The 57,671-nt window shown below is 44.0% G+C and carries 43 protein-coding genes, 1 tRNA gene and 1 riboswitch (1 of these 45 running past the window's edge); of the genes, 19 read left to right on the forward strand and 25 right to left on the reverse strand.

Translation table 11 applies throughout. The features are described from left to right. From NJD71_RS08205 to NJD71_RS08220, 4 genes are all read left to right on the forward strand, one after another. Nucleotides 1-3,386, forward strand: a 3,386-nt coding sequence (locus NJD71_RS08205) for a beta strand repeat-containing protein (RefSeq protein ID WP_319051484.1), incomplete at its 5' end; no start/stop codon positions are given. Nucleotides 3,387-4,132: 746 nt separating this feature from the next. Beyond that, nucleotides 4,133-5,581 carry a TolC family protein gene (locus NJD71_RS08210; protein ID WP_319051485.1) on the forward strand — a complete coding sequence of 483 codons (1,449 nt, stop codon included), beginning with the start codon at nucleotides 4,133-4,135 and terminating at the stop codon, nucleotides 5,579-5,581. A gap of 67 nt (nucleotides 5,582-5,648) precedes the next feature. Next, nucleotides 5,649-7,973 carry a type I secretion system permease/ATPase gene (locus NJD71_RS08215; protein ID WP_319051486.1) on the forward strand — a complete coding sequence of 775 codons (2,325 nt, stop codon included), beginning with the start codon at nucleotides 5,649-5,651 and terminating at the stop codon, nucleotides 7,971-7,973. A gap of 2 nt (nucleotides 7,974-7,975) precedes the next feature. Continuing rightward, nucleotides 7,976-9,145 (forward strand): HlyD family efflux transporter periplasmic adaptor subunit, encoded by a 1,170-nt coding sequence (locus NJD71_RS08220; protein ID WP_319051487.1) that lies wholly within the window; start codon nucleotides 7,976-7,978, stop codon nucleotides 9,143-9,145. Between the two features lie 111 nt (nucleotides 9,146-9,256). On the opposite strand, the gene NJD71_RS08225 is transcribed toward NJD71_RS08220, so the two are convergent. The 7 genes from NJD71_RS08225 to NJD71_RS08255 all read right to left on the reverse strand — a co-directional run bounded on the left by NJD71_RS08225 (nucleotide 9,257) and on the right by NJD71_RS08255 (nucleotide 15,262). Beyond that, nucleotides 9,257-10,093 (reverse strand): hypothetical protein, encoded by an 837-nt coding sequence (locus NJD71_RS08225; protein ID WP_319051488.1) that lies wholly within the window; start codon nucleotides 10,091-10,093, stop codon nucleotides 9,257-9,259. A 112-nt stretch (nucleotides 10,094-10,205) separates the two neighbouring features. Next, on the reverse strand, nucleotides 10,206-11,168 hold the full coding sequence (locus NJD71_RS08230; protein ID WP_319051489.1) for an acyltransferase: 963 nt from the start codon (nucleotides 11,166-11,168) through the stop codon (nucleotides 10,206-10,208). A 245-nt stretch (nucleotides 11,169-11,413) separates the two neighbouring features. Beyond that, nucleotides 11,414-11,956 (reverse strand): peroxiredoxin-like family protein, encoded by a 543-nt coding sequence (locus NJD71_RS08235; RefSeq protein WP_319051490.1) that lies wholly within the window; start codon nucleotides 11,954-11,956, stop codon nucleotides 11,414-11,416. A 205-nt stretch (nucleotides 11,957-12,161) separates the two neighbouring features. Further along, entirely contained in the window at nucleotides 12,162-13,070 is a 909-nt protein-coding gene (gene yghU, locus NJD71_RS08240; RefSeq protein ID WP_319051491.1) for a glutathione-dependent disulfide-bond oxidoreductase, read from the reverse strand. Nucleotides 13,071-13,151: 81 nt separating this feature from the next. Continuing rightward, nucleotides 13,152-13,805: a DsbA family oxidoreductase gene (locus NJD71_RS08245; protein WP_319051492.1), complete on the reverse strand. Its 654-nt coding sequence runs from the start codon at nucleotides 13,803-13,805 to the stop codon at nucleotides 13,152-13,154. Between the two features lie 111 nt (nucleotides 13,806-13,916). Continuing rightward, a complete protein-coding gene (locus NJD71_RS08250; RefSeq protein ID WP_319051493.1) occupies nucleotides 13,917-14,471 on the reverse strand; it encodes a carboxymuconolactone decarboxylase family protein in 555 nt (184 codons plus the stop codon). A gap of 500 nt (nucleotides 14,472-14,971) precedes the next feature. After that, nucleotides 14,972-15,262 (reverse strand): putative quinol monooxygenase, encoded by a 291-nt coding sequence (locus tag NJD71_RS08255; RefSeq protein ID WP_319051494.1) that lies wholly within the window; start codon nucleotides 15,260-15,262, stop codon nucleotides 14,972-14,974. A 240-nt stretch (nucleotides 15,263-15,502) separates the two neighbouring features. Between NJD71_RS08255 and NJD71_RS08260 the strand changes: the two genes are divergently transcribed. Both NJD71_RS08260 and NJD71_RS08265 read left to right on the forward strand, forming a co-directional pair. Beyond that, on the forward strand, nucleotides 15,503-16,183 hold the full coding sequence (locus NJD71_RS08260) for a glutathione S-transferase family protein (RefSeq protein ID WP_319051495.1): 681 nt from the start codon (nucleotides 15,503-15,505) through the stop codon (nucleotides 16,181-16,183). A gap of 122 nt (nucleotides 16,184-16,305) precedes the next feature. Continuing rightward, nucleotides 16,306-16,890 carry a TetR/AcrR family transcriptional regulator gene (locus tag NJD71_RS08265; protein WP_319051496.1) on the forward strand — a complete coding sequence of 195 codons (585 nt, stop codon included), beginning with the start codon at nucleotides 16,306-16,308 and terminating at the stop codon, nucleotides 16,888-16,890. A 108-nt stretch (nucleotides 16,891-16,998) separates the two neighbouring features. On the opposite strand, the gene NJD71_RS08270 is transcribed toward NJD71_RS08265, so the two are convergent. Both NJD71_RS08270 and NJD71_RS08275 read right to left on the reverse strand, forming a co-directional pair. Next, entirely contained in the window at nucleotides 16,999-17,928 is a 930-nt protein-coding gene (locus NJD71_RS08270) for a haloalkane dehalogenase (protein ID WP_319051497.1), read from the reverse strand. A gap of 262 nt (nucleotides 17,929-18,190) precedes the next feature. Then, complete coding sequence (locus NJD71_RS08275; RefSeq protein WP_319051498.1) at nucleotides 18,191-19,456, reverse strand: siderophore-interacting protein; 1,266 nt, start codon at nucleotides 19,454-19,456, stop codon at nucleotides 18,191-18,193. A gap of 172 nt (nucleotides 19,457-19,628) precedes the next feature. Between NJD71_RS08275 and NJD71_RS08280 the strand changes: the two genes are divergently transcribed. From NJD71_RS08280 to NJD71_RS08305, 6 genes are all read left to right on the forward strand, one after another. Next, nucleotides 19,629-20,393 carry an ABC transporter ATP-binding protein gene (locus NJD71_RS08280; RefSeq protein ID WP_319051499.1) on the forward strand — a complete coding sequence of 255 codons (765 nt, stop codon included), beginning with the start codon at nucleotides 19,629-19,631 and terminating at the stop codon, nucleotides 20,391-20,393. Nucleotides 20,394-20,443: 50 nt separating this feature from the next. After that, entirely contained in the window at nucleotides 20,444-21,487 is a 1,044-nt protein-coding gene (locus NJD71_RS08285) for an ABC transporter substrate-binding protein (RefSeq protein ID WP_319051500.1), read from the forward strand. Next, nucleotides 21,484-23,652: a Fe(3+)-hydroxamate ABC transporter permease FhuB gene (fhuB, locus tag NJD71_RS08290; protein WP_319051501.1), complete on the forward strand. Its 2,169-nt coding sequence runs from the start codon at nucleotides 21,484-21,486 to the stop codon at nucleotides 23,650-23,652. Before NJD71_RS08285 ends, fhuB begins: the two co-directional genes overlap by 4 nt. Before the next feature lie 221 nt (nucleotides 23,653-23,873). Beyond that, complete coding sequence (locus NJD71_RS08295) at nucleotides 23,874-26,273, forward strand: TonB-dependent receptor (protein ID WP_319051502.1); 2,400 nt, start codon at nucleotides 23,874-23,876, stop codon at nucleotides 26,271-26,273. Nucleotides 26,274-26,491: 218 nt separating this feature from the next. Further along, nucleotides 26,492-26,660: riboswitch (yybP-ykoY riboswitch) on the forward strand. Then, nucleotides 26,631-27,242, forward strand: a complete 612-nt coding sequence (locus NJD71_RS08300; protein ID WP_319051503.1) for a manganese efflux pump MntP — start codon at nucleotides 26,631-26,633, stop codon at nucleotides 27,240-27,242. (Overlaps the previous riboswitch by 30 nt.) 9 nt (nucleotides 27,243-27,251) lie before the next feature. Beyond that, a complete protein-coding gene (locus NJD71_RS08305; protein WP_319051504.1) occupies nucleotides 27,252-27,479 on the forward strand; it encodes a hypothetical protein in 228 nt (75 codons plus the stop codon). 326 nt (nucleotides 27,480-27,805) lie between these two features. On the opposite strand, the gene NJD71_RS08310 is transcribed toward NJD71_RS08305, so the two are convergent. From NJD71_RS08310 to NJD71_RS08340, 7 genes are all read right to left on the reverse strand, one after another. Then, nucleotides 27,806-27,882: transfer RNA gene (locus NJD71_RS08310), tRNA-Ile, on the reverse strand. 93 nt (nucleotides 27,883-27,975) lie between these two features. Then, a complete protein-coding gene (locus tag NJD71_RS08315; RefSeq protein WP_319051505.1) occupies nucleotides 27,976-28,752 on the reverse strand; it encodes a pteridine reductase in 777 nt (258 codons plus the stop codon). Nucleotides 28,753-28,820: 68 nt separating this feature from the next. After that, a complete protein-coding gene (locus NJD71_RS08320) occupies nucleotides 28,821-30,002 on the reverse strand; it encodes a tRNA nucleotidyltransferase (protein WP_319051506.1) in 1,182 nt (393 codons plus the stop codon). Nucleotides 30,003-30,190: 188 nt separating this feature from the next. Further along, nucleotides 30,191-32,509 (reverse strand): NADP-dependent malic enzyme, encoded by a 2,319-nt coding sequence (locus NJD71_RS08325; RefSeq protein WP_319051507.1) that lies wholly within the window; start codon nucleotides 32,507-32,509, stop codon nucleotides 30,191-30,193. A gap of 348 nt (nucleotides 32,510-32,857) precedes the next feature. Continuing rightward, complete coding sequence (locus NJD71_RS08330) at nucleotides 32,858-34,324, reverse strand: protein adenylyltransferase SelO (protein ID WP_319051508.1); 1,467 nt, start codon at nucleotides 34,322-34,324, stop codon at nucleotides 32,858-32,860. Nucleotides 34,325-34,674: 350 nt separating this feature from the next. Then, on the reverse strand, nucleotides 34,675-35,853 hold the full coding sequence (locus NJD71_RS08335) for an acyl-CoA desaturase (RefSeq protein WP_319051571.1): 1,179 nt from the start codon (nucleotides 35,851-35,853) through the stop codon (nucleotides 34,675-34,677). Nucleotides 35,854-36,325: 472 nt separating this feature from the next. Next, nucleotides 36,326-37,054: a glycerophosphodiester phosphodiesterase gene (locus NJD71_RS08340; RefSeq protein WP_319051509.1), complete on the reverse strand. Its 729-nt coding sequence runs from the start codon at nucleotides 37,052-37,054 to the stop codon at nucleotides 36,326-36,328. Nucleotides 37,055-37,412: 358 nt separating this feature from the next. Between NJD71_RS08340 and NJD71_RS08345 the strand changes: the two genes are divergently transcribed. Beyond that, nucleotides 37,413-38,360 carry a hypothetical protein gene (locus tag NJD71_RS08345; RefSeq protein ID WP_319051510.1) on the forward strand — a complete coding sequence of 316 codons (948 nt, stop codon included), beginning with the start codon at nucleotides 37,413-37,415 and terminating at the stop codon, nucleotides 38,358-38,360. 174 nt (nucleotides 38,361-38,534) lie between these two features. Here NJD71_RS08345 and NJD71_RS08350 read toward each other — a convergent pair whose 3' ends face one another. After that, nucleotides 38,535-39,128 carry a cob(I)yrinic acid a,c-diamide adenosyltransferase gene (locus tag NJD71_RS08350; RefSeq protein ID WP_319051511.1) on the reverse strand — a complete coding sequence of 198 codons (594 nt, stop codon included), beginning with the start codon at nucleotides 39,126-39,128 and terminating at the stop codon, nucleotides 38,535-38,537. Nucleotides 39,129-39,353: 225 nt separating this feature from the next. On the opposite strand from NJD71_RS08350, the gene cysS reads away from it, so the two are divergent. The 5 genes from cysS to pdxH all read left to right on the forward strand — a co-directional run bounded on the left by cysS (nucleotide 39,354) and on the right by pdxH (nucleotide 47,029). Then, nucleotides 39,354-40,814 carry a cysteine--tRNA ligase gene (gene cysS, locus NJD71_RS08355; RefSeq protein WP_319051512.1) on the forward strand — a complete coding sequence of 487 codons (1,461 nt, stop codon included), beginning with the start codon at nucleotides 39,354-39,356 and terminating at the stop codon, nucleotides 40,812-40,814. Nucleotides 40,815-40,968: 154 nt separating this feature from the next. After that, nucleotides 40,969-42,984, forward strand: a complete 2,016-nt coding sequence (locus NJD71_RS08360) for a mechanosensitive ion channel family protein (protein ID WP_319051513.1) — start codon at nucleotides 40,969-40,971, stop codon at nucleotides 42,982-42,984. A 268-nt stretch (nucleotides 42,985-43,252) separates the two neighbouring features. Beyond that, nucleotides 43,253-44,725, forward strand: coding sequence for an IMP dehydrogenase (gene guaB, locus NJD71_RS08365; RefSeq protein WP_319051514.1), 1,473 nt, complete (start codon nucleotides 43,253-43,255; stop codon nucleotides 44,723-44,725). Nucleotides 44,726-44,920: 195 nt separating this feature from the next. Beyond that, nucleotides 44,921-46,288: a phosphoglucosamine mutase gene (glmM, locus tag NJD71_RS08370; protein WP_319051515.1), complete on the forward strand. Its 1,368-nt coding sequence runs from the start codon at nucleotides 44,921-44,923 to the stop codon at nucleotides 46,286-46,288. A 69-nt stretch (nucleotides 46,289-46,357) separates the two neighbouring features. Continuing rightward, nucleotides 46,358-47,029: a pyridoxamine 5'-phosphate oxidase gene (pdxH, locus tag NJD71_RS08375; protein WP_319051572.1), complete on the forward strand. Its 672-nt coding sequence runs from the start codon at nucleotides 46,358-46,360 to the stop codon at nucleotides 47,027-47,029. A gap of 130 nt (nucleotides 47,030-47,159) precedes the next feature. Here pdxH and NJD71_RS08380 read toward each other — a convergent pair whose 3' ends face one another. The 7 genes from NJD71_RS08380 to NJD71_RS08410 all read right to left on the reverse strand — a co-directional run bounded on the left by NJD71_RS08380 (nucleotide 47,160) and on the right by NJD71_RS08410 (nucleotide 55,534). Continuing rightward, nucleotides 47,160-48,452, reverse strand: coding sequence for an HlyD family secretion protein (locus tag NJD71_RS08380; protein ID WP_319051516.1), 1,293 nt, complete (start codon nucleotides 48,450-48,452; stop codon nucleotides 47,160-47,162). Nucleotides 48,453-48,522: 70 nt separating this feature from the next. Then, complete coding sequence (locus tag NJD71_RS08385) at nucleotides 48,523-50,211, reverse strand: MFS transporter (RefSeq protein ID WP_319051517.1); 1,689 nt, start codon at nucleotides 50,209-50,211, stop codon at nucleotides 48,523-48,525. Between the two features lie 409 nt (nucleotides 50,212-50,620). Next, the gene (locus NJD71_RS08390; RefSeq protein WP_319051518.1) at nucleotides 50,621-51,250 is read right to left on the reverse strand and encodes a glutathione S-transferase family protein; all 630 of its coding nucleotides are present in this window, start codon (nucleotides 51,248-51,250) and stop codon (nucleotides 50,621-50,623) included. A gap of 44 nt (nucleotides 51,251-51,294) precedes the next feature. Further along, nucleotides 51,295-51,972 (reverse strand): type 1 glutamine amidotransferase domain-containing protein, encoded by a 678-nt coding sequence (locus NJD71_RS08395; RefSeq protein WP_319051519.1) that lies wholly within the window; start codon nucleotides 51,970-51,972, stop codon nucleotides 51,295-51,297. 157 nt (nucleotides 51,973-52,129) lie between these two features. After that, nucleotides 52,130-53,179, reverse strand: a complete 1,050-nt coding sequence (locus tag NJD71_RS08400) for an NADP-dependent oxidoreductase (protein WP_319051520.1) — start codon at nucleotides 53,177-53,179, stop codon at nucleotides 52,130-52,132. 134 nt (nucleotides 53,180-53,313) lie between these two features. Then, complete coding sequence (locus NJD71_RS08405) at nucleotides 53,314-54,525, reverse strand: iron-containing alcohol dehydrogenase (RefSeq protein ID WP_319051521.1); 1,212 nt, start codon at nucleotides 54,523-54,525, stop codon at nucleotides 53,314-53,316. A gap of 403 nt (nucleotides 54,526-54,928) precedes the next feature. Beyond that, nucleotides 54,929-55,534: a TetR/AcrR family transcriptional regulator gene (locus NJD71_RS08410; protein WP_319051522.1), complete on the reverse strand. Its 606-nt coding sequence runs from the start codon at nucleotides 55,532-55,534 to the stop codon at nucleotides 54,929-54,931. A gap of 289 nt (nucleotides 55,535-55,823) precedes the next feature. On the opposite strand from NJD71_RS08410, the gene NJD71_RS08415 reads away from it, so the two are divergent. Next, nucleotides 55,824-57,302 (forward strand): aldehyde dehydrogenase family protein, encoded by a 1,479-nt coding sequence (locus NJD71_RS08415; protein ID WP_319051523.1) that lies wholly within the window; start codon nucleotides 55,824-55,826, stop codon nucleotides 57,300-57,302. Nucleotides 57,303-57,450: 148 nt separating this feature from the next. On the opposite strand, the gene NJD71_RS08420 is transcribed toward NJD71_RS08415, so the two are convergent. Beyond that, nucleotides 57,451-57,671 carry the 3' portion of a hypothetical protein gene (locus tag NJD71_RS08420; RefSeq protein ID WP_319051524.1) on the reverse strand. Its footprint extends 25 nt past the window's final position, so only the last 221 of its 246 coding nucleotides appear in the window; its start codon lies beyond the right edge, outside the window; its stop codon occupies nucleotides 57,451-57,453.

Here is a 57,671-nt window from a genome sequence, read left to right on the forward strand (position 1 = left end):
TTGTTGACGTGACCATTCCAAATGATGCAGACGATGGCATCACTGCCGATGGTGAGTATAGTGTGACCGCCACCGTAACTGACGCGGCTGGTAACGTGAGTGCGCCTAGTAACGCGGTGAGCTTTACGGTAGATACCGCGGCGCCAGGTCAACCAACTGTGATCATTGGTAATGGTGATGATTTAGTTAACGGCTTTGACTTAAACGACGATGGGTTGGTTGAGGTTACTGTGGTTTTACCAGATAACGCTGAGGTTGGCGACACTGTAACGGTCGATGGTATGCCGACTCCGATTACTCAAGATATGCTAGACAATGGTTATAACTTTGCGGTTGAAGTTCCATCACAAGGGGCAGTACTAACAGTTACCGCAAATGTGACTGATCAGGCGGGGAACGTTGGTTCGATAGGTACCGACAGTGCTACAGTTGGTGATACCACGGCACCTGCGGTATTGATTCCTGAAGCGCTTGATGGCGTCAATGCGGAAGAGTTTGCAGATGGCATTCAAACCCAAGTGACCCTGCCATCTGGCACGGTTGCAGGCGACACAGTGACCTTAACAGTGACGCCTGATGCTGGTAACCCTATTACCGTCGAATATGAAGTGACCGCAGCTGACCTTGATGTCAATGATGGAGATGGTATCGCTGAGATCACGATTCCAAATGGCGTTGATGGTATCAGTGATAATGGTGCCTATACGGTAGTTGCTACGGTGACAGATGCAAATGAAAATGTCAGTGCTCCGAGTGCTGCTGTCGAATTCGATCTTAATACGACCTTTACTGCCCGTGATGATCTGGATGATCTTGATTTAGGAGCGTTGCAAGTTACGTACTATGATCCGATCAGTGAATCTGACTTAGATGTTTTGGGGGTTGCTGAAGGTACTGGTGGTGCCGATAGCAGTCTTGGCTTTACCGTGAGTGCAGGTACAAATGGCACAGTCAGTATCGAAGTTAGTCAGACGGCATTAGTTACAGTAGCGGATGCAATTAATATAGAGGTTTATAATAGTAACAATGAGCTTGTTTACGTTGGCACTACTGGTAGTGAGCCATTGGTAGGTAATGTTATTGGAATCGAGTTATTGGGATTAACTGGCAATGATACATTGACTGCGACAGTTTCTGATTTAGAACCAGATGAATATACTATTGTGGTGCGAAATAGTGAGAGCGCATTAGGAGCTTTAGTCAATGGTCTTACCTTAGCCGAGTTGGGTGAAGCAGGAGTTGTACTGGGTCCTGATAACCAAGAAGTTGTTTTTACCACAATCAATAATGCATTAGGTCCAGTTTTAGGAGGCACTGTTAATGGTCTTCTCAATATTGCATTAACTGCGGCTGGGGATGAAGGTTTAGGTCTCGATGCTGTAGTAGATATACTGGAAGATAATGTATTAGGATTAGGTGTTTTAGACCCATTACTTGATGACATTACTGCTGTGCTTCTTAGCAATACCCTAACCCTACTTGAAACCACAGATATTACAGCGACAGTGACTGAGTTCGATTATGCTGATGATACTGTCATTACTGGTAATGTGATTGATCCCGATGTATCGAGCTCAGGTGAGTTGGGCGAAGATACGGTAACGGTGGATACAGTACTGACTGATATCGACAGTAATGATAGCCAATCGGAACCTACCTCTGCGGTAGTCGATGGTACAACGGTGTTTACGATACAAGGTCAGTATGGTGTCTTAGTTATTGATGAAAATGGTGACTATACGTATACGGCAAATGGTGATTTTGCGTCGTCAGGTCAATCGGAGACATTTACTTATACAGTTTCTGATGGCGTTATTAGTGATATAGCAGAGCTGGCGATTAATCTTGATGCGGTCGTTGATATGACGCCACCAGAGGCCCCAACGATTGATGAGCCTATCGCTGGCGACAACATCGTTAATGGTACCGAAGCCGCGGCAAGTTTTGCTGTAACAGGTACGGGGGTTTCAGGCGACACAATTACGTTGACTGACGGCTCAAACAATATCTTAGGTACGGCTATTGTCGACGCAGCTGGTGACTGGAGTATCAATGTCGATGAGGCAGAAGTAAGGGCAATGGGTGAGGGTGCTGAGCAATTGAGCGCTACCGCAACAGACCCTGCTGGAAATATTGGTGCCGCATCTACTGTGACTGTCACAGTAGATACAACCTCACCAGTCGCCGTTGATGATCAAAATCTTGCTGAGCTAGAGGTAACATCAACTGTATCAACATCTACAGCTGGTCTTAATGGAGATGTTAATAGTCTATTAGGTATCGGTGTTCTTAATGGTCTGGTTGACGTTGATTTTCTTGAAGAAAACAACGTATTTGAGGTAAGTGTAGAGGCTGGCAATACACAAGTGATCACCTTAGATGGAAGTGGAAGTCAACTTTTGAGCCTCAGTGCTGTCCTTGGTGGTAACAATAATTTCAATCTTGAGATTTATCGCCAAGAGAATGGCAGTGATCTGGCTGAACTGGTTCAACTGAAAGAGGACTTTCTAGGATACAGCCCAGGACTTTTCGGGGCATTTGGAAGTTGGAGTGCCGATGCATTGACACTTGATACTTTCACTGGCGGTGTTAAAGGTGCGAAATATTTTATTGTTGCTACCAATCCTGCGGCTAATGATGGACTTTTAAGTCTTGGACTTTTGACAGATATAAGTATTGGCGCAATAGCAAGCACATTGACTGACTATACTGTGACTGGAGAACCTGTCCTCGATAATGTTATTGAAAATGATGACGGTATCGGGCAATCGATAACAGTAACTGCTATCAATGGCGATCCTATTAATGGTTCTACGACTATTGATGGTGACTATGGTACTTTGGTTATTAGCTCTAATGGTGATTATGCTTATACACCGTTCAAAAATAATAGTGTGATCGGTCAAACAGACGATTTTGACTATACCATCAATGATGGTAATGGTAATACCGATACGGCTACGCTAAGTATCACTATTAATAGTGATGGGCAAGCGCCAGCCGCTGCACGTATGAGTGCTACCAGCTTCACACTTGCTGATGACACAGCTTCTATTGAATTACCTGATACGCTACTAACCACTTCGAGCGAAGGGGTTGACACTCTAAGCTTTGAGGGTTCAGATCAAATCATTAGCCTCTCTGACATGATGCAGCCTGATATCATTGATATTGGCGGTATTGGTGCGAATACTTTAAATATAGCAGATAAAGATGTTGAAACTACTATCTATGTCAAAGGTGATAACGATGATACGGTCAATCTAGAAGGCGATAGCTGGACCAATATTGGACAGACTACCTCAGAAGGTGAGATGTATAACGTATGGCAGTCATCTAATGATACACAGGTTCATATTGATACTGACATCGTCAATATTATCTAAGACTGGCTGATCTTATTTTAATGCACAGAACGCTTCCAAAATGGAGGCGTTTTTTACGACGTTTTTATAGATATTTTTGAGATAGAGTAAAGTATATTAGGCAATAAATATAATAGCCTGGTTTTTAAATAAGAAAGTAAAAAACCATAAGGCATAATTAAGACATGGATGAACAGAAGGCTATCTGATTGATGAATAGTTATTTCTTTCCAAAAATTGCTATGTCTTATAAAGTGCCGCAAACGATCTTATACGGATTTTTTATTCGTCAGCATTCGCTTAGAGAGCCAATCGATGATGTAGAGCGTGATTTATCAGGGATTGTTTGTTATCAACAAATATTGATAAATTCAGAAGGAATCTAGAGACGATATTTTGGGTGTATTTTTATTATGAAATGTTGGCTTTACGATTGTAAACTTAGAATAGGTGGTACTTATTTCAAGTGAGCAAAGTGAACTCAACAAAGAAAGCAGGTTTTAGTAAAAAAAAGCATATATGACTTAGCTTTACGTATGCATGAAACACTCAGAAATTCTGATTCGATATCGCATATGAATTGTTGCCTTATAGACTAAGGTCTAGTAAGGTTTAGTGCATAGATGTTATATACTTATTCAAGAGCATATCAATAAGAGCGTTCATTGAAAACTAATATGAAAAAATCGCCAAATAGAAAACAATTAACCAGCTGTCATGCAATGCATCACCTTATGACTGTCTTGGTAACGAGCATGTGTCTTAGCATGACGGCCCAAGCAGTAGAGGGTTTTCAAATTAATAGTCTGGTCGCGCAAGCGATTCAAACTCATCCGCTGGTAGGATCAGCCCGCGCCAGTCAACAAGCAACGACTGAAGGTATCAACGCAGCTAAATTAAACCTTTTACCAACACCAAGCGTTAGCTCGGGCTATGACAGAGACAATGACTTTGTCTCACAGGTGACTCTCCGTCAGCCTCTATGGACGGGTGGTAAACTTACAGCAGATGTGAACCAAGCCATATTTGATGACAAAGCTGCTGTAGAATATATCTATGAGCAGCAAAACTCGGTGGCCAAAACGACGATCGGTGCTTGGCAGAGCTATATACAAGCTGTCGCCACACAAAGTGTCCATGTTGAGAATCTAGAAGAGCTTGGTGATTTTGAGGCTATGATGCAGCGCCGTGTTGGTCAGGGTGTATCAGCCCGTATTGAGCTTGACCTAGTGACGAACCGGATTTTGCAAGAGCAGACGTCTTATCAAGCAGCAGTTGAGCAGCAACGTATTGCCGCTGCTCGGCTCGAGCAAATTATTGGTCAGCCGTTGTCTCAAATGAGCGTTACGAGCATACCGAATATCAAAGTATTGGTCGAGCAGGCCAAGCGTCAATCTGTTGATTTTGAGAGAATGGCTTTTGATAGGGCAGGATTCTACAATCCTACTGTTGTAAAAGAGCACTATCAAATCGAATCTGCTAAGCAAGGGGTTGAGTCACAACAAGCGGCGCGCTACCCAACGGTCTATGCTCAGTACGAGCAAGCTTATTACCATGAAGATAATGAAAATGATGGGCAGTTTTCTTTGGGGCTAACCTATGAACCAGGTGCGGGGTTTTCCAACTTTGCACTAGCACGAGCATCACAGGCAGAAGTTAACAGTTTGGTGCAAAACCAAGAAGCATCGCGGCGTAACGTGATAGAAAATATTCAAGTACAGTATCAGCAGTTCGTCAGCGCAAAAGACAGAGAGACATCACTGGTGGCTGCTGTAGCTGGCGCTCAGATTGTGGTCAACTCTTATCGCAGACAGTTTATCGCAGGTCGCAAGTCATGGCTTGAGGTACTTAACGCCGTGCGTGAGCACAATGATTATCAAGTACAGCTGGTGCAGACCCGAGCAGAGATGTTGGGCGCATTTTATAGTCTCCAAGTAGACTTTGGTATCATGCAGTGGCAGCAGTTTTCTCACAATCGTCAGCCTGTGACTTTGTTCAATCCTGTAGATTCTGTAAAACAGTGGTTCAATAAGCAAGACAAAAGCAGCGCCAGTCGTGAGTTTGGTTATGGCAGAAACGATGTAGAAGAAGAGTATATTGAGATTAGTTTGCCGGCAACTGCTGAGCAGGGACTAAATGATGGCGAGTATCTCATGCTGAATGATGACTACAGCATCACGCCGATAACGGAACAAAGAAATATGACAAACCGTTAGATAGTCATTTAAGCGCGCGTTATATCTTGCATACGCAACCATCTAAAATATTAAATAAGTGATTCATATGAGTGCACAATTACAAAAGACATCATCTCAGTCTGTTGGTCACAATGAGTTGCAGCACGCAGAGCAAGTTGATCTGACTGAAACGCTGACCGAGGCTATCAAGCACTTATTTGGTCAGCAAGGCTATCCGGTAGACAATATCCGTCTGCATGATGTCGTTAAGCGCCATAGTGAGCAATCGGACAGACAAGGTCAAAGCATTCATGAGCTGGGCGGTGTCATTGCTGTGTTACAGGGGATTGGTATTACTGATACCCCTGAGATATTAGAGCAGCCTGACGCGGCCTTTTTGCCTCTATTGGCATATCGATCAGACTTGGGTTGGGGCGTCATCGACGGTCAGACGCCGCAAAAAAGCTGGAACTTTAGACAAGCGGACAAGCAGGTACATACCCGTGTCGATGAGCTAGCTTTGGTATTACGGATTCGTTTAAAAGAAGATCATATTAAGCAGCGTAAAGCATCGTTTTCTGACTTACTAAAGTCTGACTTGGGCAACTATAAAGGCATTCTAGCCGAAGCTGTTATTGCAACCTTTTTGATCAATATGCTGGCATTAGCCGTCTCTTTATTTTCGATGCAGGTGTATGACCGGGTCATACCGACTCGTAGCGAATACACCCTCATTATTTTGGCGAGTGGTGTGTTTTTAGTCATTGTCTTTGAAGCCTTCATGAAATTCTCACGATCGAGAATCATGGACAAAGTGGTGGTCGGTCTTGATCAGTACTTATCTAGAGAAGTATTCCAACGATTATTAAAAGTACGTATCGACCAGATGCCAGGGTCGGTTGGCTCTATGGCTGCACAGCTACGCGGCTATGAACAAGTACGCAGCTTTTTTACGGCAAGCACGCTGTTTGGTTTGGTCGACTTACCGATGACCATTATCTTTATCAGTTTGATCGCCTTTATCGGATCGCCGCTAGTAGCTGTTGTGCCAGTGGTGGCCGCAGTCATTGCGATTACGATGGGGCTGGTTGCCCGCAAACGCATTGATGCTATTGCATCAGAAGGTGCGACTGCCTCTTATTATAAAACAGGTCTGTTAGTTGAAGCAGTAGAAGGTGTTGAGACCATAAAAGCGGGGGCGGGCAGTTGGAAGTTCCTCTCGCGTTGGCTTGATGTGATGAACGTCACTATCAAAAACGATTTGGATATGAAGCATGCCAATGACAATTTAACGTACTTCACGCAGATGCTGCAGCAAGTCAGCTATGTGGGTATCGTGATTGTCGGCTCGTTTGTAGTGATGCAAGGCGACATGACGATGGGTGGATTGATTGCTTGTTCGATCCTAGGTGGTAGAGTGCTAGCGCCTGTTATGTCTATACCCAACTTACTGGTGCAGTATGCTCATGCCAAAGCTGCCAAGTTGAATATTGAGAGTCTATTTGCATTAGAGCAGGACAATCAAGGCGTTGCCTATCCATTGTCACCCACACATATCAATGGTGCTTATCAGTGTGATGGTTTGGCATTCAACTATAAAGATAACGACCGTCCAGCCATTAGTATTCCGCAGCTCTCTATCAAGCCAGGAGAACGTATCGCGATACTCGGACCTATCGGTTCAGGTAAATCCACCTTGCTCAAAGTACTGGCAGGGTTGTATGCGCCGACTCAAGGGCGTGTGCTGTTAGACGGTCTTGATATCCATCAAATCAGCCGAGAGACTCTCAGTGAACGCTTGGGCTATTTGCAACAAGACCATCGACTGTTTCAGGGTACGCTGCGCGAAAACCTGCTAATCGGTATGGCAGCACCCAATGATGACATTCTACAAGACACGTTGAATAGGACAGGGCTCATCAATTTGGTATCGAGTCACTCAAGCGGTTTAGATTTGCCGATTAGTGAAGGCGGTAAAGGACTATCAGGTGGACAAAAACAACTGGTTGCATTTACGCGCTTATTATTGACCAAGCCTGATGTGTTCTTGTTGGATGAACCGACTGCGTCTATGGACAATCGACAAGAACAGCGTTGCCTGCAGGTCCTGCGTCAGGAGTTGACACAGGGGCAGACATTTATCGTCGCCACTCACAAAACCGCCTTGCTAGATTTGGTTGACCGACTCATTATTATGGACAACCAGCGTATTATTATTGACGGTCCAAAACAGGCGGTACTCGATGAGCTTCGAAAAAACGACCAAGCGAGAAACAAGACAACCGTACAGCAAAAAGACAAAATTATTCATAAAACCAATCAACCATCATCAGAGCATGCTGATAACACCAAACCTGCAGCATCTAGAGTTAGAAATATCAGTATAAAATCGACTAAAATCAAAAACTCAACAGATGATCAAGGGAAGTAGGCATGTCAGAGTATAAGTACACACCCACCAAGCCCAAGGTTAATCGTTCAAGACTGAGTATTTGGATTGCACTCGTTGGTATTATCTGTTTGATAGTTTGGGCATCATTTGCCAAGATTGATCAAGTTACGCGTGCTCAAGCAACCGTCATCGCTAGTGCTCGAACCCAAGAAATTCAAGCATCAGAAGGCGGCGTGTTGACACAGTTGGCTGTCTCAGAAGGCGAAGACGTCAAGGCAGGTCAGTTACTGGTCGTTCTAGAAGAGGAGCGCGCCAAAGCTGCTGTTGATAACTCTGCATCCAAAACAGCAGCATTAACGGCTAAGCTTGCAAGATTAAATGCTGAGATTTTTGAGAAGCCATTAGTATTCCCTGAAGGGGTGCAACAGTATCCTGAGTATGTCCAAAACCAAAGAGCGCTATACGATAGACGTCGTCAAGCTATCAATGAAGAGGTCTCTTCTCTTGAAAAAATGCTGGTGCTGGCACGTCAAGAGCTACGTATGAATGAGCCATTGCTAGAGTATGGCGATGTCAGTCAGGCCGATGTTATCAAGCTGAGTCGCCAAGTGGCTGATATTGAAGCGCAAATAAATAATAAGCGTAATAAGTACTTTGAAGAAGCACAGGCTGAAATGACCAAAGCTCAAGAAGAGCTGGATACCGAGCTTGAACAGTTACGAGATCGGGCACAAGTGCTAGAAGAGAAGCGGCTAATGGCACCAACAGAAGGTAAAATAAAAAATATTAACGTGACTACTATTGGCGGTGTCGTCAAGCCAGGTGAAGTCATTATGCAAATTCTGCCGACCAGTAGTGATTTGGTCATCGATGCTAAGGTCAGCCCTGCCGATATTGCTTATGTTAAAGAAGGTCAAGAAGCAACGGTTAAGCTCGATGCCTATGATTACTCTATCTTTGGTGCGATGGAAGGAACTGTCAACTATATCAGCCCAGATACCCTGATGGAGCAAACCCCTAAAGGAGAAGAGCCTTACTACCGCGTACTTATTGTGATCAATGGCGCAGAATTTAAGGGTCGCGGTGATGAGATTGTTATTAAGCCAGGTATGACCGCGTCTGTTGATATCAAAGCCATGGAACGGACCGTATTGTCATATCTCACCAAGCCAATTACCAAGACATTATCAGAAGGTCTAGGTGAGCGCTAATCAGTTCATATTAAGTCATTACCAATAGCCATATAAAAACCCCTAGTTAATCGCTAGGGGTTTTTATATGTGAACGTAACCGCTTAGGTATCTAAGGTATTCACCATATGATTACTCAGAGTCTCTACTGTTTTGGTTAGACTGATTGATTGGTATTTCGCTATCTTGAATATTCGTCTCACTTCTTAATTGCTGCCGCTCATCGATTTTTTGTTGATTGCGTTTTTTGACTTCGTTGATGGCTGCACTCAACTGATCGTTAACTGCTTCCACTTCAGATTTTGCTGAGAGATAGTCTTTATCTACTTTTATATTGCTCTTTTGTGTGGGGATATCCCGATCTAGTAACCCTGCATTATTTTTTGCTTGCTCCATATTATTTTCAGAGTTTGGGGGTATAGATTGAGGAGTGTTGTCTACTTGGTTTTCTAGAGCTTGGTTTTCTAAAGGTTGGTTTCTTTGGGTTTGTTCTCTTTGGGCAGGAAGCCTGATTCTTTGCGGTGTTTCTGAGGTGGTAGTAATAGACTGTTTAGCAGTGTTTTGTTTGGCAACGTTAGCCTTGCTATTAGATACCTCAGGTGAGCTGGGTTCTTCATTATCTGCGGTGGTGATAGGTTTGCTGTTACTTGCAGTATTTTTTGAAGCGTTACTATTCTCAACGCCGTTATTGTTTACTATATCAACGTTTACTGCCTCATCGCGACTATCGGTACCGCTACCTTTGTTGTCCAGCGTTTTCGTGCTGGTGACAGTGGTGGTATAGATTTTATCATTAGGCGCTGAGGGTGTACTGCTGATAGCGACTGGCTGATCTGTATTCATACTACTGTCAGCCATTTCTGCCGTATCAGCATGATTGGCATTGAAATAAAAAACGAGAAAAACGCCCACATGCACCAATATCGCAAGACCTAATGCCCAAAACCATTTTTCACGAAATTTCATCATTATATGGCGCTACCTATCTTATATTAGTACCTGCACTGATTACTTTGAGGTTATCAAATAATAAGGGTCATTGGTATAGAGCGTTTATTCTGTTTTTAGTTTTAGTTTTAGCTTAAGCATCTTGCATGGCATCTTCGGTTTCAAATTCAGCCAGCATTTCTGTAATAAGCTGATCTTTTTTGTGCCATACCTGTTCAACCCAGTCAAACATCTGTGCTTTTATCGCCTCATCTGTTTCGTAACCGCCGTTTTTGATCGCCGTAAATAGATCTTCTGGTATCTCGATATGGCGGACATCGACGCCTAGACGTTTGATGTTACCTTTCCATAGGTCACTATAGGTGGGTACGCCATCAGGATAGACAATCGTCATGTCTAGCATACCGTCGATCTCTGAGCCCAAAGCACTCAAAGCAAGTGATAATCCACCAGCACGCGGCTTTAGTAGATGCTTATAAGGCGAGTTTTGTTTGTCCCGTTTGCTAGGCGTAAAGCGGGTGCCTTCTAGATAGTTCAGTAGCGTAAAGGGCTTGTCTTTTAGTAAGGCGCAGGCACGTTTTGCTTCTTCAATATCTTTACCCTTTAACGCAGGGTTTTTGGCGATGGCTTCCTTAGAATGTCGACGCATCATCGGAAAGTCTAGAAAGTAAAAAGCCTGACCAATCACGGGAATATATATAAGTTCAAACTTGGTAAAAAAACGCGTCAATGGTAACCGCTTTTCACTGATATATTGCACGATACTGGTATCGACCCACGACTGATGGTTGCTGACCAGTAAGTATTTACCATCTGTATGTACGTCATCAGGTAAGCTGATGCGCCAATCTTTGCGCGGTAATACATTATCGATGACGGCATTGTTGCTATTGATCCAATAATTAGTGACATCGATGACGGCTTTGTCAGCGACAGCTGCTCCAGTAATGGCCTTGGCTGCACCCATGATCCATACTGGCGGGCCTGCCAACATACTATTAAAAGTAATGACACCTGTTGCCGTCGTTAGAGATGCCGCTTTGCCCAAGATTGGGGCGCGTTCGTGTAGCTTTTGGACGATTGATTTCAATCGCATAGTAGATCCTTTTGCTCATACAGATGATGAGATGTTAATAGTATTTGAATGATAAGATATTGGTAGTGTTGTTATCAATTTTAGCAGAAATAAATCCCAGTGTACGAGTGCTAACAACAAATAATAAATAGCGTCTTTGGCAAAAAATTTCATTTCTAACGTAAAAAGAGCGTACCAAGGAATGACCTTGATACGCTCTTTAGAAGCTGTTGCCTATGTTTTTTGTCTATATAGAGTAGGACTGATTAGACATGCATGCCGCGAATGGGATAGTTGTTTTCTGGTTTTCTGACAAATACCAAACCGTTTGCAAGCGCTTCGAGATCAGGTCTAGAAAAAGGTGCATTTGAGATGTCAACAATTTGTATATTGCCTTCACCGTTCACTACAAACACAGCAGGTTCTGCAAATGGATGATCTGTCTCTTTCGCTGAACGTGGATCAGAGATATAAAGTCCTAGCGTATTCATCTGCTCGACAGTTAACCCATAAGCGATAGGGAAGCTGATATCTAAGTCTTCTAAATGAGCTTCTAGCTGCTCTTTACTATCGCCAGATACAGCAATCACATCGACGCCGTTGTCATAAAATGACGGTAGCACAGTCTCTAATGTATTGAGATACTTAGTGCAGATAGGGCAGTGTTTACCGCGGTATACAACCACCAGCTTCCAGTCATGACCATTCTCAGGTTTGCCAAGTTCTGTCAGCTCTCCATTGAGTACTTGTACTTTCATTTCAGGGAAAGTGGCACCGGCTTTGATTTTTTGAGCATAATTGTCTGACATGTTTTTATCCTTTTAATTTTTTATGATGGTGTGCCATGAGTGAGTGTATTCATTGCTTACTTTAACAATCACTATGGATAAGATGTTGATTTATTACAGTACGTTACAACACCACGTCATAACCGTACCTAACGGTACCAACATCGAGAGTAGAAATGATGAACACTCATTTCTAAAAAATAATATTTAATCTATATAAGTGCCGTTATTTTGCATCAGCACTATCAGCACTATCAGCACTATCAGCACTATCAGCGATCAGCTTGTCTTGAGTCTTTAAGTCAAAATCTGAAGCATCATGACGCTCATGAAGCTGCTGGGAGGGCTCGCCCCAAGTGCGGTTTACTTTGCGACCGCGCTGTACAGCAGCGCGCTCAAGAATTTCTTTGGCCCATCGGCGCACGTTTTTATAGCTCTCAACTTGTAAGAACTCACCTGCCTCGTAGGCTTCTCCAAGTATCAGATTGCCATACCAAGGCCAAGTGGCAATGTCCGCAATTGTGTATTCATCGCCACCTAGGTAGCGATTTTTTGCCAGCTCTCGATCTAACACATCTAATTGACGTTTGACTTCCATCGTAAAGCGATTGATAGGATACTCAAACTTCTCTGGGGCATAAAAATAGAAATGCCCAAAACCGCCGCCAAGATAGGGGGCAGAACCCTGTAGCCAAAACAGCCAGTTCATCACTTCGGTGCGTGCCGCTGCATCTTTTGGAAGTAATTTTCCAAACTTTTCGGCCAGATAAAACAAGATGGAACCACTTTCAAATACTCGGCTACCGGTATCGGTATCAAACAAAGCTGGAATTTTTGAATTTGGATTGACATCAACAAACCCTGATGAGAACTGATCGCCTTCACCGATTTCGATCAGATGCGCATCATACTCAGCTTCTACAACACCCAAAGCCAGCAGCTCTTCTGCCATAATAGTGACTTTTTGCCCATTGGGTGTGCCTATTGAGTAAATTTGTAGAGGGTGCTTACCACGAGGCAATTCGCCTTCGTGGGTTGGACCTGCGATAGGGCGGTTGACGCTCGCCCATTTGCCGCCACTTTCGGCATCCCATGTCCAAATAATAGGCGGTTCGTAATGATTAGAACTTGACATAATTATGGTACCTTCTAGGTTAATGTGCTCAATATTATAGATAAGACGTGATACAAGTAATGAGTCAGGTAAGGCAATTTTTTAGTCTGGCATATCTGCCAATTGCTTTAAAATATTTTTATAATTCTCGACGCCTTGAGCACCGCTTACCAGATGGCGACCGTTAAATATAACCGATGGCACACTTTGAATGCCTTGCTGTCTTGAATGCTGTACCGATTCACGTACCACATTAGCAAAGCGTTGATCTTCGATAACCGCAAGTGCCTCAGCTCGATCCAGTCCAATATCTGCTGCAATACCTGCAAGTACTGTACTGTCACCTACGTTTCGATTATCGACGAAGTGTGCGACAAACAACGCTTGCTTTAAATCGTGCATACGCCCTTGCTCATCGGCCCAATGTAGTAGCTGATGGGTATTGAAAGTATTATAGGTACGAAAGTCATCTGTGAACTGAAAATTAAAGCCAACTTCCGCGCCTGCGGCTGTCATTCTAGCTCGGCTTTCTTTAACATCCTCAGCAGTTGTACCGTATTTTCCCATGATATGCTCACGGTAGTTCCGTCCTTCAGCTGGTGTGTTGGGGTTGAGCTCAAAGGGATGCCAGTGAATCTCATGAGGGGTGTTGGTTTGCTTTAATGCCTCAGCCAGTTGACTGTAGCCAATGGCACACCAAGGGCATACAACGTCTGACACGATGTCTATTTGTAAGGGTTTCTCTAAATGTTCCATATCATCTCTCATTAGCGATATATTAAAATGAAAAACTGCTGCCCGAAGATGTTTCGAACAACAGTATGAAAACATCAAATTGACGGTGTCAGCGCTAGGCTGGTGCTGCTATTAAACAGCTTTATGCCACTCAAACTTTTGGAATGGTTTGTCTACAGGTGTATCAGCCAGATGGTTTGTGTAGTTGCTCATGACTTTTTGAGCTGCACCTAGAATAATTTCTAGAATCTGACGTTTGGTATAACCTGCATCCAAGAACGCTTGAACGGCGCTATCGTCTACATTACCACGACCACGTACAACAGAAAGTGTAAAATCACGCAGTGCTTCTAGACGTGCAGTTGGTAGTGGCGTCTCATCACGTAGCGCATCAGTAATAGCATCATCTACTTTCATGCTTTTGGCGATACCAGTGTGAGCAGGGACACAATAATGGCAGGCATGCTCGACGTTGATAGTTTGCCATACGACAGTGGTTTCTTCATCGTCAAAGCTGCTGTTCAAGAACAGCTCATGAAGACGCTGATAGCCTTCTAGTAAGCCTGGTGCTTCAGCCATAACAGCATGTAGGTTTGGGATCATACCAAAAGCATTGATAGAGGTATCAAGCAATGCTTTGCTTTCTTGTGGCGCGCTGTCTTTATCGTGTAGTGTAAATTCGGTCATAATACAATTCCTAGTAGTCGGTTTAAACTTAATATGTTTTAGGGTTTTAAGATAGCCCAAGAGTAATCGTTGATTTGATATCGATCATTATTTTGAATGATTACTCAAAACTGATGATTTTGCTTAGTAAGCGAATCAATAGAGACTACTATAAATGATATTGAGCAATCGCTCAATAATTATTTGAGTAATCGTTCAAATAAATTGTAATGATCAAATTACATTTCTACAATATGTAGCAATTATGATAATAATATCAATAGCCTAATGAAGTAACACTGTGTAAGTGAGCGCATTTATAAAGTGATAAAAGCGTATTGACGGGTCATAAGCAGCAATGACAAAGAGAGATAATTAAGTCATTGCCGCACCATGACAGTGCTAGAGTAAATATGTACCAAAGAATAGGAGTAGAAATAGAGAGCAGACTGTTATCCTTTTGCTATTTCTTTATGTTGACGTTGACACTTATTGAGTGGGTATGAGCTTTGGAGAGGAAGTTAACGAACCTCAGTCATCTCGTGCAGAACAAATGACTCGACGGCATCCTCAGTCGCTGCTGAAAAATCTTTTAGATGCTGGTTTTTCATATGAACCTGCCATAATTCACGTGTTGCCCAACTTTCATGGAACATAAAATGAGCAGGGTTGTCGTTATCTTGGAACAGATCATAACGAATACATCCTTCCTCATCACGTGTTATGGGTATCAGTTTCTCAAGTTCAGATTTGACAAGAGCAACGCTATTATCTTTTGCCGTTATATGAGCAATAATCGTTAATACAGACATTTTTAATCCTTTTTACTATGAGTTGGTGAGACAGTTAGAGTGGATTGTATGGGTACATAATTTATCATATCAACATATATTGCTACTTGAACGAACGTTCATTTATGGCTATAGTGTTTGCCAGACAATAAGAAAACGCTTCAAATCATGACGCCTATTTTTGTTCTCTCTACTATTTTTTATGTTTTTTCTACTGCCTTTTATAGTCATCAAACGACTATCTCCCAATAGGATAAGATTATGCTTAAGTTTTATTTTCATCAAACCCCAAACCCAATGAAAGTGGCACTGTTTCTTGAAGAGACAGGTTTGCCATACGAACTCGTCGCTGTTGATACTCTAAAAGGTGAGCAACATACGCCTGAGTACCGTGCTATCAATCCAAATGGTAAAACTCCAGCGCTCGAAGATGATGGCAAACGTGTATTTGACTCTACTGCTATCTTGATGTACTTGTCGGAAAAGACAGGACAATTGGCAGGCAAGCCAGAAGACCGTAGCGAGATGCTGTCATGGCTTATGTTCATTGCATCAGGACTGGGTCCTTTTTCTGGTCAATCGGTTCACTTTAGACACAAAGCACCAGAAAAAATCGCTTATGCCATCAATCGCTATCTTCGTGAAGCTGAGCGTCATTATGAAGTGCTAGACACGCATCTACAAGATCGCGAATATCTGATTGGGGATGAATATACAATTGCAGACATCTCTGCATGGGGCTGGATTGATAAGGCAGCGGTCGTACTAGGCGATGCAGGATTGGACAACTATCCTAATCTAAAGCGTTGGTTTGCGAACATTGATGCCCGTCCGGCGGTACAAAAAGCCCGCGATATCCCTAAAGGTATTGATTTTAAGACTGACTTTGATGACGTTGCGGCACGCGCACTTTATCCACAAAATTTTGATAAAAACAGTTAATCAAAGCAAAGTCGGTCAATAAGCCTTATAATATAAAAAGTGATTAAAACCAAGAACTAAGGTTGATTCTACAAACTTTGCCTTAAAATAGGTTTTAAGGCAAAGCTATTAAGGTGAAAATTATGAGTGCTCCGATAAAATTCAATCGTGAGGATGTGATCGAAAAAGCCAAAAATCTCTATTGGGAAAAGGGCTATCACGCAACGTCGATGCGCAACTTACAAGACGTCGTCAACATGCATCCTGGCAGTATCTATGCAGCTTTTGGTAGCAAAGACAAGCTATTTATAGAGTCATTAAATCGCTATGCAGCAGAAGGCGCAAAAAGACTGGCCAATTGCATGGCACAAAAAGACACGGTGCTTGGTGGACTAAGACACTTTATTCACACTGTGATCGTGTGTAATAAGGCAACAGCACCAAGTGGTATGTGTATGATCGTAAAAACGGTCGCCGAACTGACTCAAAATGACAGTCCAGAGCTACTGGCACACGCGACAGGGATTTTAGAAGGAATAGAGACCTCATTTGCCACTTGGTTTGAGCAAGCTATTGAGAGCGGTGAAATCAGTGCAGAAAAAGAATCGACTGAATTGGCACGCTATCTTCAGATTCAGATCATAGGTCTGAGGACTTATGCTCAGGTTACTCGCGATGAGGCTGCGGTCGAAAGGTACATCGATGATATTTTCAAAAATATAGTGTAAAAATACAATACAAAAAAGATATTTTCTAACAACAGCACCCTTATTACCATAGTGGTAGTAAGGGTGCTTTTTATTGATGATGCCTATATGGCGTCATGACTCAATTGCTTATTGAGAAGGTTTAGATTCATCAGGATTATCACGAATAAATTTGAGAAGCAGCTCAGCCAACCTTTCACCTTGATCTTCTTGTAGAAAATGCCCACCATTAACGATAGTTGTATGCTGCTGACCATTCGTACCAGGGATGAGTTTTTGCAAAATACGATCGCCACCGCCAGTCACTGGGTCAGAATCACTGAACAGCGTAATAAAAGGCTTTTCCCATTTACTAAGTTTGGCCCATGCGGCACGGTTTTTTTCTGAAGCAGGGTCATCTGGCGTAGTCGGCACCAGTAATGGGAACTGCCTAGCGCCTTCTTTGTATGACTCATCAGGGAAGGGCGCATCGTAGGCATCAATCACCGCTTGCGATAGCGTCGTCGTGGTACCGCTTTTGATTGTACCTCCTGCATTGAACTGCGGCGTATCTTGTGAGAACTGTTGCCATTTACGAAACCCTTCACCAGGATCATGATCACCAGTTGGGAGCATGGTATTGCCAGCAGCTACTCGAGCAAACCTATCTGGATGCTCTGCTACTAATCGTAGACCGATCAGACCACCCCAGTCTTGGCAAAATAACGTAATATTATTTAAATCTAGCTGATCAAGTACAGATTGCATCCAGTCGACATGTCTTTGGTAAGTGTAGTCAGTACGCGATGCAGGCTTGTCCGATCGACCAAAACCAGGGAGGTCTGGCGCGATAACACGGTGCCCTGCAGCCGTCAGTAGCGGAATGACCTTGCGATACAGATAACTCCAAGAAGGCTCGCCATGCAGTAGTAGTACAGGATCAGCATCTCTTGGACCTTCATCGAGGTAATGTACGCGCAGCTCACCGCCCTCGGTGTCATCGACCATCAGATAGTTTGGGACAAAATCATAATCGGGTAGATTAGTAAAACGGTCGTCAGGGGTTCTAAGGGTTTTCATATGTCGTCCTTGAATTGAATAAATAACCGTGCGTTCTTGCACAGAGGTTAGACAGTCTATTAGCAATGAGCATCTGCGTGCTATTCGACTATCATTTGTAATATCAGTGATAAAGCTGTCTGCCTATACACTATATTGATTAAACGTTCAAAATGAAAACTATACCCTACAAGCATTCGTTGCTGCAAACACTAATAGTGGATGCGTCAGTAGGCTTGACTATGTATAGGGTAGGCTTTGCGTTTTATCTTATAGGGCTAAACTAATCGTGACGCCAATATACCTTAACCACGACATCGGTACGACTGAGCGCTAGTCGGTCTTTTAATAGTGGGCGCAATGCTTTGGCAGTATTCGCTTCTAATGCCCCCCAAACTTTATCGATCTGTAGAGGATTATGAGTCAAATAACCCCCTAACTGACTGTCAATCAGAGTAGCCAATTCTGCTCCCGAGTTTGCTTGATTGGTCACTATAGGTAATACGGTAAAGTGATTGTCCTTGCGGCTTTCAGTATTGCACTCACTATCAGTGTCACTGTTGTCGTTATCAATACCATCAAGGCTGCTACGCATTTTTATAGCATCAACATAACATTGATCGGCTATATCCTGCGTCACACAAATAACCAATGGTGGTTTAGGGTTTTTCCATAGCTCCAGTAGACGAGCGACCGTCGGCATAGACGTTTCATCCGCAATCAGTAACGCCTGTCCGTCACGCAAATGCTCAGTTTTTTCGGGAAATTCTCTTTTGGTCACCACGGTGTCACCTGATTGTAGCGACTGAGCCCAACTGCCGCCTGGCGTATCCCCATGCAAAAACACATCGACCAAAGCCTGCATATCTGTAGACGTTTGCCACGCTTTTCTCAAAGTGTAATAACAATGAGATCGAGCAGGGCGTAGATTGTTTTCTTCACTACTATCAGTAGTGTCAGCTGTTGCCTCCTGAGTCAGCGCGTTGTGATCCAAATCAAATAAGTAAGCGTAGCCGGCTTCGTTTGTAGGTACTGAGGCGGCGCGTTCGACCTTACTGGCATTGCTGGGTATGGGCATGCTTAACTGGAGGCGCAGCATATTTTTGCTGACTCTATAACTGTCTTGTACATCAAATACTTGCTTGGTCAGTTTGATTGTTTTTTTGCCCAGTTTTTTATCGGCTTTTTGTTTGAGCGCAATATATTGAACTTGCAGCTCATCAGGATGCGTAATGGAGTCGGCAAAAGCGATAAAAAAAGACTGACTCTGATCAAACTGGTTTTTAGCCGTAATCGATTGATACTCTACGTTTTTTGACTGTACTTGTATGTCGATACCTTCAGCATAAACCGTCGTCAATTGCACCTCTATATTATTTAATTCAGCAGTGGATATAGGGGTGAATACCTGTAAAAACCCTAACAGCTCATCTATGTGTTCTTCATTAATATGACTGATGATGTCTTGTAATTCAGGGGCGTTTAAGGGGGTGTATGGCCTGTCTGTACCATAACTATTACGTTCAGAAGATAAAAGGATATTGGCCATATTGATACTCATCAGAAATTATGAAATAGGAAGTTAAACATTCAATTAGTTAATGATAATTGTTTTTATTATCATTTACGAGTAAAATCATCTTAATTGTCGTTTTCGTTTTGAAAGAGCGATTGTGACTACCCCTTACTTTTCCCAATTTTGACCAACAACGAGTGCCTATATGTTACGTGCAAACCAACTGACCATCAGACGTCAAGACAATACTTTACTAGACAATGTGAGTTGTGAGATTGACCCCAAGCAGTTGGTGGCGCTAGTTGGGCATAATGGGTCAGGCAAGTCGACACTGATCAAGGCACTGGCAGGAGAGATGACGAGTAGTGGGGGTACAATTACATTAGATGAGACCAATATTAGCGATTACGGCAGTAAAGAGCTGGCACGGCAAATGGCATATCTGCCGCAGCAACTGCCTGACGCTGCTGGATTCACTGTTCGTGAGCTGGTGATGCTGGGGCGTTATCCGCATCAAAAATGGCTACAAAAGCCAACTCAGACTGATAGAGATAAAGTCGAGCAAGCGCTAAAGGTTACTCAAACAGAGGCATTCGCGGATCGTATTACGGCAACACTATCAGGCGGTGAGCGCGCTCGTGCTTGGCTTGCCATGTGTCTAGCTCAAGATACTCGCTACTTATTACTCGATGAGCCACTTGCTGCTCTTGATATGCACTATCAAATTGAGGTCATTCAGCTTATTCGTCGCTTGGTAGATGAGCAAGGCTTGAGTGTGGTGATTATCATTCACGACATCAATTTGGCCGCGCAGTATGCGGATCGCATTATCGCCCTAAAAAACGGAAAAGTGTGCCACAGCGGCGATATCGCAAGCACCATGCAACCTACTGTATTACACGATATTTTTAATGTCGATATGAAGCTGCTCAGTCATCCTATAACAGGACAGCTCGTCGCTGTCGCTTAATATCGCATTGCCTCTCTTCTTTTCTCACTCGTCTAAAAAGATATGCCTTTATGCTTTTTGTTCATTATCAGTATCCATTCTTCAAACGCTTGATAGTCATTTTGATGTTAGTTAAGCCATTAGCATTTGTAGGCTCCATAGCAGTAATCCTAATGTTGAGCGCTTGTAGTCACTCAGCATCCGAAAAAAGCATTACCCAACTTGATGAGACTCACTCTGAAGATAGTTTTAAATCCCAGAAAAATGAGCCACAACGTAACAAGTCACAAAATAACCCCAGTGACAGGCTCAATATTGTCTCCCCTGACTGGGGTAATGCGGCGACATTGACCGCTATGGGACATGCACCGATTGCGACAGGTGACGTCAGAGTGTGGGATAGATGGGTTGGTAGTCCTAAGCTACCAGCGTCTATAACAGATTTAGGCATTCGCTATCAACCCAATGCTGAGCTAGTCGCGCAGCTACCAGTTGATATGGTCATAGATAACTATTTTTATGAGCATGCTCGTAACCTATATGGCGATGTCCCAGCTGAATCAGTGATGTTTGCAGCGAAAGGCGAGATAGCAACATGGGCTGATTATACCGAACCGACGCGGGAACTTGGCGTACTTATTGATAATACCAAAATGGCTGAAGACTATATCTTACAGAGTAAGAAAGAGATACAGCTTGCCAGTCAGCAGTTCCAGAAGCGTTATCCAAAAGCAAAAAAGTTCGCTGTTGTACAGTTTGCCGATGCCAACAACATGCGTATGTATGTGGATAACAGTCTATTCAAAGTGGCATTAGACAAAATGAATAAAGAACTTGTGGTCTTAGGGGAGGGTAATCAATGGGGATTTGTCCCTATAAGAATGGGAGATTTGGCTCAGTTAGACGACGAGACTTGCTTACTTATCATAGATCCGCTTAGTCCGATAACCAAAGCTGAGATCAAAGACAGTTTGGTGTGGCAGCGTTTAGGTTACGGAGCTGATCGCTGTATGGCGGAGCTACCGCCAGTATGGATTTATGGGGGCATGTCGTCACTAGTCAGTTTGGCACATAACCTGTCGGAAGTTTCACTAAAAGGCGGAGCAACACTATGAGCGCCAATACCACGAATCATATCAATAGTAACATCGATAATAACGTTGACAGTGTTCATGCTATGACATCACCTTCTCAAACGGAAACGGTTGCGAATTCGCCATCACCGCTATCCGCGTCGACCTCATCAAAACACGCATCGCCGCAGCTACCAAATCGACCAAAACCTGATGTGACGTCATCGAGCAATACATCATGGCGACTGTGGGTGACCTTTATTGGACTGATAGCTTTATCAGGATGGAGTGGTTGGGCACTACTAGATCGAGATTGGACGCGTCCAATCAGCGAGCTGTTTTTGCCAAGTTTGCAACTGGATATTGCCAGTATGGCGACACAGCTCCACTTAGTCGCCACCAGTGTGGTTGCGCTCTTAGCAGGTGGGTTACTGGGTGTTGTTAGTATTTTATTACAGCAGCTGGTCAAGAACCCTCTAGCATCAGACACCACGTTAGGTGTGGGAGTGGGTGCACAGTTAGCCATGCTTATCGTCACTCTATTTTTACCCAGTCTGGCGATTTATGGTGGACTTTATGTGGCCTTTGTGGGGGCTGTCATCAGTATGGGCTTGGTATTCGCCCTATCAGCACCTAGTCGATTTAATCCCCTTATTTTGATACTGGCAGGTTTGGTGGTCAATATTTTGCTCGCCGCAGTGGCCAATGTACTGGTATTGTTCTTTGCGGAGCGCAGTAATGGTATGTTGTCGTGGGCTGCTGGGTTTTTGGCTCAAAGCAGCTGGGATACGAGTTATGCGCTGATAACAACGGCTGTCCTAGCGATGTTAGTATGCTTGCCTTTGTTAAAACCGCTGACCCTGATGAGTTTGGATGACTCGCAAGCGAGACGTTTGGGCGTACCTATCAATGGTATTCGAGCTCTGGTGGTACTTGTCGTGGCGGTGGTGACGGCACTGGTTATTAGCGAAGTTGGTTTGATTGGTTTTATTGGGCTTGGCGCCGCAAGTTTGGTCAATGCGCTAGGTATTTCCTCTATTGGTAAGCGTTTGACAACCGCATTTGGACTTGGTGCGTTGCTATTGCTATTGACCAGCAACGTTGCGTTGTTGCTTGAACCGATATTGGATATGCAAATTCCAGCGGGTGCGATGACTGGTATTTTAGGAGCGCCGCTTATTATTTGGCTGATTTTGCGTCAGCGCCGCGCGCGGATAGAGACAGTGACACCTATGACCACTGGCCAAAATACGAGCATTGTATTTTGGCGATGGGGTGCTGGCGTGATCGCTATTATTGTAGCTGCTTGTTTATTTGTGCAAGATATCAACGGTTGGGGTCTCAGTACAGACTGGGCGCTCACGCAGCAATATCGTCTGCCTCGTAGCTTGAGCGCTGCGGCAACAGGGTTGATGCTGGCAGTCGCAGGAGTGTTGCTACAAACTCTAACGCGTAACCCTATGGCCAGCCCTGAGGTGTTGGGTGTCAGTTCAGGTGCCGCACTTGGGGTGATTTTAGGGTTTTTATTATTGCCAAGTTTAGGGCTGTCTGCAGGAGCAGGGACGTTACTGATATCAGGTCTGTCTGGTGCGATGGCGGTGTTGTTGCTGGTTATTTGGTTGGCACGTAGAGTCAGTTCAGGTTATCTATTACTGGTCGGTATCGGCATTGCCGCCATGATGGATGGGGTGATGCATATGGTCAAGCTCTCAGGTGACCCGCGTTTAGAGGCGATGCTCAGCTGGCTATCGGGCACGACCTATAGCGCCCAGCCCAGTACGGTATGGTACCTCATTGGTATCGCGATTATCTTATTGGTACTGAGCGTGTTGATTATCAAGCCCTTGCGTGTCCTTGGCTTAGGTGCAGGAGTCGCTCGAAACTTGGGTGTGGCAGTGACGCCTGTGACGCTATCGCTATTGGTGTTAGTAGCGGCACTTAGCACAGCCAGTACGCTTGCCGTTGGCCCATTGAGCTTTATTGGTTTAATGGTACCTCACTTAGCGACTTCACTGGGCGCTGTGAAGCTTGAAAGGCAGTTACCACTAGCGGCACTGTTAGGGGCAGGTGTTATGGTAATAGCGGATTGGATCGGACGTTATGTTATTTTTCCTTATGAGCTACCTGCAGGTACGGTTGCAGCGATCATCGGTGGTGGTTATTTCTTATGGCTCATTCGTAAGGTGCCAGCCTCAGCCAATAGATAGGTTCTATACATAATAGTGTTGAGTTAGTGAAGGTCAATAATCCGAGAGATAACTGATATAGAGGGAGAGACAGTCAATAAAGGCTGTTATTTAATGGAAATAAAAATGATTATCATTTAGAATATCATTCACAAAGTTAGTACATGCAGTAATATTAGCTAAATATGACTCATACCACTATTTATCTATCAACTCATTGAAATAATCTAAGTGAAACAATCATGAAAAGCCATCATCAAGTCGCTCTATCTGTTCTTACCCTCTGCATTAGCCAACAGTTATATGCTCAAACCAATACCAGTGAAGCGGATACCGTATTAGATACGCAAATTTCGACAGAACTGACGTCAAATTCAGCATCAAATTTATCGTCAGATGAGACACCTAATGTGACTTTAGACACTATCAATGTTACGGCTAAAGCGAGAACAGGTACGGCACTGGCACAAAAAATCAGTGAGATGCCATCAGTCACCCAAGTAATCACCGAAAACGAGATTCAGGTGCAGGCAACAGGTGACCGTACGACTGGTGATATTTTGGCACAGCTGATTCCAAGTCTAGGTGCTAGTAGTGGCTCAACCAGTAATTATGGCACCACTATGCACGGTCGTCCTGTGCAGTTTTTGCTAAATGGTGTACCTCTGAGCAGCTCACGCAGTCTTTCACGCGAGTTAAACAGTATTGATCCTGCGCAGCTTGAGCGAATAGAGGTACTCTCGGGCGCTACCAGTATCTACGGTGCTGGTGCAGCAGGTGGTTTGATTAATCTTGTGACCAAATCTCTCGTAGGTTACGGTCCTATCAGACAGACCAGAGTGGGTGTCAGTAGCAGTCGTGATTTTGAGTCTGACTCATTGGGTTATCATGTGGGGCAGACGTTAGGATATGGCGGTGAGCGGATGTATGGTCGCCTAGACGTCGACTATGATAGCAAAGGCGGCAAATTCGATAGCCATGGCGATCGTATCAGTCCAGATGTGAACCAAACGGATCAACAAGATACTGAATCGCTGAGTGTGAATGGTAGCCTAGGTATAGAGCTAACGGATACCCAACGTCTTGATCTTGCAGCGACTTATTACAAAGATAAGCAAGATACTGACTATGGCCCAGACTACGGTGATGGCTTGGCAGCATTATTTGGTGCCAGCCCGTCTTTAGAAGCCATTGATGGTGCCAATGTGGAAAATGAGCCATATACCGAAAAAAGCTCGATAAATTTAAATTATAGTGATGATGATTTTGTGGGGTCAGGGTCTAGCTTAAGCTTGACGGGTTACTACCGAGATGAAAAAGGCCGTTTTTACCCTTCTGGTAAAACCGCAGGAGACCAAGCGACTGAGGTATGGCAAGCCAATGGGCTAACTAATGAAGACACATTGAAGAAACTGGCAGGTGCTGCAACATTTGTCACTCAGTCAGAAGCTGATATTGACGTAATGGGTTTGCGAGCAGCCATGCAAACCGAAACGGAAATTGTAGGAAAAAAGACACTGTTTAGCTACGGTGCTGATTTCGAGCGCGAAAACAGTGCGCAAACTTACTACGGTCAAGACCTAAATACGTTCCTTGCTAGTAATGGCTTGACCGCCCAAACCAATGGGCTTACTTATAACGGTGGACCAGATACGACCATCGATAAATGGGGCGCTTTTGTCAATGCAGACGTAGATATAACTGAAAAATGGCATACCAGTGCTGGCGTACGTTACCAAAAGCTCAAATCTGAGACTGATACCTTTACGCCCATCTATGAGCAGCTGCTTGAAGAGTATTTTAATAGTTCTGCTATCAGTGCGACAAGCGCAGCTTATGGCATTGACTATCAAGCAGGCGACGTAGAAAAAGGCAGTACCGACCATGACAAAACCTTGTTCAATCTTGGTACCAGCTATCAAATAACCCCAAATGATCAAGTATTTGCCAATTTTTCACAAGGGTTTACGACAGCAGATATACAACGGGCGCTGCGTGATGTGCGTGCAGGCTTTGTGGTCAACTCAGACAACGTACAACCGATTGCGATCAACAACTACGAGTTTGGCTGGCAAGGCAAGCATGGTGATACAGCAGCACGCTTGAGTGGATTCTATAACGAATCAGACAAAGTCGTGCGCTTTACTGATAGCTATACCGTAGAAGTTGTCGATACCGATGAGCGTATCTATGGGGTAGAGGGCTCGCTTAGTCATGATATCAATGATAAGTGGCAAGTGGGCGGTAGTGTCGCCTATACCCGTGGTCAGTATGACAAAGGTGGCGACTGGTTGGAATTGGATGCAGTACGTCTAACCCCGCTCAAAGGTACCGCATTTGCCCAGTACCAGTTTGATGAAGGCAGCAATATTCGCCTGCAAGCATTAGCAATTGGCGGTGATGACAGAGCCTATAAGGATCAACAAAAAGATCCTGACTCTAGTGCATTGCCAGTTACAGGTTACATGACTCTCGATGTATTGGGACAAGTAAAAATGCCAGTCGGCCGAGTAGACTATGGCGTTTATAATTTGCTCAATAAAGACTATCTAACCGTCTATCATCAAACGACCTTTGGTGATTTGAACCGCCTACCTGCCTCAGGTACGACTTATGGTTTGAGCTATACCGTTGATTACTAAACCGTAAGATTGTCCAAGAAGTATCAATATTAAAAACCTTTCGTGCTAATTTTTAGTATGAAAGGTTTTTCAGTATAAAAAATTAAATATTGATAGCGCTTTAATAGGTGTATGTAGCCAGTAAGTATTTACTAGCGCTATATGTTTTTAACCATATCAGGTCAAACACTTGCTAGGTTGATATTTTATGATTGACTTATAGCGTATAGATGATAGTCTAAGCGTTCTTTGGGGAGTAGCCTGTTTTCGTTCTACGAAAGCGTCCGTATCAACATACTTGGCCACATGCCATGGTACGAACACCTCTCGGTTGGCGAGACCATCGATATATCTACACTGCAGGTCGAGGGTGTGGCTATGTCGTGGACTCTATACTCGACCAGAGATACTCAAATGAACCCTATTGCTCTTCTTTTACTTGCTCTTTCTATGTCTACTGATGCCTTTTCTGTGGCAATTGGTAAAGGCGCAAATCTAAAAAATCCTCGTTTTACCGAAGCTCTGAGAATGGGTGTTATCTTTGGCACTATTGAAGCCATTACACCTATCATTGGCTGGCTTATTGGCCGTTCTGCCACCTCTTTTGTAGATGCTGCCTTTATTGAAGCATGGGATCACTGGGTCGCCTTTGTCATTCTTGCGGCTCTCGGTATGCATATGCTGTATGAGGGCTTCAAGCCAAGTAACGAACCAGTAGAAGCACCGCGTAGACATTCGTTCTTCAAACTTGCTATAACGGCATTTGGTACCAGTATCGATGCGATGGCTGTCGGTGTGAGCTTGGCATTTATAGAGGTCAATATTTTACTGGCGGCAGGGCTAATTGGCTTAGCTACCACGGTAATGGTTACGCTGGGCGTGATGTTAGGCAGGGTATTAGGCTCACTAATCGGTCATAAAGCCGAAGTGTTTGGTGGTTTTATGCTGATCGCTATCGGCACGTGGATTTTATTAAGCCATCTTCAATGACCATATCTAATGATGGTACTCAATGACTACATAGAAACTGCCAACTGCAGAAATATGATGATCGTTTATATTAAGGAAGCCTACCTAGCTTGGCAGGTGGGCTTTTTGCACCTAAAACTAACACATCACGCTATAGCTATTGGTAAAAGGCCTGAAAAACTCAGCACCACAAAAATTATTGATGATAAACAGTATGGTCATAATGACGATAAGAATGCCTATACCCCACATAGGTAACGTTAACTTCCAATTCGTCAAGTTCTGGTGACCGCAGTGTTTACAGCGCCAATCAGAGCGCTTTAGTTTGGTATCGCATTTCGGGCACTTGCTATGATTAATAAACAATTTAATCTCCCTTATAGATACATTCTCTTATAAGAGTATATATCCCTGGCACCGAATCAGCAATTGCCTATCAACAATTAGTCGTTGCTAGCGAAGAGGCATGACTCAAGCGTTTGCGCTTACGCTTATACATAGGGTTCGGGTATGCCAACAAAAAACAGCAGACAATAAAAAAGACCTTCAATCTCTTGAAGGTCTTTTTTATTAAAACTTAAATGTGGTGGGCCCAGTAGGACTTGAACCTACGACCAAAGGATTATGAGTCCTCTGCTCTAACCAACTGAGCTATGGGCCCTAACGTTAGACGCACAATGATACCTGAATTTTTTAATTTTTCAAGTAAAAGATAAGAAGTAATCGAGAAATTATTTATAAGTGATGATCTTGATTAAAAACCACTACCAGCCATCGTGAGACTACGACCACCATCGACAGCGATAATCTCGCCAGTGACATAATGTGCTTGTATCAAGTACAGCACACTATGCGCAATATCTTCAGGCTTGCCTATTCTTTGCATAGGGATTGAGTCAATAATCTCTTGTTGCTGTGTGAGATCGAGGGCTTGGTCGCCATTAGGATCAGGTAAGATATTCACACCAGGTGCGACACCATTGACGCGTATATCTGGTGCGAGCTCTAGTGCTAGCGATTGCACCATCATTCGATGGGCAGCCTTTGCCATATTGTAGACTGTATAATTGGCAAACGGTTTATCCTTCGCATGAATATCCAATAAGCTGATAATGCAGCCTTTCTGGTGTTTGAGATAGGGCAGTAGCGTTTGGCTCAATAATAAAGGTGCTTTAGCATTGGTCAAAAACAGCTCATCCCATTGCGCATGATTGATGCCACCAAGTGGACTAGGATAGAATCTTGACGCATTGTGCACCAGTACATCAAGCTGTCCAAAGGCGGACATGACACTTTGGACAAATTGGTTCAATGCCGTGTCATCATTGACTACTGCCAGATCAGCAACGATAACGAAGGCACTATTATCACGCATATCGTTGAGTTGAGCTGCTAAACGGTTCGCTGCTGTCTCGCTACGATGACAATGAATAATGACGCAGTAGCCTTGGCTGTGTGCTGCTCTAATAATCGCTGCACCAATACGCTTGGCGCTACCCGTTACCAGCATGACAGGTGCTTGAGTACTCATGCTTGTTCGCTGAAATGCATTAGGTTCTTTGTTCATAATGAGAATACTGTTTTGAGTGCGTTCTAATATTAGCCGTGTGCCTGTAAGTGATCAATCCTACTTTGGCGTAAGGCTGCCCCAATAGCGGGGCCTTTAAGATCTGAGGCAATGTCAGTCATACCGATAGCATGAAAGCTATTTAGCGCTAGCATCATTTGACGATGTTGTATGGCCAGTTGTAAGACATGACTACACACAAGTAATTGCGATAGTTTATCTGGCTCCTTGTGAGCGCCGCATGTTTGCAATAGGTCAATCTTGTCAGCAGCGCTTAGACTGCTTATTGCGCGTAGTTTGTTGGCGTGCTGCGCAAATAGGGTAGCGAACTGAGTATGTGTTTTGGGTACTTTGGCTGTGTTACCGATACTATTAATGCTTTTTGTAGCAGTTGATACGTTAAAGTCAGATTCAGAGTTTTCGCTCTTAAATAGTGAAGGGGCAAGACTTATCATCAATAGCGTCCAACGCTGTGATAAGTTTAAGCGCATTTGACCTGCAAAATACAAGGCAGTCTGAACCGTCTCTCGTATACAAGTGTCTTCCCAAGCATCATGTAGTGGGGCAAAATGCTCTATGAGTCCGCTAATATCAAACAACTGCTGCCAGTATACTTGCGGTGATAGTTGCATGGTGGCGCGACTCGATTCTTGCCAAATGCGTTCTGCACTCAAGTGAGCAAGCTCTCCTGAACTCACTAAGTGATGCATCAGCGTTAAAGTATCATCCGCGATAATAAACCCTAAATCGTAATAACGTCCATAGAATCGAGCCGTTCTTAATACTCGTAATGGATCTTCGCCAAAAGCACTGGACACGTGACGTAAGGTTTTATTGTCTAAGTCTTCCAATCCACCATAGTAATCGATGACGTTGCCGCTGATAGGGGTGTCATCCGTGAGACTAGTGACCTCGATAGCCATGGCATTGATGGTTAGGTCACGACGTTGCAGGTCTTCTTTTAAGGTGACATCGGGACTGGCATGTACGCTAAAGCCTTTGTAGCCTGAGCCTTGTTTGCGCTCCGTGCGGGCTAGCGCATATTCCTCATGACTGCGAGGGTGCAAAAAAACAGGGAAGTCAGCACCTACTTGCTGAAATCCAGCATCAAGCATCTCTGCGGCAGTAGCGCCAACAACAACGAAGTCTTTATCTTTGATGGGACGTTTTAGCAGTTGATCACGTACCGCACCGCCGACAAGGTAGATTTGCATAAAAGCCTCTTTGTATTGCACTGTAAATCATCAGTTCAATAGCGAACCATAATAAAACCAGTCAATGCTATGAACGAGCACTGACTGGTTTTATTATAACAAAAGAGCCCTGCCAATAAATGACAGAGCCCTTTCTAATAATGTATTTGTACTAAGTGCAATGTATGGTAACTAAGTACAGTATACGACTATTTTTCGTTTTCTAGATCTTGCGCTTCAGTCACAGTCAATGCAGTCATGTTGACGATGCCACGTGCAGTAGCTGATGGCGTCAAAATATGTACTGGCTTATTCGTACCTAATAGAATAGGACCAATAGACGCACTGCCTGTTGCTGTTTTAAGTAGATTAAAGGCAATATTTGAGGCATCAAGGGTTGGCAAAATAAGTAAGTTTGCAGCACCTTTTAATGGGCTTGATGGCATATCGTTCAGACGGATATTCTCATTTAACGCTGAATCACCTTGCATCTCGCCTTCAAATTCAAAGTCTACATTCATGTCAGTCAGCAGCTCATGAACCTTACGCATTTTGACAGCGCTGGTGCGGTTTGAGGCACCAAAGTTAGAATGAGACACTAGCGCAACGCGTGGCGTGATACCGAAGCGGCGTAACTGATCTGCTGCCAATACCGTCATTTCAGCCAACTGCTCAGCGGTTGGGTCTTCATGCACATAGGTGTCAGCAATAAAGATATTACGATCTTGCATCAATACCGCATTCATCGCATAGAAATCATTCACGCCCTCTTTTTTACCAATGACGTTTTTGACATATTCTAAATGCATTTGATAATCGCTGAATGTACCACATACCATCCCATCAGCGTCGCCATTATCAACCAGCAAAGAGCCGATCAGAGTGGTTTTACGGCGTACATCACGACGGGCAAGCTCGATACTCACACCGCGACGTTTGTTCTTCTCGTAGTAGCCCTGCCAGTAGTCTTTGTAACGTGGATCATCATCTTGATTAACGATAGTGATATTTACACCATCTTTTAGACGTAGACCAAGTTTTTCGATATTGGCTGAAATGACCGCTGGACGACCAACCAAGATAGGTTGAGCCAGTCCTTCATCGACAACGACCTGTACGGCTAATAGGATGTTGTTGTCTTCACCTTCACAGTACACGATACGTTTTGGCGCAGATTTAGCACGCGCAAAGATAGGCTTCATCACAAACGCTGAGTTGTAAACAAACTCAGACAGACGCTGGCGATAGGCTTTCATATCTTCGATAGGCAGTGTCGCGACCCCTGAATCCATCGCTGCTTTGGCAACAGCAGAGGCGATTTCAATGATTAAGTTTGGCTCTAGAGGTCCTGGGATCAGGTATTCGCGACCAAAGCTTTTCATGGTCTCGATATTTCTGACGTTGGTGGTTGGTGTTGCCTCAACGTGTGCCATCGCAGCAATTGCTTTTACACAGGCTACTTTCATCTCTTCGTTGACGGTAGTTGCACCAACATCCAATGCACCGCGGAAGATGTATGGGAAGCACAACGCGTTGTTTACTTGGTTTGGATAATCTGAGCGACCGGTCGCCATGATCACGTCTGGACGCACAGCGTGCGCTAGCTCAGGCATGATTTCAGGTGTTGGGTTAGCAAGTGCAAAGACGATAGGGTCTTTTGCCATACGGCGAACCATATCTTCTGATAACGTACCTGGCATGGATAGTCCAAGGAACATATCAACATCGTCCATGACTTCTTCGATAGCAGTAGCTGTCGTGTCACGAGCGTAGCGTTGCTTGGTTTCGTCAAGGTTTTCACGGCTAGTACTAATAATACCGCGAGAATCTGACACCAAGATATTGTTTTTATTAACGCCAAGCGCACAAATGATATCTAAACAAGAAATAGCAGCAGCACCTGCGCCTGAACAGACGACTTTGATGTCTTCGATTTTTTTGCCAGTGATTAGCAAAGCGTTCAGCATTGCTGCGGCAACAATAATTGAAGTACCATGTTGGTCATCATGGAACACAGGAATGTTCATGCGTTCACGTAGTACACGCTCAATTTTGAAGCATTCTGGCGCTTTGATGTCTTCTAAGTTGATACCACCAAACGTAGGCTCAAGCGAGGCAACCGCTTCAATAAACTTGTCTGGATCGTTTTGATCGATTTCAATATCAAAAACATCGATACCTGCGAATTTTTTGAATAAAACGCCTTTACCTTCCATAACTGGTTTTGATGCCAATGGACCGATATTACCCAAACCGAGTACAGCAGTACCATTAGTAATGACACCAACTAAGTTGTTACGCGCCGTATATTTAGAGGCAAGCTTTGGATCTTTTTGGATTTCAAGACACGGTACAGCGACACCTGGAGAGTAGGCAAGTGCTAAATCGCGTTGGTTAGCTAACTGCTTAGTAGGGGTTACTGATATTTTACCTGGGCGTGGAAACTCATGGTAATGTAAGGCAGCTTGTTCAAACTGCTCTTTTTCTGTACTGAGGTTATCCGTATTCGAAGTGGTATCGTCATTCATAATAATTGCCATGGTTGGAATAAATTGGAATAAATTAAATGGTGATGAACATAACGTCTAACCCTCAAAAATTACTATAAGATAATAATTAGAGGGTACAAAGACATTAGACGACTAGCGACCATAGGCATCATGATCGGTGATCAAAGATCAAGTCAAAAAAGCAATCTAGCAAAAATAGTCATTCTAGCACTATTGGTAATTCACTGCCTAGTCAACAGCGGTGAATTGTGTGAATAATATAATAAAATGATATTCGTTATTTAGCTGGTTGATAATGCCAAAAAATACAGTGTAATATCAACCATAATTTTATAATGTTTCAAAATATTACAGTATATGTATCCACTAAGATGAACAACTGATAGGCATCTGCGGCGTGTCAGGCGCAGGTGCATTAGTATCTAAATCGGACGCAATATCCTGAACGTCATAAGGATTGCTTAATAAGCGGAAGACTCGATCGACTTCTTCAAATTGCCCTTGTTCTGCGGCAGTAATAGCCCGCTGCGCCATGCTGTTGCGCAGTACGTACACTGGGTTATTGGTCTCCATATCGTTGATGGCTTGCTCAACTGGTAGCTGCTCGATATGTGCCAGATAACGCATCGACCAGTCCTGCCAGACCTGCTGCGCATCAGCGCTCAATTCAGTGGTCATTTTAGCCAGTAGGTCTTGCTCATATGGATGATCATTTGGTGCAATTAGACCGAGTAGAGCGCGAAAGCTATTGGTATAGTCGAGTAAGTTATCTTCTAGTAGTGTTAACCATTCAAAAGCCAAACCTAGGCTTTCGCGTTGGTGTGGTAACCCAAGCTTGCGGCACAGGCCTTGTTGGTAATGCTGCATAAAGGTTGATTCGTAAGGACCTAGGCAGTCAGCAAGCGTCTCACGAGTCACCCCCTCTAAGCGCATAAAGTGTGGCAGCCAAACGTTTAGGTTCCAATGTCCGATAGCAGGCTGGTTCTGGTAGGCGTAGCGACCCGTGTGATCAGAGTGATTGTTGATCCAAGCTGGATTAAAGCGCTCCATAAACCCAAAAGGCCCAAAATCCAAAGTGCTACCCGTAATAGACAAGTTGTCTGTATTCATCACGCCATGCGCAAAGCCAATCAGTTGCCAGTCAGCAATCATACGTGCCGTACGCTCAACGACTGCGGTCAAAAACGCCAGTACAGGCGTCTCGCTATCCCGGCACTCTGGATAGTAAGTATCAATCATATAGTCCGTAAATTCACCGAGTAAGTCAGGCGCAAAGCTTGCAATCCATTCAACATGACCAAGACGGATATGGCTATCAGCGACACGCATCAACGCGGCGCCTGCTTCGATACGCTCGCGGCGTACTCGTGTATCAGAGACCACAAAACCCAGAGCATTAGAAGAAGGAATACCAATCTGGGTCAATGCATGACCACACAAATATTCTCGAATCGTACTACGCAGTACTGCACGTCCATCTCCCATGCGCGAGTAGGGAGTCAGTCCTGCTCCTTTGAGGTGTAAGTCTTGTGGTTGTCCGTCATTATCCAGAACCTGAGCCATTAGTAAACCGCGCCCATCACCTAATTGTCCTGCCCATTGCCCAAACTGATGGCCTGCATAGGCCATGGCTAATGGTTTAAAATCAGCTGGCACGTATTGACCACCTAAAATATCCACCCAGTGAGTCATCAGCTCGTCATTCTCTGCCCAGCCTAATTGCTGTGCCACTTGTGCATTGAAGTGTCCAGCACGTGGGTTGTCGAGTGGTGTCGGCGGCTGCTCATGATAAAGGCGAGTGTCGAGGTTGGCATAGGTATTTTGATAATGCATACAGGCCGTTTCCATTAAAATATAAAAGTGAGAGTTTCACTATAACATAGCTCTTATATGTCATCATTGCACTCTGTCCACCTCTTGTAATCTCTGCCCTAAAAACTAACCTTATTTAGCATTCTTAGTCTATACAGTACTTAGCTAGCAGGATAGAGCGGTTGCACTTAATCACCTTATTGCATTCTGTCATCTATGCTCTTGGGAGCGCATTGAATAAAAAGTATAAATCACAGACAAAAAAATCCCCCTAGCTATGAAGATAGGGGGAAGGAGAAACCGTACCATTACTAATAATCAGTCAGTACCAGTTTAGCCAATCAATCACTTGGTGATTGATTGGCTAAACTTTAAGCGGCCTTTTGACTAACACCAATAGAACGAAATGCGGTTTTGAGGTTGCTATTATGTTCAAGAATTTTTTGCTCAATCTTAGCATAATCATGCTTCAATTTATCATCAGCTTCGTGCAAGCGGTCAGCGAATTCTGTCTTTTTAAGCTCGATTGTTTTGGCTTTTAGCGCTTGCCATTCTTCAACGGTTTGCGTGAAAGCATCGTATTCAAACTTAATGCGATCTTGGAAGCTCTTCATCGCATGAGGCAGATCAATACCGCTTACGGTTGCTGTCTCAATTTGCTGCTGCGCCGTTTTGAACTGCATTTGAACTTCAGCATGCTTGATCGTCGTGTCATCCACGGTACGAAGATCAGAAGTCAGACCAATCTTTGACAAACCAGCAATCAACCATTTGGTTGGATCATACTGCCACCATTTCACGCCATTACGATAGTCGTATTGGAAGAAGTGATGATAGTTGTGATAACCCTCACCCCACGTAAAGATAGCCAAGAAGAAATTGTCACGAGCCGTATTAGTATCGGTATAAGGACGAGTACCCAGCATATGGCATAACGAGTTAATAAAGAACGTAAAGTGATGCGTCAGTACTAAGCGTAGTAAGCCTGCGATGACCAATGTGCCCCAGACATCACCCAGTAGCCAACCAACAGCGGCAACCATGCCGACGTTCATAGCCACGACCCACAGACCATAGTATTTATGCTGAATCTGTAGGACTCTATCTTTGGTCAAGTCAGGAATGTTTTTGTAATCAAATTTGCCGCTAGGGTAGTTACGCAGCATCCAGCCAATATGACTGAACCAAAATCCGCGCTTTGCTGAATACGGATCATCCAAGCGATCATCAACATGACGATGGTGGACACGGTGACCTGAGACCCAGTCAAACGCAGAGCCCTGTACTGCTAAAGTAGAACCTAGCAATAAAAAGTTTCTGACAATTGGATGCGCTTTGTAAGCACGGTGCGCAAGCAAACGATGGTAACCCGCTGTGATACTCATGCCAGTCCATACCATAAAGGCACCAAACACACCCCATACAGGTGCACTCACGTCATGAGTAAATAAGTACCATGGCGTAATGATAGCAGCGGCAATGGGTGTCGCTACCAAAATAGTCGCCGGAATCCAATTGATCGGCGCTTTTGTAAACTCAAACTCGCGCATATCGATGCTTTGCTCTTTTGTCATAGCATCAGTTTGCTCAGAATCTTTAGCATAATTGCGCTTTGCAACAGGCTGCTCATCCAAAGCCATTTGCGCTTTTTTCTCATCGAAACGAGTTTTAAAACGCGTTACTTGAGTGCTGGCAGTCTTTACAAGCGTATCACCAGATTTGATAGCGAAACGTAAGCCTTTAAGCGGTAAGCCAAGTGCTTTTTTTGCAATCATATAATATCCCTAACGGTATTAATTTAAGTCCCCATAGTACCTGAAAAAACAGATAAAGTGAACACTTATACACTATAAAAATATTGCTAAATAACAATAGCTTGTATGAATTATAGACGGTATTGTCCAAAAATGAGAGTGACTTATCAGGCATGAAGGAGAAGTGTAACTAACACGCAAGATATGTATTGGTTGTATAGATTATTAAAAACTACCAATGAAGGTTTAGAAATAATAAACAGACCGTTTAAGGCAGCAATAGATGACTAGGAAAGTCAGTGATAATAACATCGGTATCCCATTTTATGAGCTGCTCGATAGTATTGATGTCATTAACTGTCCAAGCGCTTACAGGCAGACCATAGCGATGGCTGTGCTTGATAATGGCGTGGGTCAAGAGCGGGTAGTAAACCCCCAGTTGAATACAGCCAAGTTGTAACGCGGTATTGGTCGCTCTTGCTAAGGCCTCTGGGGTGCGAATAAGGAGCCCTCGCGGCACATGAGACAATAACTTATGACGTTGTAACCGATTATGCAGCTCCATATCAAAGCTCGTTAGCACGATAGGTAAGTTTGCAAAGGTAGTATTAATAAGCTCTCGCGCCAGTGCTTCAACCAATACTGCATAGTTGGTTCGGTTATGAGTTTTAATTTCAAGCTCAATCACACTAAACCCGCTAAGCACCGGTGCAATATTCGCCAAAGTCATGATGGGCTGACCAAACTGCAATCGGCATTGAATCTCTGTTAGTCCAAGCTGATCCACACGTGACTGTTGACCGCACATTCGTTCCAAATCATCGTCATGAAACACAATTAAGTGACCATCAGCGTTCAGTTGTATATCAAACTCAACTCCTGCTAGGCCCTTTGTTTTCAGATTTTGAGAGTACTCAAAACCTGAAAACGTGTTTTCTAGGCTCTCACCACGTGCACCGCGATGACCTAATAGACGGGTATTTTTAAAATTTACCATATCAATTGACTACTGGTGGATCTTACGAGTCATCATATATCGTCATAGTAGCAGCGTCTAACAAAATCTTTGATATGACCAATACTGGTTGCATCTATTATCTGTAGCGAAAAACAACGTTGGCATTTGTTATGTTTTTGCAACAAAACACAGGTTTTACACACAATGAGGGGCGCTATTTGTATGTCCATGGGCTACACTAATGACCATTTCAACCAAACACCGTATAATGATGTGGTTTTCAACGCGACAACGTGATTGGTCTACATGATTGGTCTATAAAATCACGCTGTCGTTTGAGTGTTAAACACTGTCCATCAGTGGCGGTAAGAACCAGTAAATTGGGAGTAAAGTAACTATGAGCGTAGCAAATGTAAGTTTGAGCAAGTGGCATAAAGTAGCTGGAATTGGGTTGGTATGTAGTTTGGCGCTTGCCGGTTGTGATCGCTCAGAGGTGGAAGAGACTGACGATGCAGCAGAGATGACGGAACAAGAGCCAACGGCCACCGATGCTGCAGTTGCTCCTGCAGTCAGTTGTGATGACCCAATGGTACAAGATCGCCTCAAAACTGCGCTCAGAAATACGCTCAATCAACAGGCGCAAGCGTTGGCTACCAACTATGCCAACGACGCTGAGGTCAGTTTAGCAAGCGGTGTTGTCAGTGATAAGACCAATGGTATCGTCATCGATGTGCAGAACGCAGCTATCTTGCAACAAGCCAACGATAATGGCATGACAACTTGCCAAGCAAGTGTCAGCATGACGCTGCCAAGCGAAGATTTGTACCAAGCCAGTCAGATACAAGCAGCCAATAATCAGCCAAGCCTACAGTCACGCTTAGCGCAAGATAATATTCGTATCAATAATAATATGCTCGTCGATGACGCCTTTACGTATGTCGTCGGTACACAAGGCGGGCAAGTCCGCACTCGTATCGCTGGACAGCCTGCGTTACTGACGGTCGTTGCAGATGTCATGGCAGGGTCTGTATTAAAAACCGCTATGGACGAGCAACGTGCCCAGCGCGCCGCTGAACGTCCTGCACCTGCACAGAACACGCAGCCAGCACCAGCTCGTCAGCAGCCAAGAACAGTAACACCCGTTGAGCCAATTCGCCCGACTCAGCCTGCCACGCCGCCGACCATTAACAAACCTGCTAGCAGCCAAAACAACTCAGCAGAGAATAATCAGCCTTCCGCTCCTACTGAGACGAGCAAACCAGTAACGCCAACGACGCCAAAAGTAGTGCCTAAAGATGAAACTATCGACATGGTCATTATTGAAGACGAGAGCGCTACGTATTAATCAGTTTGCTTTATGTCTAATTTTATCAGCAGCTTACAACAGGTGGTTAATAACTATCGTTGAGTAAAAAACCCCGCAATAATAATGTTGCGGGGTTTTTTGTGAGTATTCAAATAATAAACTGAGGGTCGGTCTAATCAGTTAGTGATAGCTAATGATTTTTAGTGGTTTTCATCAATTTTCAGAAAAATGCTGCAACACTTTACTGTCCCACAGTACTTCAGAGACTTGTTCTGGGTCTGTACAGAAGCGCGCCGCGACGAATAGCCAGTCCGATAGGCGATTGATAAAGCTAATGGCAGTGTTGCGTATAGCAGACGGGCGCTGCTCTTTTAATAATACGGCTTGGCGTTCAGCACGGCGACAGACACTACGTGCCACATGCAGTTGGCTCACCAGTACAGAACCTGTCGGCAAAATAAAATCTTTTAGCGGTGGTAACGTGCTATTCATCGTATCGATTTTTTGCTCGAGCCATTCGATATGCATGGCGCTGACACCTTCGTACTCTGGCATAGCAAGCTCACCGCCGATATTGAACAACAAGTGCTGGATAATGACTAGGGACTGAGAGAATTCCTCGCTAATAGACTGGTCTTTACTTTGTTGTAATTGTGCGCGTACCAGACCGATGTGTGAGTTGAGCTCATCGATATCACCCATAACGCTGAATAGATTGTCAGCTTTGCTGAGCCGACTACCATCAGCCATACCAGTGCTGCCGTCATCTCCAGTACGTGTATATATTTTGCTTAAGCGATTGCCCATCTTTATATCCTTAGTAGTTTTTGTCATTGAAGGGTGGTAGTTGCATGCTCATTGTAGTATTTTACGCCTGTTTTCGCTAAGATAATGGGTTACGTTTTATATTTCGGTATTAACCGTCGTTAATTTTTGACAATTATAATCATACTATCGCTATGGCTGAATTCGTTCGCTGCAGCCGATATCTTTAATTTCTCTATTTTATTTATGCTAAAAGGTTCTCTTACTATGACCACACCACTTACAGATGCGATGTCTCAACTGTCCATATATGACTCACTGACTAGCGGCAAACGTCAGTTTGAACCGCTCAAAGCAGGGCAGGTGGGCATGTATGTGTGTGGTATGACCGTCTATGATTATTGCCATATCGGACATGCTCGTGTGATGGTCGGGTTTGATATGGCGGTGCGTTGGTTGGCGCAATTGGGTTACGACGTAAACTATGTGCGTAACATTACCGATATCGATGACAAGATCATCGCGCGCGCCGCTGAGAATGGCGAAGAGATTGGCGTATTAACGCAGCGTTTTATTACGGCAATGCATGAAGATGCGACGGCGCTCGGCTGCGAGATGCCAGATGCTGAGCCACGCGCAACTGATCATATCGATGACATGCAGCAAATGATTGAAACGCTCGTCACTAGTGACTATGCGTATGCCGGTGATAATGGCGATGTCTATTATGCTGTCGATAGTTTTGCAGACTATGGCAAGCTATCTAAACGTAATCTCGACGATATGCAGGCAGGATCACGAGTAGATGTCGAAAACGACAAGCGTAACCCATTTGATTTTGTATTGTGGAAAGCTGCCAAGCCTGACGAGCCGCAGTGGGCTTCACCGTGGGGACAGGGGCGCCCAGGGTGGCATATTGAATGCTCGGCTATGTCGACTAAATGCTTAGGTAATACTTTTGATATTCATGGTGGTGGCCATGATTTGCAATTCCCGCATCATGAAAACGAGATCGCGCAGTCTGAGGCAGCAACTGGCTGCGAATATGCACGCAACTGGATGCATGTTGGTTTTATCAATGTTGATGGCGAAAAGATGTCTAAATCATTAGGCAACTTCTTTACCATTCGTGACGTGATGGCAAAGTACTTACCAGAGACGGTAAGGTTCTTTTTGTTGTCTAGTCATTACCGTAGCCAAGTCAATTTCTCTGATAGTGCTTTGGATGAAGCACATAATAGCCTAAGTAGGCTATACAACGCATTAAAATTAGCTGAACAACGAAAAGAGCAGACAATCGTAGTAGATGCAGACTTGGTTGTTAGCGCATACGGTAGTGACGCGGGTCAACACTTTATCAAAGCAATGAATGATGACTTCAATAGCTCGACGGCAATCAGCGTCTTGTTTGGTCTCGCCCGCGATATCAACAAAGCCATCAAAGCGGAAGACATAGACACAGCATGGCAGTTAGCGCAGCAATTAAAAACACTAGCGCAGGTATTGAATATCCTGCAACAGCCAGTGCAGCAGTTTTTGCAAGCGGTGATTGGTGATCAGGCAGAAGATGGTCTGAGTGATGCGGTTATTGATGGGCTAATCATCGAACGCGCAGATGCCAAAGCGGGCAAAAATTTTGCACGTGCTGATGAGATTCGTGAGCAGTTAAAAGATGCTGGCATTGAGCTTGAAGACAGTCGCGCTGGGACGACGTGGCGCCGTGCCTAAATTGAGCAGTTACCATTTATAATTTAAATAGTGAGAATATAGTTGTAAATTAAGTCAGCGCTGTGCTGGCTTTTTTTTGTACACTAGATTAGGTTAAAGCATATCAAATGCAACTTTTATACTCACTTCCATTTTAGACTACTGGCTTTGAAATATGACTACTCTAAAAAATACTACCGTTGATGCTCTTGTTGCTGCACCGGCTGTAAGCCATAGGAGTCGACATATAGAGCACCGCAATATAGATCGGCACAATACAGAGCGCCCTAATGCTCACCATCATGCACTAAAAACTATATTAGGTTTTTTTATTATAGCCATCAGTGCCCTTCATATACCTGCCAATGCAGCAGACACTAATGCTGAAACAAGCGGCAGTGAACAGAATCATTCGCAAGAAATTAGTAAGCCGGACAATCTAGCGGAATATGCTGTCCAACAGGTAAACACGGTCAAAAGTACTAGCGTCAATCTCTCCGATATCAGCGAAGAGATATTTGACCCGACAGAGCGTAGCGCAGTACAGCAAGCGGGCACACTGCAAGGCGATACTGGACTCACGGGTGAATATAACGCAAATTACTATTTGCTCAACACCATCAATGAAGGACTACCACCTCTAGACAAGCCGCCCAATCTGGCGACACCACTCGCAACCTTGGAGTTTTTCCAGTCGGCAGTAATGAAGCAGCAGTATGACTTGGCAGCTTACGCACTCAACATGAATTTGATTGATGAGCAAGATCAGCGCAGCCGTGCGCTTGATCTGACCAAGCAACTGGATTATCTGCTCACTCAAAAAGAGCTATATGTGTTCGATGATATGCCAGATCGCCCCGATGGTTTGATTGAGCCGCCGCTTGGCAATGGTAGCAGCGTCATGGGTATTCCTAGGCGCTCGATTCAACTTGGCTATATTGAATATCGAGAGCGCCGAGTGCCCATTCATTTGGAGCGGGTACGAGTAGAAGATCAAGCGCCAACATGGGTGTTCTCTGCGCAAACCGTTGGCAATATCGAAAATCTGTATGAACAGTATCATCCAGCAGAGTTTGAGCGCTATCTACCTATTTGGTTAAAACTAAAGTTTTTTGGGATTGCGCTATGGGAGTTTTTATCGCTAGTGCTCTTTTTCTTATTGACCATGGGTTTAGGGTGGTTACTGAGTAAAGGCACAGGAAAGCTCATCAATCGATATGTCGATGAGGAGAAATATAACAAGTACACCAATAGTGCTAATGGTGTGACTGACTTGGTCAACAAGTTAACAGTACCATTGACATTTACCATCAGTTTTTCACTCGTTTTTACCTTAGTATCTGGTGGATTTCCTTATCTAGATGCCGTCGCATCCTCCATCCGCCCTCTAATTTGGACTGGACTGGTACTGAGTGCCATGTGGCTTGGTATACGTGTTATCAATTTTTTTGCAAATCGCTATCAAGACTTACAGATCGAAAACTTGGCAGAGGAGCACTTTGACAAAGTTCGTCGTCGTCGCACCTATGTATCGATATTTCGCCGTGTCTTTATATTTGTCATGGTATTGGGGAGTATTTGGATAGGTTTGAGTGAATTTGCCAATATGGAAGGGCTTGGCAAAACATTACTGACCTCGGCTGGTATTGCGGGCGTGGTGCTTGGTATCGCCGCACAGCCCATACTTGGCAACATTATCGCCGGGGTACAGGTGGCGGTGACGCAGCCTGTACGAATTGGTGATAGTGTGATCATGGATGGTAATTTTAGTACCGTCGAAGACTTGCGTTACACTTATGCGGTGCTCAAGACTTGGGATGAACGTCGATTGATCGTACCGATGCGTGAGTTGATCACCGAAAAAGTAGAGAACTGGTCCCATACCGAAGTGCATCAGACTTGTCCGGTATTCTTATACATCGATTATGGCGCAGATATTGAGGCTATTCGGCAGCATTTTATATCGGTGACCAAAGACAATGAGCTTTGGGATGGAGATACTGAGCCTGAAATATTTGTCGTTGATGTAACAGAGAATACCGTTCAGCTGCGCGGTGCAGTTGCAGGAGTAGGTCCTATAGAGGCGTGGACGCTTGCTTGTGAAGTACGAGAGAAAATGCTTGGTTACTTATATGAGCAGCAAAACGCGTACCTACCGACAGAGCGTTTTACCTTAAAATCAGGTGAGTAGCTTTAGAAAAAACTCATCGAGGGTATACAGTACTTATTGATAGGCAAATGTTGCACAGTTTGTCTATCAATATAAAAAGACTCATTTATGTAAAATAATCTGACAAATAGACTATGTCAGAGAGGTGCTTATTTGTTATAATATGGCGTTATTTTTATAGGATAACTGAGTGGATAGCGATGAGTCGACACTGCGCAGGCAGCTGCAACGACTGATATGTTAAGCCATGAATTCCTACCCATCAAAATAACCACCACTAGGGGTCTGTATGTTGCGAATTGTCGATGAAGCCTTAACCTTTGATGACGTTTTACTATTGCCAGCCTATTCGGAAGTTCTGCCAAAGACTGCTGATCTTTCTACTCGTTTGACCAAAAACATCACACTTAATCTTCCGCTTATCTCTGCGGCGATGGATACCGTGACTGAGTCTGAAATGGCGATTACAATGGCACAGCTTGGTGGCATGGGTATCTTGCACAAGAGCATGGACATTGAAAAGCAAGCCACACAAGTACGCCGTGTCAAAAAATTTGAAGCGGGTACCGTTGTTGATCCTATCACTGTACACCCAGAGATGACGATTGGTGAACTACTGCGTTTGACACAAGATAATAATATCTCAGGTGTCCCTGTCGTCGAAAAAGGCACAGATAATGTTGTGGGTATCGTCACTCACAGAGACTGGCGCTTTGAAACCAACCTCTCACTACCAGTTAGCCAGATCATGACGCCAAAAGAGCAGCTGGTAACGGTACAAGAAGGCGAGAGTAACGAAAACATCAAAAGATTACTCCACGAACACCGCATCGAAAAAGTTATCGTGATTGATGATAACTTCCGTTTGCGTGGTTTGATTACGGTCAATGACTTTGCCAAAGCTGAAAACAACCCAAATGCGTGCAAAGATGACCAAGGTCGTCTGCGTGTTGGTGCCGCGGTTGGTACTGGTGCAGACACACAAGCACGTGTCGAAGCATTGATCGCAGCTGACGTCGACGTGATCGTTGTTGATACAGCACATGGTCACTCAAAAGGCGTGATCGATAAAGTATCATGGATCAAAAAGAACTATCCGCACGTTCAAGTTATCGGCGGCAACATTGCAACTGGTGAAGCAGCAATAGCCCTACGTGATGCAGGCGCTGATGCCGTAAAAGTTGGTATCGGTCCTGGTTCTATCTGTACCACGCGAATTATTGCTGGTATTGGCGTACCGCAGATCTCTGCTATTGATAACGTCGCTAGTGCACTGAAAGATAGCATCCCACTGATTGCTGACGGCGGTATCCGCTATTCAGGCGATATGGCAAAAGCCATCGCTGCTGGTGCATCATGCATCATGGTTGGGTCGCTCATGGCAGGTACAGAAGAAGCACCAGGTGAAGTTGAGCTGTTCCAAGGTCGCTATTACAAAGCTTACCGCGGTATGGGTAGCTTGGGCGCGATGTCAGGATCAAACGGCTCATCAGACCGTTATTTCCAAGACGCCAAAGATGGCGTAGAAAAACTGGTGCCAGAGGGTATCGAGGGTCGCGTCCCTTATAAAGGCCCAGTCGCCGGTATTGTCAATCAGTTGGTTGGTGGTCTGCGCTCATCTATGGGTTATACAGGCTCAGCGACTATCGAAGATATGCGTACCAATCCACAGTTTATCAAAGTAACCTCAGCAGGTATGAAAGAGTCACATGTTCATGATGTGCAGATTACTAAAGAAGCGCCGAACTACCGAGTAAGCTAAACGCTACTCTATAGTCCTATACGGTCTCAAAACCAGCCCAGTTTAAGGGCTACAGTGGTCTTGAGATACAAACAGCCAACAATGCTTTGTTATTGTTGGCTGTTTTTTTTGTAAAATACAAAACAGATTATTACAATAATGATTTTGCCTACATATACGTTAGGCCTTTTATTTTGGACTTGAGGAAGAGACATAATGAGTTATTTTGGTACTGATGGTATCCGTGGAAAATTTGGCGAGTTGCCCATTACACCTGATTTTATCCTAAAGCTGGGTTATGTCACGGGACTGGTTCTCATAGAAAATAATGAAAACCCTGCGCGCAAACCAAGTGTGGTCATTGGAAAAGATACTCGTCTCTCAGGTTATGTTATTGAAGGCGCATTGCAGGCAGGGTTCAATGCGGCTGGTGTTGACGTTCATATGCTCGGTCCACTACCGACGCCTGCTATCGCCCATTTAACTCGCAGCTTCAATGCTTATGCTGGCGTTGTTATTTCAGCCTCACATAATCCTTATTATGACAATGGCATCAAATTCTTTTCTGGTAACGGTAAAAAAATCAGTGATGAGATGCAAGCGTCTATCAATGACAAGCTGACAGCCATTATGAGTAGCGCTAATGGCAATGATGTCACTATGCCTATCATCGATCCTTCGCAGCTGGGTAAAAACAATCGCATCAATGATGCAAAAGGTCGATATATCGAGTTCTGTAAAGGCAGCTTCCCTTATCAGTATGATCTTAGTCATTTAACCATCGTGGTTGATTGTGCCAATGGAGCAGGTTATAGCGTAGCGCCTAGAGTAATGCGTGAGCTGGGCGCCACTGTTATCGCTATTAATAACACACCTGATGGTATTAATATCAATGCTGATTGTGGTTCTACGCATCCTGAAGGCCTACAAAAAGCAGTACTCAAGCATGAAGCAGATGTCGGTATCGCATTAGATGGGGATGGTGACCGTATTTTGATGGTCGATGAGATGGGTAATCTAATCGATGGTGATGGTATTTTGTATGTGCTTGCAACCCAAGCGACAAACAAAGTTAAAGGTGTCGTTGGTACGCTTATGAGTAACATGGGGTTAGAGTTGGCGCTAAAAGCGGCAGACATTGAGTTTACCCGTGCAAAAGTAGGCGATCGCTATGTAATGCAGGACTTGGAAGCCAATGGCTGGATATTGGGCGGCGAGCCATCTGGTCATATTTTATGTCTAGATAAGAGCAGAACAGGGGACGCCATCATTGCAGGTTTACAAGTATTAGCGGTGATGCAGGCACGAGGACGTGCTCTAAGTGAGCTTGTTGAGGGTTTTGAGGTACTGCCGCAAAAGCTAGTCAATGTGCGACTGTCTCAGATGCAAGACCCATTTCAGTATGAAGAACTGGTTGCTGCTTTTGACAAAGCTCAAGCAACCTTAGAAGGCCGTGGCCGTCTACTCATTCGCCAATCAGGTACTGAACCTATGATTCGAGTCATGGTCGAGTCAGATGACGAAATAGAATGTGACGTAATGGCAAATGATTTGGCTGATCAGATCAGGTCAGTATTGGGTTAAAATCAATACTGAGCTAACAATTACTAAAATAATGACATCAGAATTCTATAATAGGGAATGATCATGAGTATGGATTTTACCGACCAACGCCTCTCATACGAGAAAGGCGAGCTTGATCAACAGTCAGTACCAGCATCACCATTTGAGCTTTTTAAGGGGTGGATGGATGAGGCGCTCGCTCAAAAGGTACAAGAGCCTTATGCAATGAGCCTAGCGACATGCGGCGTAGATAATAAGCCTAGCGTACGTATCGTTTTATTGCGCGAGATTACCGATACCGGTATTGTCTTTTATACCAATTACGAAAGCGCTAAGGGACAGGATATTGCAGAGAATCCCAATGCAGAGGTGCTGTTTTTTTGGCACGAGCTCGAGCGTCAGATTCGTATCAGTGGTCCTATTGCTAAGATTGATGCTGATAAATCTGCGAGCTACTTTCAAAAACGCCCGCACGATAGCCAAGTAGGTGCGTGGGTCAGTCAACCGCAAAGTGGTGAAGTTGCCAATCGTGAGGTCATGGAGCAAACGTTTGAACAACTTCAAGAAAAACATCCAACCAATACTACGGTACCGACGCCAGCGTTTTGGGGTGGTTATGAGATTACGGTTGAGAAGGTTGAGTTTTGGCAAGGCCGCGCCAATCGTATGCACGATCGAATCATATATACGCAGAGTGGCGGCGACGATAGTAAAGGTCACGAAGGTAATACAGGTTGGACAACCAAGCGTTTGCTACCATAGTTGCTAGGGTTTCACACTATAGACTATACAAAAATAAAAAAGCCATTCTAAACCCAGTTTCTTTGGTATCTAGAGTGGCTTTTTTGCATTAATTATTTAGCTTATTCGGTATTATATTTTATTTAACTTTCTATTTAGCATCGGCATCAGTATCGACATCAACGGAGACTGACATCCCAGGACGCAACCGTGCAAGTTCAGGCTGATTTTGGTCTAAGTCTATCCGTACAGGGATACGCTGAGCTACTTTTATATAGTTACCCGTCGCAGGATTAGCCGCACCTGCACTAAACTCGCTGCCAGTCGCTGGTGAGATGTTGCTTACGTGCCCCGTAAATTTGGCACCGCCAAGCGCATCGACATGAATGGTTGCAGGTTTACCGACTGCCATACTGGCAATCTGAGTTTCTTTGAAATTTGCAATAATCCAAATGCCTTTCGGTACGATATACATGAGCTGAGTACCTGCGCTAACGTACTGACCTTCTTTAACACTGACTTGGCTCAGCTGACCCGCTTCAGGTGCTGTAATAATAGTATTGTCTAGATTGATTCTGGCTTGCTTGACGCCTGCTTCCGCATTTTTGATGTTCGCATCCAATGAAGGTCGACTGCCACTGGTTTTTGCTCGATTTTCCTGCGCAGCTTGTAGGTTTGCTTCTGCTTGTTGCATACTTGCCTGTGCTTGGGCAAGTTGTGCTTTGATATGAGCCACTTCTGCTTTTGATACAGCGCCAATAGCATCTAAACCTTGGTAGCGATTGACGTCTTCACGAGCACTCTCTACATTGATTTTGGCACTGTATACATCCGCTCTGCGTGCTTCAATCTGTGCTTGACTCGATTGTGTATCTTGATCATTAGTAGCGCGGTTAGTGACAGCGACTTCAGTGTTGGCTTGGGCTTGTTCGAGCTGCTGCTGAAACGTTCGGTCATCTATTTTTATCAGTAAATCACCTGCCTTCACATTAGCAAAATCTTCCACTGCCACTTGAGTGACATAACCAGAAACTTGCGGGCTGATAATGGTTGTCTGACCTTTGACAAAAGCATTATTGGTCTGTTGCGTGGTAGGTGTAAATGGGGGGAGCTTCCACGCATACAATATCAATGCCACACCTATGACAATCAGCACGATCAAAAACGCTAAATTCAGATAGGATTTTTTCTTAGGTGACCATCCAGTGGTGTCTGTAATGGGCTCTTTTGTTGGCATGGGTGTCTGAATGCTATCTGCTGGGTTTTCTGTAGCGTCTGCTGTCGTATTATTGCTATTTGGTATATCAGAATTTGCTGTTGTTTGTGTTGCATCTGTGGTCGTCTGTGCTTGAGTAGAAGACGATGCTATATGTGTATCTGTTGCTGGAGCACCAGTAGACGCCTGAGAGGTTTGGTTAAGCTCATCTGGTTTTTTTTGGCTCATGACGTACTCCTAAGTTTTCAATAAAAATACCAAACAGGTTTAAAGGTGATTGTTGGGATAATAGACCCAGTTATTTGGTTTCACGCATTTTTGCAATGACAGCGAGCTCTTTAGCCAGCGGGTTGCGTTTGTGGTAACGGTTATAAATATAATTGAGCAGTAAAATAATCGTAACAGCTGTGGCAAGGACGGCCATCAAAAAGAACAGATCGCTATACGCTGCCACAGCTGCTTGGCGCTGAATATCTTGTAGCACTTGGCTTACTGCACCAGCATTTGCTTGGGCAGCATCAGTGGTCTCACTTGATAGCATATTACGAGTACCCGCTATTTGAGCGCTAAAAGCAGGATCACCCAAATTAAGTGAGCTGACCATATCTGCATAGTGTGATTGTGTACGAACAGTCGTAAACGCTTGAATAGCGGCTGCACCTGCCAAGCCGCCAATCGTTTGAGAAATACCAAAAATCACGGAAAAACTAATAATATAGGCAGGACCACTGGCAATCGCACGCAAAAACCCTTCAAAAACCAAAGGCCCCATAAAATATACGGCGGCAAAGGCAATTAAAAACTGGCTAAGATAAAACATGTAAGGTGCTGAATTAATAGACACTCCAACATCCATCCAAGAACCCAACGCTATCAATGCTACTGCAAAAATGACAGGCCTGCGTAAATCCATTGGATTGGTGCTAAAAATACTAATGACCAAAGCCAATACACTGGCGGCCAATATGACGATATAAAAGGTAATCAGCTGATCACCGCCGTAGCCTAGCGTAGCAAGTAACCCAGCGGCACCGACAGTCTGTTCAGACAGTAAGATTCGCATGACAGCACCTGTCACCATGAAGGCGATAATATTGCGGCTACGCATCCAGCGGACTTGTAACATTGGGTTTTTACGATGGGTTTCAATCCATAACGCAATGCTAATCCCAACGATAGCAATAATAAGCGGATAAATGAGCCAAGGCGTCGTCCACCATAATATGCGACCTTGTACCAGTACAACAGCCAACGCAGCCAAACCACTGGCAAAAAAAGCAAAGCTTAAAAAATCAAGTTTCTCAAATACTTTTTCGATATTACCTGGTGGTAGTTCCAAAAGATTAATCAGTCCAAAGCAAATCAATGCCAAACCAAGTTGGAATAAGAATAAGTTTTCAAGCTGACCATCGATGGCAAGGTAGGGCGAGATGATACGTGATAGAGGAATACCAAACTGCACCAAGCCAAATCCTAGTATCAAGCCACTAGTCCGTTTAACGGTTGGCATGCCTTGTAGGCAATAGAATAATCCCAATATGGTCATACCACTGGCCACCATGCCGCTAAGTCCCCTTGCGACAATCTCTAGATAATAGGGCTCGATTCTAATACTAGGCGTATCTAGCAAGTGGCTACTAATCAGCCATTGCAGACTTGTGGCAGCCAGTAGGAAGAATAAAGTGATCTTACTAAAAAGTGACATGCCAAATTGCTGACGGATCTTGTACAGCAGGACAGTAATACAAGCGTTGGTCATGTTGTAACTCACAGATATCCAGCCTCCTTCAATAGGCGCTAATCCCATCTCGCCCTGTATTTGAGAGAGGTTTGCAACAAGTAGACCATTTTGGAAGCTGGCTGTGAGACCAATAAATATTCCAATCAGTAGATAAAATATTTTGCGGCGGGTAGGGTGATCAGGATTGGCTGGAGAGCCTACCATGAGTGGTTTTTCATGGGGCTTAAACTGGTATTCGTTAGTCATGGGCGGACCACAATCTGTATAAAGAAATGAAGCAACATAGGACAAATTCCAGACGGGGAGTCAGGACAGTGTCATTGGTGTTTTAAACGTCAAAGGTCAGTCGATTGACTGAGGGAGTATGAGGGGTAACTCAATAATCGCTAAAAAGATTTTATCACGAGTTCGGCGGAGCTTCTGTCATGTGCACGTAAATTATAAGCCACGTGGCAACGTGGTGTCGGTTGTGTACGCCTAACTCTCAATCTCTTACATACCAAAGCGAGTTTTACTTCCTTTATCACTGCACTGTCGTTATTCTTATACTGTCGCTACCACTACAAGCACAAAATAGAGTACGCACAAAAAACAGCTCTATAAAGAGCTGCTTATGTACATCATACGATTGATATGCAGTAATTAAAACAAAAGTCTAGATAGACTCGTCATACTTTGCTTCTAACTGCATAGCGCGCTGATAGCTATCCAGACTGGCAAGCGCTTCAGCGTATTGTTTGATATGAGGATAAGCGTCAAGCTTTTGACGCTTGGCCAAAATAATCAAATCAAATGACAGCATAAAGTCAGCACCGCTGAGCTTATCACCGACGATAAAGGATTTGCCTTCAACCGATGTGTCCAAATATTTGAACAATCTTGTCTTTTCTGTCTCGATATAACCATTCAAAAACTCATTGTCATCGATGCCTGCTTTTTTGGTAAATAGCTCTAGCATCAATGGCAACATGAGTGAGCTCTCAGCAAAGTCGATCCACTGTAGATAGTAGCCATAATCAGAGCTACCAGTTTCAGGGCGTAGACGCTCTGGTGCAAACCTCTCAATCAGTAACTCAGTGATAGCGCCTGACTCAGCATAAACCTGTCCATCGATCTCGATAACCGGAGATTTACCAAGTGGATGCACAGCTTTTAGAGAGTCTGGTGCCAAATGAGTTTTGGCATCACGTTGGTGACTAACAACTTCGTAAGGCACGCCTAACTCTTCTAGGAGCCAAAGCGTACGCAACGAGCGTGATTGATTGAGATGGTGTAAGCGAATCATAATATCGACCTTAGTACATGATGTGATTTATTAGTTTCTGGGTCTTAACCTTTTAGCTTGGCCACAAGACGCGTAGCTGCTTCTTCTGACGATGCTGGGTTTTGACCAGTGATTAATAGACCATCTTCGACGACAAACGATTCCCAATCCGCTGCTTTTTCGTAGTTGCCACCATTAGCTTTGAGTGCATCTTCTACCAAGAATGGTACAACGTCTGTTAGGCCAACGGCATCTTCTTCTGAATTAGTGAAACCAGTGACTGTTTTGCCTTTTACTAAGTACTCACCATCAACTTTTACGTTCTTGAGTGCTGCAGGAGAATGACAAACAAACGCGACAGGCTTATCTTGCTTGACGAAAGTCTCAATCAGATTGATAGAGTTCTTATCTACTGCCAAGTCCCATAGTGGGCCATGACCGCCAGGATAAAAGACTGAATCAAAGTCTTCCGCTTTCATATCAGCAAGTTTTTTGGTATTGGCCAAATGCTCTTGAGCGTCTTTGTCGTCTTTGAAACGCTTAGTATCTTTGGTCTGCGTGTCTTCAGTATCACTACTAGGATCTAGTGGTGGCTGACCACCAGCAGGAGAGGCTAGGGTTACGTTGACGCCAGCATCTAAAAACGCATAGTAAGGGGCTGCAAATTCTTCTAACCAAAACCCTGTTTTTTTACCAGTATCGCCTAGACGGTCATGAGAAGTTAGTACCATTAAAATGTTCATAGTTTTCCTTATTTATTGTTTATTGTGAGTGAGCAGTTGAGTCGCAGTCATTAAATGACTGTTAGTATTATTCCTGCTTCAAACGTAATTTTCAGTAGTGATCTTAGCTAGTTATGTTGTTAAGTAGTTATTAACAACGATTTGCAACTATCAGTAGCTACTTAACGTCAGCTACTTTGACAACTGTTTTGCCAAAGTTGTCGCCATTTAACATATCGACGAAAGCATTGGGTGCATCGTCTAAACCATCAGCGATATACTCTTTGGTTTTGACATCGCCTGATTCTACCCATTTACTCATGGTTTCTAAGAACTCTGGGAAGTGATCGCCATACTCTTCAAAGATAATAAAGCCTCTTACCGTTAAACGCTGGCTTAAGATAAGACCCATCAGCATGCCTAAGCGGTCTTTACCATCAGGTAATTCGGTCGCGTTGTACTGTGATACGAGACCACATACAGGAATACGCGCATGATCGTTTAGCAACGGTAGAACAGCATCTAATACTTGACCGCCAACGCTTTCGTAATAGATGTCGATGCCATCTGGACAGGCAGCTTTTAGTTGCTCAGCAAAGTCGTGAGATCTATGGTCGATGCAGACATCAAAACCAAGCTCATTGACCGCAAAATCACATTTTTCTTTGCCACCTGCCACACCGATAGTACGTAGACCATATTGGTTACCAACTTGACCAACCGTTGCACCGACAGGGCCAGTAGCTGCTGCGACCACTAAGGTTTCGCCTTTTTTTGGTTTACCAATATCAGTCAAACCCATGTAACCTGTGAATCCAGGCATACCTAATACGCCCAAACCATAAGAAGGATTAGACATATTTTTGTTCAATTTCAGGACACCTTCGCCATCACTGACGCTATAGTCTTGCCAGCCTGAGTTTGATACCACCAAATCACCGACATCAAACCCATCGACATTGGACTCGACGACCTGAGCGACAGTACCGCCCATGATGACATCGCCGACTGCTAAAGGATCAGCGTAGCTTTTTGCATCACTCATGCGTCCACGCATATACGGATCTAACGATAGGTATACCGTGCGTAGTAGCATCTCATTTTCGTTTGGCGTTGGAATATCGCTGGTTGCCATATCAAAGTTATCAGCGGTTGGTTCACCATTAGGGCGGCTGGCAAGTTTGATTTGACGGTTTACTTCTTGATTTTGTTGTTTGTCGAAGCTCATCATAGGACTCCTTTATAGTTATTCATTGTGATTATAATAGTAGTGTTAAATGTAGTAGCTATTCAGCATGGAATAGCTACTACTATAGATAGCATAACGATATGTATTTTTTATTAATATGATAATGTTTCTGACTACGAGGCTTTGCTAGTTACAGCACGCTCCAAGATACGACGTGACACATCTAAGTCGTTTTTGCCATGTTCACCAAGCTTAACCATGTTATGGGCTTCGAGCTGGTTGATGATTGGGTCAATTGCTGACTCAGTCAAATCAACGTCTTCTAAGCTAACTGGCAAGCCAAGCTCGCGGAAGAAGTTTTCAGTGTAGACAATAGCGGTCTCGATGATAGTATCATCATCCTGATCGGTATCAGTGATGTTCCATACATTGCGTGCATACTGAAGCAGTTTTTCTTTTTTGCTTTCTTTTAGCTCACGCATTACTGATGGCAAGACGATGGTTAGCGTACGTGCATGATCGATAGCGTGCAATGACGTCAGTTCATGACCAACCATATGCGTTGTCCAGTCTTGAGGTACGCCTGTACCGATTAGACCGTTCAGTGCCATAGTCGCTGTCCACATAATGTTTTTACGTGTTTCTAAGTTGTCTGAATCTTGCTTAACCACTAGACCTTCATCGATAAGGATCTTTAGTAAGCTTTCAGCAAAGGCATCTTGAACTTTTGCATTTACTGGATAGGTCAAATACTGTTCCATCACATGGACAAATGCATCAGCAACACCGTTCATAACCTGACGCTCAGGTAGGGTAAGTGTTTTGATTGGATCTAAGATTGAGAATTTGGGAAAGGCAAGTGGGTTACCAAATGGTAGTTTTGCTTGACGCTCGCTATAGTTGATCACGCCGCCCGAGTTCATCTCAGAGCCCGTTGCTGGGATCGTCAATACTGCGCCTAAGTCCACAGCTGAGTCGATGTTTTTGCAATACCCAGTCAGCGCATCCCAAGCTTGGTCGCGTGAGACAGTACCGTCTTCCTCAGTGAGTGAGGAGACGAGTGCAACGAATTTGCTACCATCGATGACTGAACCACCGCCAACTGCTAATAGGAAGTCAATGTTGTGTTCATTGACCATATCAGCAGCTTTCAAGAGCGTTGTGAACTCTGGGTTAGCTTCGATACCACCGAATTCAAAAACAGTGCGGTTACCACTTAATGCCAAGGCGTCTTTTACTTCATCTAATGTACCAGTACGCTGCGCTGAACCGCCACCGTAAGTAATCAGAACGCGGGCATCAGTAGGTACTAGGTCTGATAACTGTTCGATTTGACCTTCGCCAAAGACGATACGTACTGGATTGTAATATTGAAAGTTGTTCATAAAATTCCTAATGTTAATAAAATGGTTCTATTAAATGTTTGATATCAAACAATGAGTGGCGAGCAATGCTTATACGCATATACTCTGAATATTTATGCGCATTGTACACCAATTAGACCAGTCGTCTAGGAATGTTTACAAAACTGTCGTATAAAATATTTTGGTCTGAGACAGTAAGAGGGACAAAAGCGCTAGGGATAAATGGTTATATATAAGAGGGTAGGTAGCGGCGTATGGACAGTATTAAGGTTAAACGCTTATCCGGCATGCTGTTTATATTAAATACAAATTAATTAAAGACGACTTATCTGAAAACTTACAACAAGTAAAAGCTATCCGAAGATAGCTTATTGTAAGAGTGTATGAAAAATATATTAGCTTAAGAACCTATTGGCCTAAGTATCTATCGACCCATCTGAGTCGTCGTCATTTGCCAGATTTCAGCCAAAGGCGTATTCGTTTGGCTGATTTTGGCCATCAAGCTTGCTCCAAGCCAGGCAAAATACCAGCGCTTGGCCATACTCTCAGCTGAGATATTATCTAGACGAGGCACTGAGCCATCTATCCATCCAGCCTTGATCTGCTCGGTAAGCCAAAGGGTAGTTTGCTGATAGCCCGTGTCGAGTGCTTTGCGCATCGTCTCTGACATATCAGCGACTTCTGCACTTAGCTTGACCACCAAGCATCTCTCGTGGTCGCAGCCATTCTGCTGTGTGTCGTACCAATTTTGAAAGTAGTCATACAGTTTTTGCTGAGCGGTAACGTTCTGAGCATCGATAATATCTAAGCGCGCTTTGTATAGGCTAAAATAGTGACCGATAATAGCTTCACCGAACGCTTCTTTAGAAGCGAAATAATGATAGAAAGATCCTTTAGGCACACCTGCTGTGTCCAAAATTTGCTTTAAGCCAACAGCTGTAAAGCCTTTCTTAGCTATCAATTGGTAGCCAGTAGTCAGTAAGTGCGCCTTGGTATCTGGTGTTGTAGTCGTGTCTATAACAGTAGACATAGATAGGATAGTCTCCCTTGATAGTAGTACAAATAGAGTAGTCAGGCTTCATTGAGCGTCATATTGTCGGCATATTCTAATAATATTTAGCTGTAGTGGTTACGTTTCATCAACAATATTTACTGACAAAGTTGTCTTGTTTTATTAAGAGCTATGGTAGCATTAGACCAGTCGTCTAGCAAGGTGGCTTTTATTCTTACCAGTCACCAAACAGATAGCCCATTGCTAATACACTATTTTAGATATTGAAGATAAATGTGTCACATAACAAAGTAAAATAAGGATTATTATGTCAACGAACGATACCAGTGCCTACAATGACTTTCATTTGCAATTCATCGCAGGTGAATGGCAAAAAGGTAAAGATGATAGCATTAATACCAATACAAATCCCTATAACGGCGATACGCTCGTAGAGATTCAGCAAGCGACCAAAGATCAGCTGAACGAAGCGTATGATGCTGCAACCCAAGCTCAAGAAGCGTGGGCTGCGCAGATGCCAGCAGAGCGTTCTGCTGTACTGTATAAAGTGGTCAACATATTAGATCAACGCCAAGAAGAAATCGTCGATTGGTTGATCAAAGAGTCAGGTAGTACTCGTATCAAAGCGATGGTTGAGTTCGGTGCTACACGTGCAATTACGCTTGAGGCCGCGACTTTCCCTAATCGTGTCCATGGCGAGATTCGTCCATCGAACACGCCTGGTAAAGAAAACTTCATTTACCGTGAGCCTATCGGTATCGTTGCGGTTATTAGCCCATGGAATTTCCCACTACATTTGACCCAGCGTTCGATTGCACCAGCCTTGGCATTGGGTAACGCTGTCGTATTAAAGCCTGCTAGTGACACGCCAGTGACAGGTGGTCTATTACTTGCAAAAGTGTTTGAAGAAGCAGGTCTGCCAAAAGGCTTATTAAACGTTGTCGTTGGTTCAGGTAGCGAGATAGGGGATGCCATCGTTGAGCACAAAGCGCCAAGCCTAGTGTCATTCACAGGGTCGACATCAGTAGGTAAACATATCGGTGAGCTGGCCAATGGCGGTGAGTACATCAAGCAAGTCGCGCTTGAACTGGGTGGTAACAGCCCGTTTGTTGTATTAAAAGATGCGGATATAGAGCAAGCTGTTAAAGCGGCTGCCTTTGGTAAATTCTTGCACCAAGGTCAAATCTGTATTGCGATTAATAGAGTGATTGTAGAAGACGAAATATATGATGACTTTGTAGAGCGGTTCTTGGCTCATGTTAAAACATTAAATGTAGGCGATCCAAACAAGCCAGACACTGCTGTCGGTCCAATCATCAATGAGAAACAACTCAAATCACTTAAGGATAAAATCGATCAAGCACAAGAAGAAGGCGCTAAAATGGCATTGAGTGGTGAGATTAAAGGTCAAGTCGTACCGCCGCATGTCTTTACCGAAGTCACGCGAGAGATGGACTTGTCATGTAATGAAGTGTTTGGTCCATTAGTAGGTATCATCCGTGCCAAGGATGAAGAAGATGCGTTGTCGATCGCCAATGATTCTATGTATGGATTGTCTAGTGCGGTATTCACAGCCGATATGCAAAAGGGTCTGCGCTTCGCTCGCGGTATTCGAGCGGGTATGACTCATATCAACGATATCTCAGTCAATGATGAAAGCAATACACCATTCGGGGGTGAGAAAAACTCAGGTATCGGTCGCTTTAACGGCGAGTGGGTGCTTGAAGAGTTCACTAGAACGCATTGGATCTCAATGCAAAATGAACCACGTCAGTATCCATTCTAGTAGCCTTATACTAAAATGACTGGTAACAAAAAAGACCGCTTTGATAGCGGTCTTTTTTTATGGCTTTCAGCAATCAACTGAGAACAATACATGTGAGAGCCAGCTCGGGCGTACCACGATTTTTAAAATGAGGATATGCCTTAGTCATTTATCTAGCATGAAAGCCTAATAATCCCTCAATCTCTTCGATAGTCATACGTCTCACCAGTGCTTGCTCTTCTACTGACAAACGATTGGTATGCTCCTTTATCATGGTATGAATACTCCGTGATATCTCAGAGGTTGTAGCGTAATACATTTGAGGCTGATCTTTCGTCAGTTTCATCAAAAACCGATTGATAAGTTTGCGTTTTTCGTCTGATTTATTCT

Source organism: Psychrobacter sp. PP-21, assembly GCF_033790785.1.
GTDB lineage: Bacteria > Pseudomonadota > Gammaproteobacteria > Pseudomonadales > Moraxellaceae > Psychrobacter.

Coding starts and splice junctions, on each gene's coding strand:
- NJD71_RS08210 (WP_319051485.1), top strand. CDS start 4,133: ATGACGGCCCAAGCAGTAGAGGGTTTTCAAATTAATAGTCTGGTCGCG.
- NJD71_RS08215 (WP_319051486.1), top strand. CDS start 5,649: ATGAGTGCACAATTACAAAAGACATCATCTCAGTCTGTTGGTCACAAT.
- NJD71_RS08220 (WP_319051487.1), top strand. CDS start 7,976: ATGTCAGAGTATAAGTACACACCCACCAAGCCCAAGGTTAATCGTTCA.
- NJD71_RS08225 (WP_319051488.1), bottom strand. CDS start 10,093: ATGATGAAATTTCGTGAAAAATGGTTTTGGGCATTAGGTCTTGCGATA.
- NJD71_RS08230 (WP_319051489.1), bottom strand. CDS start 11,168: ATGCGATTGAAATCAATCGTCCAAAAGCTACACGAACGCGCCCCAATC.
- NJD71_RS08235 (WP_319051490.1), bottom strand. CDS start 11,956: ATGTCAGACAATTATGCTCAAAAAATCAAAGCCGGTGCCACTTTCCCT.
- yghU (WP_319051491.1), bottom strand. CDS start 13,070: ATGTCAAGTTCTAATCATTACGAACCGCCTATTATTTGGACATGGGAT.
- NJD71_RS08245 (WP_319051492.1), bottom strand. CDS start 13,805: ATGGAACATTTAGAGAAACCCTTACAAATAGACATCGTGTCAGACGTT.
- NJD71_RS08250 (WP_319051493.1), bottom strand. CDS start 14,471: ATGACCGAATTTACACTACACGATAAAGACAGCGCGCCACAAGAAAGC.
- NJD71_RS08255 (WP_319051494.1), bottom strand. CDS start 15,262: ATGTCTGTATTAACGATTATTGCTCATATAACGGCAAAAGATAATAGC.
- NJD71_RS08260 (WP_319051495.1), top strand. CDS start 15,503: ATGCTTAAGTTTTATTTTCATCAAACCCCAAACCCAATGAAAGTGGCA.
- NJD71_RS08265 (WP_319051496.1), top strand. CDS start 16,306: ATGAGTGCTCCGATAAAATTCAATCGTGAGGATGTGATCGAAAAAGCC.
- NJD71_RS08270 (WP_319051497.1), bottom strand. CDS start 17,928: ATGAAAACCCTTAGAACCCCTGACGACCGTTTTACTAATCTACCCGAT.
- NJD71_RS08275 (WP_319051498.1), bottom strand. CDS start 19,456: ATGGCCAATATCCTTTTATCTTCTGAACGTAATAGTTATGGTACAGAC.
- NJD71_RS08280 (WP_319051499.1), top strand. CDS start 19,629: ATGTTACGTGCAAACCAACTGACCATCAGACGTCAAGACAATACTTTA.
- NJD71_RS08285 (WP_319051500.1), top strand. CDS start 20,444: ATGCTTTTTGTTCATTATCAGTATCCATTCTTCAAACGCTTGATAGTC.
- fhuB (WP_319051501.1), top strand. CDS start 21,484: ATGAGCGCCAATACCACGAATCATATCAATAGTAACATCGATAATAAC.
- NJD71_RS08295 (WP_319051502.1), top strand. CDS start 23,874: ATGAAAAGCCATCATCAAGTCGCTCTATCTGTTCTTACCCTCTGCATT.
- NJD71_RS08300 (WP_319051503.1), top strand. CDS start 26,631: ATGTCGTGGACTCTATACTCGACCAGAGATACTCAAATGAACCCTATT.
- NJD71_RS08305 (WP_319051504.1), top strand. CDS start 27,252: ATGATGGTACTCAATGACTACATAGAAACTGCCAACTGCAGAAATATG.
- NJD71_RS08315 (WP_319051505.1), bottom strand. CDS start 28,752: ATGAGTACTCAAGCACCTGTCATGCTGGTAACGGGTAGCGCCAAGCGT.
- NJD71_RS08320 (WP_319051506.1), bottom strand. CDS start 30,002: ATGCAAATCTACCTTGTCGGCGGTGCGGTACGTGATCAACTGCTAAAA.
- NJD71_RS08325 (WP_319051507.1), bottom strand. CDS start 32,509: ATGAATGACGATACCACTTCGAATACGGATAACCTCAGTACAGAAAAA.
- NJD71_RS08330 (WP_319051508.1), bottom strand. CDS start 34,324: ATGCATTATCAAAATACCTATGCCAACCTCGACACTCGCCTTTATCAT.
- NJD71_RS08335 (WP_319051571.1), bottom strand. CDS start 35,853: ATGCGCGAGTTTGAGTTTACAAAAGCGCCGATCAATTGGATTCCGGCG.
- NJD71_RS08340 (WP_319051509.1), bottom strand. CDS start 37,054: ATGGTAAATTTTAAAAATACCCGTCTATTAGGTCATCGCGGTGCACGT.
- NJD71_RS08345 (WP_319051510.1), top strand. CDS start 37,413: ATGAGCGTAGCAAATGTAAGTTTGAGCAAGTGGCATAAAGTAGCTGGA.
- NJD71_RS08350 (WP_319051511.1), bottom strand. CDS start 39,128: ATGGGCAATCGCTTAAGCAAAATATATACACGTACTGGAGATGACGGC.
- cysS (WP_319051512.1), top strand. CDS start 39,354: ATGACCACACCACTTACAGATGCGATGTCTCAACTGTCCATATATGAC.
- NJD71_RS08360 (WP_319051513.1), top strand. CDS start 40,969: ATGACTACTCTAAAAAATACTACCGTTGATGCTCTTGTTGCTGCACCG.
- guaB (WP_319051514.1), top strand. CDS start 43,253: ATGTTGCGAATTGTCGATGAAGCCTTAACCTTTGATGACGTTTTACTA.
- glmM (WP_319051515.1), top strand. CDS start 44,921: ATGAGTTATTTTGGTACTGATGGTATCCGTGGAAAATTTGGCGAGTTG.
- pdxH (WP_319051572.1), top strand. CDS start 46,358: ATGGATTTTACCGACCAACGCCTCTCATACGAGAAAGGCGAGCTTGAT.
- NJD71_RS08380 (WP_319051516.1), bottom strand. CDS start 48,452: ATGAGCCAAAAAAAACCAGATGAGCTTAACCAAACCTCTCAGGCGTCT.
- NJD71_RS08385 (WP_319051517.1), bottom strand. CDS start 50,211: ATGACTAACGAATACCAGTTTAAGCCCCATGAAAAACCACTCATGGTA.
- NJD71_RS08390 (WP_319051518.1), bottom strand. CDS start 51,250: ATGATTCGCTTACACCATCTCAATCAATCACGCTCGTTGCGTACGCTT.
- NJD71_RS08395 (WP_319051519.1), bottom strand. CDS start 51,972: ATGAACATTTTAATGGTACTAACTTCTCATGACCGTCTAGGCGATACT.
- NJD71_RS08400 (WP_319051520.1), bottom strand. CDS start 53,179: ATGAGCTTCGACAAACAACAAAATCAAGAAGTAAACCGTCAAATCAAA.
- NJD71_RS08405 (WP_319051521.1), bottom strand. CDS start 54,525: ATGAACAACTTTCAATATTACAATCCAGTACGTATCGTCTTTGGCGAA.
- NJD71_RS08410 (WP_319051522.1), bottom strand. CDS start 55,534: ATGTCTACTGTTATAGACACGACTACAACACCAGATACCAAGGCGCAC.
- NJD71_RS08415 (WP_319051523.1), top strand. CDS start 55,824: ATGTCAACGAACGATACCAGTGCCTACAATGACTTTCATTTGCAATTC.